Below are 57,671 nucleotides of genomic sequence, written 5' to 3' on the forward strand. Positions count from 1 at the left end.
CGCTCGTCGAGCTGCGGCACCTGGTCCGCGGCATTCACCCGCCGGTGCTCGCCGAACGCGGCCTCGACGGCGCGGTCCGGGCGTTGGCGCTCAGCCTGCCGATACCGATCACGGTCGACGCCGCCCTTTCTGGCCGGGCCGACACGCCCGTGGAGTCCGCGGCGTACTTCGCCGTCGCCGAGACGCTGACCAACATGATCCGGCACAGCCGCGCGCGCACCGGATCCGTGTCGTTACGGTATACCGACAGAGTACTGACGATGGTCGTCACGGACGACGGCACAGGAGGTGCAGACCCCGCCTCCGGCACCGGTCTGCGCGGCATCGAACGCCGCCTCGCCGCGTTCGATGGCACGATCACGCTGTCGAGCCCGCCCGGGGGACCCACCGTCATCACCATGGAGCTGCCGTGCGCATTGTCATCGCCGAGGACCATGCCCTCCTCCGTGACGGACTGACCCGCCTCCTGCAGGCCTTCGACTTCGACGTCGTCGCAGCGGTCGACAGCGGCCCGGCGCTGCTGCCCGCCCTGATCACACACAAGCCACAGGTGGCGGTCATCGACGTCCGCCTTCCCCCGACATTCACCGACGAAGGTCTGCAAGCCGCGATCGCGGCCCGCGCCCAGATCCCCGGCCTGTCGGTCCTCATGCTCTCCCAGCACGTCGAGCCCCTCTACGCCCGCGAACTGCTCAGCACCCCGCACGGCGGTGTCGGCTACCTGCTCAAGGATCGCGTGTCGGACGTCGGCGAGTTCGTCGCCGCCGTCCGCCGGGTCGCCGACGGCGGCACCGCCATGGATCCTGAAGTGATCTCGCAACTGCTCGCCCGCCGGGAGCCACTCGCGGTACTCACCGTCCGAGAACGCGAGGTGCTCGGCGTGATGGCCGAAGGCCGCTCCAACGCCGCGATCGCGGCCAAGCTCCGCATCACCGAGAAAGCCGTGAGCAAGCACATCAACAACATCCTCACCAAACTCGATATGCCGCCCTCCGACGACGACAACCGCCGAGTCCTCGCCGTCCTCGCATACCTCAATGCCTGAACTCAGGGAAACGGACACCGGGCACCCGGCACGACTCCGGCCCGGCAGGCGTCGCGGCAGGCTCCGGTAGGGATCTTCTCAGGAAGGTTCGTCACCGACTCGGGGGCCGTTCGCGCGGACGATCTCATCGATCGCGTCCTCGATGGATTTGCAGAAGAGTGCCTGGAGGCGTCTGCCTACGTCGTTCTCCGGCGTGGTGGCCCGGAGGCGGCTCAGGATGGCGCGCATGGGTTCCACCGCCCGCGGGTCGCCGAGCTTTCCAAGCGCTCCGGCTACGGTGTTGAGGGTGAGGTCGGCGGGGTTGGCCAGGCGCTTGAGCAGGACGTCGGTCGCTCGCGGATCACCGATGTTCCCGAGCGCGATGACGGCGGTATCGGCGGCACCGCGCGTCTGCTGGGCAAGGGACATCAGCGGCTCCACGGCACGTGGGTCGCCGATGTGGCTGAGCGCCCTGGCCGCCTGCTCGGCCAGCGCGGGATCGTCGAGCAGGCCGATCAACGGCTGCACGGCGGCGTCATGGCGCAGGTCGGCCAGAAACCAGAGGGCGCGCAGCCGGACGTCCTGGTTGCGGTGGTCCAGCGCCTTCAGCAGGCCGGCGGTGTCGCCGCGCTCGTGCAGCACCGCCAGGTCGGCCCGGTCTCCCAACCGCGCCTGCCTCCTGGCCCGGCGGTCGTAGGTACGAGCCAGGGCAAGGGCCCGGCTGCGCAGCCGGAGGGCGGTGGCGATCTCCTCGGGCGCTGCCCGGTAGTCCAGGTACGGCTGGTAGTACTCGCCGGAGATCGTGTAGGCGGTCCGGAACACCTCGCCGTACTTGGCCTCGATGGCGCGTGCCCTGGCGGCCGTCTCCTCGGCCGCCTGCTCCATCCACTGCGCCACCTCGCGCAAATGACGAGCGGTTCGGGTTGGAGTCATGTCACCCTGGTCCGCCAGGAGTGCCCGCGCAGACCGCTGGGCCGGGTGTTCAGGACGCTGGCCGAACCGGGAGACCGCCCAGACGAGGTTTCGGATCGGGCGCCGCCTCATGGACGACCACCAACCACCCGACTTCGCCACATCTACGACCGTACTCCGCGTCAGCGATGGGTCGCGTGCCACCGTCAGGCGGCCGTCACGTCGAGCCGTCCGCCGAATCGGTCAATAGCCGAGGGAAACTCCCGCTGGAATTCATCGCCAGCCTTCTGTCGCACCCCACAGGATGGCATTCGGAAAGGGCATGAAGGATAGGCGTTATCAGCCGGGGCGCCGCGCTGATCAACAATCCTTCCGAGCAGATCAGCCAGGGGTGGGTCGGGGCGTGCTCCGGGCCCACCGGGCCGCCGGCCACACCGGGACCGGCGCTCCGGCGTACCGGGCCGCCGCCGTGCCGAACCGGGCGGCCAGCGTCGGATGCCCGGCCCAGTGGACGTGCAGGTAGGAGGCGTGCAGGTTGCGGTCGACCACGCCCTCCTCGACCGTCGCGTCGAGCCCGTGCGGGCGGGACGGCCGGGGCCGGAACCGCCACGCCGGCACCCGACCGGCACCGTACTCCACCTGGGTGCGGTGGAACTCGTGCCCGGTCACCGCCGTTCCCGGGTCGGTCAGCAGGCTGGTGCCGGTCGCGACCGCCTCCCGGTAGCCGAGAGTGAGCCGGCCGGTCATCCGGGCCGAGGCGTCCAGCACCCCGGTCATCGGGTGCTCGTCGAGGTCCCGACACAGGTAGAGCAGCCCGGCGCACTCGGCGACCACCGGCATCCCGGCCCGGGCCGCCCGGGCGACCGCGTCGCGCAGTCGAGCGTTGGCGGAGAGTTCGGCCGGGTAGACCTCGGGGAAGCCGCCGCCGAGGTAGAGGCCCGCGCAGTCCGGCGGCAACGCCTCGTCGCGCAACGGATCGACGGGTACGACCCGGACGCCGGCAGCCGCGAGGAGTTCGTCGGTCTCGGCGTACCGGAAGGTGAACGCCGAACCACCGGCGACCGCGACCGTCACCGGGGCCAGCCGGGGCACCTCCTCGTCCGGTCGCCAGCACCCGGCAGGCAGCTCCGGTGCCTGACGGGCGACGGCGAGCACCGCGTCCAGGTCCACCGCCCGGGCGAGCTGCCCGGCGAGCGTGTCGACGGTACGCCGGGCCGCGGCCCCGCGTTCGGCGGCCGGCACGAGCCCGAGGTGCCGGCTCGGGGTGTCCAGGGACGCGTCCCGGCGCAGCGCCCCGAGCACCGGTACCCCGGTCCGGGCGACCGCCTGCCGCACCTCCGCCTCGTGGGAGTCCGAGCCGACCTTGTTCAGGATCACCCCGGCGATGGTCAGCTCCGGGTCGTAGGAGGCGAAACCGTGCACCAGCGCGCCGATGCTGCGGGAGGCCCCGGAGACGTCGACCACCAGCAGCACCGGGCTGCGGGTCAGCCGGGCGACGTGCGCGGTGGAGGCGAACCCCTCCCGCCCGATGGCGCCGTCGTGCAGCCCCATCACGCCTTCGAGCACCGCGACGTCGGCCGGCACCGGCACCGCCGCGCCGTGGCGTAGCAGCGGGACGATCCGCTCCTCGCCCTGCAGGTGCGGGTCGAGGTTGCGACCCGGCCGGCCGGTCGCCACCGCGTGGTAGCCGGGGTCGATGTAGTCGGGGCCGACCTTGTGGCCGCTGACCGCCAGACCCCGCTCGCGCAGTGCCGCCATCAGCCCGGTCGCCACCGTGGTCTTGCCCTGCCCGGAGGCGGGCGCCGCGATCACCACCCGGGGCAGCCGGGTCACCACTCGATCCCCCGCTGCCCCTTCTGGCCGGTGTCCATCGGGTGCTTCACCTTGGTCATCTCGACCACCAGGTCGGCGGCCTCGACCAGCCGGGCGTCGGCGTCCCGGCCGGTGATGACCACGTGCTGGTGACCGGGCCGGTTCCGCAGGGTGTCGACCACCTCGTCGACGTCCACCCAGCCCCACTTCATCGGGTACGTGAACTCGTCGAGCACGTAGAGCCGGTGCCGCTGCTCGGCGATCCGGCGCCGGATCTCGCGCCAGCCTTCCAGGGCGTCGGCGGCGTGGTCGGCCTCGGTGCCGGACCGGCGGCTCCAGCTCCAGCCGGCGCCCATCTTGTGCCACTCGACCGGGCCGCCCTCGCCGCTCTGCTCGTGCAGCCGGCCGAGCGCGAGCAGCGCGGACTCCTCGCCGACCCGCCAGCGGGCCGACTTGACGAACTGGAAGACCGCGATCGACCAGCCCTGGTGCCAGCCCCGCATGGCCAGCCCGAACGCCGCCGTGGACTTGCCCTTCATCGCGCCGGTGTGCACCATCAGCAGCGGCCGGTTGCGGCGCTGCCGGGTGGTCAGCCCGTCGGCGGGTACCGTCTCCGGCCGTCCCTGCGGCATCAGGCGGCCCTCCCCCGGCCCGCTCCGAGGCGCGGCCCCGGGCCGCCCCGGTCGGTCCCGCCGGGTGCGACGTCGGCGCCGGCACCGTTGCGGGTACGCGGATCGGTGCGGAGACGCACCGCGCCGGTCAGGGTGCCGGCGGCGACCTGCTCCAGCGGCAGGTGTTCGGCACCGAGTGCCCCGGCCAGTTCGGCGGCCAGCCCGAGCCGGATCCGTCCCGCCTCGCAGTCGACCACCACCGAGCGGACGCCGCTGCCGGCGAGCAGCCGGGCGGCGTACCGGGAGCGGGGCACCGCCTCCGGGCCGGCGGTGGCCCGGCCGTCGGTCAGCACCACCAGCAGCGGGCGGCGGCGCGGGTCCCGGATCCGCTCCACCCGCAGCACGGCACCGGCCCGCAGCAGCCCCTCGGCCAGCGGAGTACGGCCCCCGGTCGGCAGCTCGGCGAGCCGGGTGGCGGCGACGTCCACACTGGACGTCGGTGGCAGCGCGAGTTCGGCACCGCCGCCCCGGAAGGTGACCAGGCCAACCTTGTCCCGCCGCTGATAGGCGTCGAGCAGCAGCGACAGTACGGCGGTCTTCACCTCCCGCATCCGCTGCCGCGCCGCCATCGAGCCGGAGGCGTCGACACAGAACAGGATCAGGTTCCCCTCCCGACCCTGCCGGATCGGCACCCGGACGTCCTGCGGCCGCAACTCCAGCCCGGAGCCGCGCCGGCCGCGCGCCCGCTGGTGCGGTGCGGCCGCCCAGAGCGTGGCGACCAGATGCGGCCGGTTGCCCGCGTACACCCCGGACGGCGTGGTTCGGATCGTCTGCCCGACGGTGGTGACCGCCGGCGACCGGCGCCCGGCGACGCCCGCCCCGACGCCCGGTACGACCAGCAGCCGGGCCCGGTACGGCCGCTCGGCGGCCAGCGTCCGGCTCCCGCCGGTCGCCCCGGTACCCGACCCGTCCGGTTCCGCCGAGCCGTGCGACGCGGCCGGCACCCTGACCCCGTCCGGCCGCTCCGGTCCGCCGCCGTAGCCGTCCCCGTTGCCTGCACCGTCCGGCGGGGCGTCGGTTTCGGCGGCGGGACCGGTGGCCGGTGGGGTCCCCGGTGTCGGGCCGGTGTCGTCGGGCGGCGACGCACCGCCCGGGCCACCCGGGTCGGGCTCGTCCGGGCCGGGCCCCTGCGGCGGCGCACCACCGCCCGGGGGCGGCTCGGCGGGCTGGTCGAGGCCGGCCTCGGCGAGCGCCTGGTCGAGCCGCTCCTGTTCGATGCCGGGCGGGTCGAACGGGTCGCGCCGACGGCGGTGCGGGAGCGCCAGCCGGGCGGCGACCCGCACGTCCACCCCGGCGACCGTGGTACGCCCGCACCAGGCCGCATGCGCCATCGCGGTCCGCGCGGTCACCAGGTCGGCACGCATTCCGTCGACCTCGAACGAGGCACAGACCATGGCGATCCGGTGCAGGGTGTCGTCGTCGAGCCGTACCTCGGGGAGCAGTCGACGGGCCTGCGCGATCCGGGCGGCGCGCTCGGCGTCCGCCGCCGCGTACCGGCCGGCGAACCCGTCCGGGTCGGCCTCGTAGCCGAGCCGCCGCCGGGTCACCTCGGCACGCACCGCCGGATCGCGGCTGGCCGCCACCTCGACGGTCAGGCCGAACCGGTCCAGCAGTTGCGGGCGGAGTTCGCCCTCCTCCGGGTTCATCGTGCCGACCAGGACGAACCGGGCGGCGTGCGCGATCGAGACGCCCTCCCGTTCGACGGTGGCCCGACCCATCGCCGCCGCGTCCAGCAGCACGTCGACCAGGTGGTCGTGCAGCAGGTTGACCTCGTCGACGTAGAGCAGTCCACGGTGTGCCGAGGCGAGCAACCCCGGCTCGTACGCGGTGACGCCGTCGCGCAGTGCCCGCTCCAGGTGCAGGGCACCGAGTACCCGGTCCTCGGTCGCGCCGACTGGCAGCTCGACGAGCCGGGCCGGCCGGGTCGCCGACGGCCCGTCCGGATCGTACGGCCCGTCCGGATCGTGCGGCCCGTCCGGGCAGTCCGGGTCGGGTGCGGCCGGGTCGCAGGAGAAGCGGCAGCCGGTAACGACGGTCACCGGTGGCAGCAGTGCGGTCAGCGCCCGGACGACGGTGGACTTCGCGGTCCCCTTCTCGCCCCGGATCAGCACTCCGCCGATGGCCGGCGAGACGGCGCTGAGGGTGAGCGCGAGTGCCATGTCGTCCATTCCGACGACGGCGGAGAACGGGTACGACCGCACGGGGCCAACCTCCTGCCTCGCGGGTGTCCACGCCCGCGACCGGTCCGGTACCGGGCCGCCCGGAGGGCCGACCCGGGACGGGGGCGAGTGTCTGGCTCCCGGCCGTCGGCCGGTCACAGTGGCGGGACCGCCCCGGAGTCGCCGGCCCTGCTGGACCGACCCACCGGCGTTCCTCGCCGCACCGTCGCCGCCGATGATGACACAGCCGGCCCGACCGGGCATCGGCGGCGGTGCGGTGTGCAGGCAGGTCCAGGACGACGTGGCCCGCCCGAACGCGCATCGGCGGCAGCGGGGCGCCGGGCACGCCGACCGCCTCGACCCCGGATCGACCCCGGATCGTGGCCATCGGCACCGACCTGGTCGCCCTGCGATGACGCGGCTCACCCGGCGGGGCATCGGCGCCGGCGGGTCGGCTAACGTTCCGGCTCGTGACCGCGACGAGTGCCAGACCTGGGCTGACCGTGGTCGGCATCGGCGCGGACGGTTGGGCCGGGCTCGGCGAGGCCGGCCGGCGGGCGTTACGGACGGCCGAGGTCGTGCTCGGCGGCGGACGGCAGCTCGACCTGCTCCCTACGGACCTGCCGGCGCAGCGGGTGAGCTGGCCGAGCCCGCTGTTGCCGGCGCTGCCCGGCCTGCTCGACGCGTACGCCGACCGCCGGCTCGCCGTCCTGGCCAGCGGCGATCCGATGTGGTTCGGGATCGGGGCGCGGATCGTCGAACTGGTCGGCCCCGACCGGGTGCAGATACTCCCGCACCCGTCCTCGATCAGCCTGGCCTGTGCCCGACTCGGCTGGCCGGTCGAGCGGGTCACCGTGGTCAGCGCGGTCGGCCGCGACCTGGCCCGGATACGCCGGGTGCTCGCCCCCGGCCGGCGGATCCTGCTGCTCAGCGCGGACGGGTCGACACCGTCGGCCCTGGCCGGCCTGCTCACCGACGCCGGCTACGGGGCAAGCCCGCTGACCGTGCTGGCGTCACTGGGGACCGGGCACGAGCAGCGACTCGACGGGACCGCCCAGGACTGGCCGCATCCGCCGGGCGACCCGTTGAACGTCGTCGCGGTGCACGCCACGGCCGGGCCGGACGCCGTACTCCGGTCGACGATGCCGGGCCTGCCCGACGAGGCGTACGCCCACGACGGGGCGTTGACGAAACGGGAGGCGAGGGCGCTGGCGCTGGCCCGGCTCGCCCCGGCTCCCGACGAGCTGCTCTGGGACGTCGGCGCGGGCTCGGGCAGCATCGGCATCGAGTGGCTGCGGGCCGAGCCGACCTGCCGGGCGGTGGCGGTCGAGGCCAGGGCGGACCGGGCCGAGCGGATCGCCGGCAACGCGTCGGCGCTCGGCGTGCCGGAGCTGGAGGTGGTGGTCGGCCGGGCACCGGCGGTGCTGGCCGGGCTGCCGACCCCGGACGCCGTCTTCGTCGGCGGCGGGCTGGCCGCCGAGGGTGTCCTGGACGCGTGCTGGGCGGCGCTCGCCCCGGGCGGCCGGCTGGTCGCGCACGCGGTGACGATCGAGGGGGAACGCGAGTTGACCATTCGTGCCGAGCGACTCGGCGGCGACCTGACCCGGCTCGGCGTGGAGCGGGCCGCACCGCTCGGCGGCTTCACGGCGTGGAAGCCGGCCCGGGCCCTGGTGCAGTGGGCGGTGGTCAAGCCGTGCCGGTGACCTTCATCGGTGCCGGACCGGGCGCCGCCGACCTGATCACGGTACGCGGGCAGCGAGTGCTGGCCCGCGCCCAGCTCTGCCTCTACGCCGGCAGCCTGGTCCCGGCGGAGCTGCTCGAGTCGTGTGCGCCGGACACGGAACTGGTGGACACCGCCGACCTCACCCTGGACGAGATCGTGGCCCGGATGGTCGACGCGCACCGGGCCGGCCGGGAGGTGGCCCGGCTCTGCTCCGGCGACCCGTCGATCTACAGTGCGGTGGCCGAGCAGTTGCGCCGGCTCGACGAGGCAGGCGTGCCGTACGAGATCGTGCCCGGTGTGCCGGCCTTCGCGGCCGCCGCCGCGACGCTGGGCCGGGAGCTGACCGTGCCGACGGTCGGGCAGACGGTCATCCTGACCCGGGCCCGCGCCCGGTCGACGGCGATGCCGGACAGTGAGGACCTGGCGGTACTCGGCGCCAGCCGGGCAACCCTGGTGCTGCACCTGGCCGTCGGCCGAACCCCGGAGCTGGTCGAGCAGCTCGTCCCGCACTACGGCGCCGACTGCCCGGTCGCGGTGGTCGCCCGGGCCAGCCGCCCCGACGAGCTGGTGCTGCGCGGCACCCTGGCCGACATCGCCGACCAGGTCGAACAGGCCCGGGTACGCCGGACCGCCGTGATCATCGTCGGTCGGGTGCTGGCCGCCGAAGGATTCCCGGACTCATACCTCTACTCCGCCGGCCGTGACCGGTCGGCGAAACGCTAGGACGGCCGATCGTGCGGAAGATCCTCGTCATCGGCATCGGGGCGGGTGACCCCGACCAGTTGACCCTGGAGGCGGTCCGGGCGATCGCCGAGGTCGACGTCTTCTTCGTGCTGGACAAGGGTGCCGCGAAGCAGGACCTGCTCGGACTGCGCCAGGAGATCCTGCGCCGGCACCCGACAAAGCCCGGCCACCGGGTGGTGGAGCTGCGGGACCCGGACCGGGACCGGACCGCGCCGGCCTACGTGGACGCGGTGGACGAGTGGCGCCGCCGCCGGGCCGAGCTGCTGCGGGTGCTGATCCGGGACGAGGTACCGGCCGACGGCTGCGCCGCCTTCCTGGTCTGGGGCGATCCGGCACTCTACGACAGCACGCTCGGCGTCATCGAGGAGATGCTGGCCGACGGGTCGGTCGAGTTCGACTATGCGGTGATTCCGGGGGTGAGCAGCGTTTCGACGTTGGCCGCCCGGCACCGGATCGGGCTGAACCGGGTCGGCCGGCCGTTCCAGGTCACCACCGGCCGGCTGCTGGCCCAGGGCTGGCCGCCCGGAGTGGACGATCTGGTGGTGATGCTCGACGCGCACTGCACCTTCACCCGGGTCACCGAGCCGGACGTGGAAATCTACTGGGGTGCCTACCTCGGTACCCCGGACGAGATCCTGGTCGCCGGCCCGCTCGCCGAGGTCGGCCCACGGATCGTCGAGGTACGCCGGGCCGCGCGGGAGCGCAAGGGCTGGATCATGGACACGTACCTGCTGCGCCGCCGGCCGCACTGACCACGCCACGGCCTGCGCCTGGGGTCGACGGTCCCGGGACGTGGTCGCGAAGCCGCCGCCGCCGAAAGCACGATGACCGGGCAGGACGGCGGGTGGATGAAAGGGTGCACCGCCAGTCGACGGAGAGGCCGCACGAACACCATCGTTGGGGTGACCCGGTTGGTGTGTAAGGCTCGGCACGGCGGATGCCGCTTTGGGTCAGTGCGCCCAGAACTCGTTCGGCAGCGCCTCGACGTCGGCGGCGGCCGACTCGAAGTAGTCCGCGACGAACAGCAACCGGGTCGCGGCCGGATCCCCGCCGTCGGCCATCCGGCGGATGGCGGCAGCCTGGCCCCGGGCGCGGTGCACGACCACGGCGCCGAACTCCCGCCGGTCCGCGTCGTAGCCGTAGGCGTCGAGCAGGAGGTGGAGGCGGCGGGACCGGTCCTCGGAGGGATCGAAGCCCAACGGCGCAACCGCGTCCGGCGGGCAGAACGGCACCCACCAGAGCGCCGACAGCGCCATGTCGAACTCCCGCGTCGACGGACCGGCCGCACCCCAGTCGCAGAAACCGACCAGACGGCCGCCATCCACCACCGCGTTGTACGGCGCCGCATCCTGATGCCCCACCACCAGCCCCGGCCGCACCGCGTCGCCGATGAACCACCTCTCGTCCGCCGGTGGGCCGAAACCCACCGTGACGTCGTGAAGCCGTCGCAGCCATTGGCCGACCTGGACCAGGGTCGAGTCCGCGAACACCCAGTCGGGCCACGGCGTCCGGTCGCCGACGGTGTCGCCGCGCAGGTAGCTGAGCATCTCGCGACCCTGCTCGTCGAAGCCGAGCGCCTGCGGAGCGCCGTTGAAACCGGCAACCTCCAGGTAGCGCAACAAGGCGTGCACCGTTGGCGTCCAAGGCGAGGCCGGCTTGTGCACGACGTCACCGACCAGTACGGCACCGCTGGTGTAACCGCCCGGCAGCGCGACCTCGGTCATCCCCCGTGTGTACCGGAATCCGACCGGTCCCGATACCGGGTTTCCGGCACTCCGAGCCCAGCAGCCCGGTCTGGGCGAGTTCGGCCGGGGATCATCCCCCGCTTGCGCGCGGGGAGCAGCCCTTGTTGCCGGTCACCCAGTGGTGCGTCTCGGGGTCAGCCCCGCGTACGCGGGGAGCAGATCGACCTGATCGTCGCCGATCCGCCGTGGGCAGGATCACCCCCGCGTGCGCGGGGAGCAGGTAGCCGGTGACGGTGGACGACAGCTCTTGCCCGGATCATCCCCGCCTGCGCGGGGAGCAGACAACCAGCAGCCGGTAGAACTTCGTCAACGCCGGATCATCCCCGTGTGCGCGGGGAGCAGTGCATGAGGTGCGGCAAGCGCGGCCGGTACCCGGGATCATCCCCGCGTGCGCAGGGAGCAGTAGACCCGGATGATCGTGATGTCCTTCCGCGCGGGATCATCCCCGCGTGCGCGGGGGAGCAGACTCCCCTGTCGCCGCCGGTGGTGACGTCCGCGGGATCATCCCGCGCGCGGGGAGGAGGTCGGCTGCTCGGCCAGGTGCACGTCCACCGGCGGATCATCCCCGCGTCCGCGGGGAGCAGAACGCGGCCCCGATCGCGTCCTTCTTGGACAGCGGATCATCCGCGCGTGCGCGGGGAGCAGGCGTTGCAGGTGGCGCGGTCACTGGTCACCCAGGGATCATCCCCGCGTGCGCGGGGAGCAGTAGACGATCGGGTCCGGGCTCACCCAGTTGTCGGGATCATCCCGGCGTGCGCGGGGAGCAGGTGGTCGTCCGCGACTGCTGGTTCGGTGTCGCGGGATCATCCCCGCGTGCGCGGGGAGCAGTTGCCGCCATCGTTGCCGCCATCACGCCATTCCGGATCATCCCCGCGTGCGCGCGGAGCAGTTGTGGCGGACCGTGTTGCCTCGGATCAGCAGGGGATCATCCCCGCGTGCGCGGGGAGCAGCGGCACCTGCGATGCGCCAAGCCCGACTCCTCGGGGATCACCCCCGCGTGCGCGGGGAGCAGAGCCATCCGCCGATAAACGTGGCGTACACCGACGGATCACCCCCGCGTGCGCGGGGAGCAGACTTATTGACCTGCGGCGCTAGAGATCAAGTACGCCGAATTCCTTCACTTTCGTTCGCAAGATCATGCCTCCGCAGTGGTATGCCGACGGGTGGTGCGCGGCTGGTTCGACGGCTGGAAGCAGCGTACATGGCGAGCATGGTGCGAGCTTGCTGGTCGAGTGTGTCTCGCCATCGCTGCACCTGAGATCACCGGCCTGTTCGATTCGGTCCTGTCGCCACAGCCCGCCCCGCTCACAACCCCAGCACGCTACGCCGCACCTCTGCACTACCCCGCAACTCGTCGGCCGGGCCACTCAGTACCACCCGCCCTTCCCCCAGCAGGTACGCCCGACCCGCAACGTCAAGAGCCCGCTGTACGTCCTGCTCCACCACGAGCACGCTCACCCCGCCCGCGTTGATCCGCACGATGGCGTCGTACACCTCGTCGACCCGGACCGGCGCGAGCCCCAGCGACGGCTCGTCGAGCAGCAGCAGACGCGGCCGGGCCATCAGCGCCCGACCGATCGCCAGCATCTGCTGCTCTCCCCCACTCAAACTGCCAGCAACCTGACCCGCCCGTTCGGCGAGCCGGGGAAAGATCTCGTAGACCTCGGCCAGGCTGACCCGGTACTCCCGGCGGGCACCCCGCCGGTACGCGCCGAGCATCAGGTTGTCCAGCACTGACATCCGGGGAAAGATCCGCCGCCCCTCCGGGACGACCGCCACCCCGTGCGCGCAGACCCGGTGGCCGCGCAGCCGGGTGATGTCGGTACCCCCGACGCTGATCTCCCCCCGGTGCGCCGGATGGATCCCGGCGACCGCGTTGACCAGAGTGGACTTTCCGGCGCCGTTCGGGCCGACGACACAGACTGTCTCCCCCGCGCGCACCTCGACGGCGACGTCCCAGAGCGCCTGCGCGTCGCCGTACCGCACGTCGAGGTTCCGCACCCGCAACAACGGCTCAGACATGGGCTTGCCTCCCCAGGTAGGCGCGGACCACGGCCGGATCGTTCAGCACGGTCTGCGGATCGCCGTCGGCCAGGCAGCTACCCCGGTCGAGCACCACGAGCCGGGTCGCGAGCTGGTTGAGTACCCGCAGCAGGTGCTCGACGATCACGATCGTGATGCCGCTGTCGTGGATGCGCCGGACCACCCGTACCGCGTTGTCCACCTCGGCCGGGTTCAGTCCGGCCAGCGCCTCGTCCAGCAGCAGCACCCGGGGATTGGCGGCGACCGCCCGGGCCATCTCCAGCAGTTGCCGCTGGTGCAGGTTGAGGCTGTTCGGGTACGCGTCGGCCAGGTGCGCCAGCGCGACCGTGCCGAGATGCCGCTCGGCGATCGGCCGGGCCCGGCGCAGTGACATCGGCGTACGCCCGAACATGATGGCCATCGCCACGTTGTCCCGGACGGTCATCGAGTCGAACGGCCGGGGAATCTGGTAGGTCCGGGCCATCCCGACGTGGGCGATCCGGTGCGGCGCCAGCCGGGTGATGTCCTGCCCGCCGATCCGGATCGTGCCCCGGGTCGGCCGGATCGTGCCGGAGAGCAGGTTGACCAGCGTGGTCTTGCCGGAGCCGTTGGGGCCGACGAGACCGACCAGTTCGCCCTCCCGGATGTCCAGGGTCACCTCCTCCAGCGCGTGCACCCCGCCGAAGTACCTGGCCACCCCACGGCATTCGACCAGCACCGCACCGGACCCGCCCCCTCGCGAACCGGTGGCCTGGATCGGAACCGTACGGGTCTCCAGGACGGTGGGGAGGTGGGTCGCGGCGGCCTGGACCGGCGCGGTCTCCGTCGCGCCGGCACCCGCCGAGCCCGCGCCGGCACCCGCCGAGCCCGCGCCGGCGTCCGTCGAGCCCGCGCCAGCGTCCGTCGAGACGTCGTCGGCCCCAGCCCTCTCCGTCGAGACGTCGTCGATCCCAGCCCTCTCCGTCGAGACGGCGTCGATCCGTGCCCCGTCGGGCGCAGCGGCGTCGACCGGCGCAGTCCTGGCCGCAGTCTCGCCCGCGGTCGCGTCGGCCGGAGCGCCGTCCGCCGCAGCCGCACCGGGCACAGCCGCATCGGCCGGAGCAGTGTCGCCCGCAGCGGCATCGGTCGGAGCGGCCGGAGTCACCGTTCGGGACCGGTGGCCGGGTGGGCGCAGTCCCAGTCGGGCGGAGAGCCGGGGCGAGCCGAGCACGATCGCGACCAGGCTGGCTGCGAGCATCCCGACGACCAGCCAGTCCAGCAGTTCGCCCCAGACCCGGAGCACCGCCAGGGCGCCGCTCACCCCGACCAGGGTGCCGAGTGCGACCAGCGGCCGGGCCCGCAGCCGCGCGTACAGGCCGTCGGGGGCGAGCGCGACCAGCAGGGCGAGGATGCCACCGAGAATGATCATGTTGTACGCGTCCAGCCCGTACGAGGAGAGCCGGTCCTGGAGGGTGACGATCAGCACCGCGCCGATCACCGGACCGAGCCAGTGACTCCGGCCGCCCAGCACCCCCATCACGATCACGAAGAGCGGGATGGTCAGCCCGAAGACGCTCTCCACGGTCACGAACCCGATCTGCAGCGCGTAGACGCTGCCCGCCACCCCGCCGATCACCCCGCTGAGCAGCATCGCCAGCATCTTGTAGCGGAACGTCGCCACCCCGGTCACCTCGGCGACGTCCTCGGCGTCCCGGATCGCCGCGAGCGCGGAACCCGACCGGGTGTGCTGGACCACATAGGCCACCGCCACCGCGATGGTTGCGATCAGCAGTGCCAGCAGGAACTGGAACTGCTGGAAGGAGCTGACCGGCCCCGGCAGCTCGGGAACCGGGACGCTCGTCCCCTGTCCCCCGTCGATCGACCGGTTGATCCGGGCGAACGCGGCCAGGATGAACGGCACGGCGAGGGTCAGCAGCGCGAAGATCTCGCCCCGCAGCGAGCCCAGCCGGAACGCCACCGCGCCGACCCCGAGGGCGAGCAGTCCGGAAAGCACCGCCGCGAGCGGCAGGGTGAGAAAGAAGTCGACGTTGTGCCGCCCGCTGAGCACGGCGGTGGTGTAGGCGCCGACCCCGACGTACGCGGCCTGGCCGAAACTGAAGTAGCCGCTGTATCCACTGAGCAGGTTCCAACTGGTCGCCTGGGCGATCCAGAAGCAGATCGAGCCGAGCAGCACCAGATAGAACGACCCGATCCCGAGCTGGTCGGCGGAGGCGCCGAGGGCGACCAGCACCAGGAACGCCACCAGCAGCCCGAGACCACCACGGCGGATCACCGGACACCTCCGGCCGCGAAGAGTCCCTGCGGGCGCAGCAGCAGGGCCAGGATGATCGCCGAGAAGAGTACGAACGGCGCGGCGGCCGGGGACCAGACCGCGGAGACGACGCCGGAGAGCACCCCGACCAGGATGCCGGAGGCGAAGGTGCCGACCACCTCGCCGATCCCGCCGAGGATCACCACCGCGAAGACGGTGCCGAACCACTCGTACGCGGTCTCCGGGGTGAGCGCGTTGGAGAGTGCGAAGACCATCCCGGCCAGCGCCGCCGTGGCCCCGACCACCCCGCCGAGCAGGACGCTGAGCCGGCGGTGGTCGACCCCGAAGGCGCCGGCGACCGCCCGGTCCTGGGCGATCGCCCGCATGGCCCGGCCGGCGAAGGTACGCCGCAGCACCAGGTGCGCGCCGACCACCACCGCCAGGGCGAGGCCGAACGCCAGCAGGGTGGTGACCGGAAAGACCAGCCGGCCGAGCGAGACCGAGCCGGTGGCGTACGGGTTGACCTCGGCCGGCATCCGCTGGAAGTCGGCGCTCCAGACGTTGCTGACCACCTGGATGGTGATGCTCAGCAGCCCGAAGCTGACCAGTAGCGAGTTGAACTCGCTCAGCCGGAGCCGGTCGAAGAGCCACTGGATCGCGGCGCCGGCCACGAACATCAGCGGCACCGTCACCACCAGCGTCAGGATCGGGTCGAGCCGCCACGAGGTGGCGATCTGGAAGGTGAGGTACGCGCCGATCAGGATCAGGCCGAAGTGGGCCAGGTTGATGACGCGCAGCACCCCCCAGGTGACGGAGAGGCCGGTGGCCATCAGGGCGTAGAGGCCACCGATCAGCGCTCCGGTGAGGGCGGCCTGGAGGACGTTCATACGGGGCATCGCCTCGGGTCTGGTCGGGTCGGCGGGGCCACCGGGCGGCGGGGCCGAGCGGCGCGACGGGCGGTCAGGGGTGGGCGGTCGGGGGTGGGCGCGTCCGGGATGGGCGGTCAGGGGGTGGCGCGTCCGGGCCCGGACGGGGGCGCCGGGGCCCGGACGCGCGGTCAGCGGCGGGCGGGGGCGAGCGGCGCGGCGGCCCGGTCGGCCGGCCACACCGTGACCCAGTCACCCTGCTGGATCTGCTTGATGGCCTGGGTGGTCGGCCAGAAGTTCTGCGCCTTCGGGTCGAACGCGAGGTGCCCGCTGAACGTGGTGTCGGCACCCTTGCCGTGCAGCGAGTCGCACATCTTCTTGTGGTCGGTCCCGCCGGTGTCCCTGACCGCGGCGGCCAGGATCTCCCACGCGTTCCACGAGGCGGCGGCCTGGGTCTCGAAGACCGTGTACGGCAGCCCGGCCGCCTTGGCCCGCGCGGTGAAGTCGTTCACGATCTCGGTGGCCGCCGGGCCGAGCCGGTCCAGGGTCGGCTTGTTCGGCTCGAACATCGACACCGACAGCACCCCCTCGGAGACGTCGCCGAGGTCGAGCAGGGGTCCGGGCGCCGGGAAGAGGCTGAACATCCGCTTCGGCCGGTAGTTGAGCTGCGCCATCGCCTGGAGGATGTTCACCGCGTCCACGCCGAGCCCGTTGTTGATCACCAGGTCGGGGTCGGCGTCCCGGACCTGGGTGGCGATCGGCGCCCAGTCGGTGGTCGTCGGCGGGTAGTGCACGTCGACCACCACGTCCAGGCCACGCTCCCGGGCGATGCTCAGCGCGCCGGACTTGTCCGCGCCGTAGCCGTCGGAGACGAAGGCGGCCGATCCGCTCTGGCTGGTCAGCACGGCGACGGTCTTCGGCGGCCCGGGTTGACCGGCCAGCGCGTCGAAGAGCTGGGTCGGGATGAACCGGTTCGGGGTGGGGCCGATCGACCAGGCCGGGAACTGGCACTCGTACGTGAGCTGGGGCGCCAGCACGGCGGTGTGCTGCGGCATCACGTACCCGTGCCGCTGGGCGACCGCCATCGCGGAGAGGATGTTCGGGGTGGCGTACGGGCCGATGATCAGGTCGACCCGGTCCTGGCTGATCAGCCGCTCGTAGAGCTGGCTGACCTTGGACTGGTCGGACTGGTCGTCGACCACCTTCCACTCGACCTGGCGGCCGAGCAGTCCACCGGCGGCGTTCAGCCGCGCGACGTACGCCTCACCGGCGATCTTGTGGATCTGCCCGGTCGCGGCGAACGCGCCGGTCAGGGAGAGGGTGGAGCCGACCACGATCGGGTCGTCGGTGGAGCCGGAACCGGAGCCGTTGCCGCATCCGGTGGCCGCCACGCCGAGCGCCAGGACGGTGGCGACGGCGGCGAGGGAGCGCCTGCGCATTGTCGGGTACCTTTCGTCGCTGTCGGATAGGTCTTCGGGGCACGCGCTACAGGTCAGTGCGGGTCGTCGGCGTCGTGCACCACCGCGCCCCCGACGACGGTGAGGTCCGCGCGCAGCCGCCGCAGTCGCTCGACCGGGACGGTGAAGTAGTCGTCGTCGAGCACCACGACGTCGCCGAGCCGGCCCACCTCCAGCGAGCCGAGCAGGTGTTCGTCCGGGCCGCCGAGGAACCACTGGTTGGCCCGGGTGTAGAGGGTGAGCAGTTCCTGCCGGCTGATCTGCTGTCCGGCGTTGATCACCTGCCCGCGGGCGTTCTTCCCGGTCACCGCGTAGTAGGCGTGGATCCACGGGTTCATCGGCGCGATCTGCATGCCGTCCGAACTCATCCCGGCCGGGATGCCGCTGTCGAGGATCGTCCGGAACGGCGGGCCGGCCGCCGGGCCGGTGCCGGCCAGGTACTGCCAGCCGGTCAGGTTGACCCCACCGCCGACCGCCCGCAGCCGCTGGAGGTAGTCCGGGGTGATCCGGGGGACGTGCGCGACGACCCAGCGCAGGTCGGAGATCGGGGTCTCGGCGTGCACCGTCTCGAACGCCTGGATCTGGGTCTGGAAGTCGGTACCGGTCAGCGAGTGCACCTCGATCCGCCAGCCGGCCCGGGCGCTGCGCCGGGCGGCCTCCAGGAAGACCGGGCCGCCGGAGTAGCTGGCCGCGATGAACTCGCCGATGGCGCCGGTCCGGACCATGTCGTCGCCGAAGAACGGGTACGTGTGGCGCAGCCGCGCCGTCAACTCCGGTACGGCGGGGTCGGTGTCCTGGTGCAGGTAGTTGATGCGCAGCCGGACGATGCCCCGGCCCTGGGCGTAGACGTCGAGGAACGGCAGGTGCATCGAGTGGTTGTCCTCGTGCGCCGCACCGTCGGCCGGGGTGCCGGTGGCCTGGAACGCGCCCTGGTCGAGGTGGGTGGTGACGCCGAGACTGGCCGCGTACGCCATCGCGTCGCGCACCCCGCGCTCACGCTGCGCGGCGGTGAGGGTACGCCGCAGCGCCAGGGTCGCCTTGCCGGTCTCGGTACCGCCGGCGATCGCGCCGTCCGCCCCGACCGTCACCGGGATCTCGGCCGCCTCGAAGAACCGCCGGCCGAGGCTGTTGGTCACCGAGGGTCCGGCGAAGCCGACCGACAGGTACGCCGGGTGGTGCGGCAGCGCTTCGTCCAGTTCGGCCAGGGTCGGCAGCCGTACCTCGGTGAACTGGTGGGGATGGAAGCCGCCGATGGTGGTGACGAACTCGCCGCGCGGCACCCGCCGGGCCCGGGCCCGGTAACTGGACCGCACGTCCGCGATGGAGTAGGCGTTCTCCAGCGGCGTGTGGTGCCCCGGCCGGTTGCCCATCAGCACGATGTGGTTGTGGCAGTCGATCAGGCCGGGCACCGCCGTACGGCCGCGCAGGTCGATGGTGCGGGGCCGGCCCTCGAAGCCGTGCCGGGCGGCCCGGGCGTCGTTGCCGGCGTAGACGATTCGGCCGTTCCGGATGGCCAGTACGCCGACCACCCGGTTGCGCCGGTCCATGGTGTGGATGCGGCCGTTGTGCAGCACCAGGTCGGCCCGGATCGTCTGGTCCCGGTCGGGTCCGGTGGCACCGGCCGGGCCCGCCGCCATGCCGGCGCCGACCGCCGTGGCGGTGCCGGCTGCGGCGCCGCCCCGCAGCACCGACCGCCGGGACATTCCTCGTCGTTCCTCGTTGCTCATCAGCGGGGGTCACCTCTCGGATGCGGCGCCGGTGACCCACGGTCGGGGCGGCCACCGGCACGGCGGCGGTATCGGTGTCGGGCGGGCGGGCCGGTGGGGGGAACCGGCGGTCCGGTGGGGAACCGGCAGTCCGGTGGCGGAACCGGCGGTCCGGTGGCGGATGCGGAGGTCGGTGGGCCGCGAGTGCCGTCCTGCGCCGGTGGTGCGGGCCGACGTTCGCGGGCGGCGGGTCAGTCGCCGGCGGCGAGGGCGCGTCGCCGCCGCAGCAACGGCGGTACGCTGCCGAGCAGCCCGACGGCCAGGGCGAGGGTGCCCCAGCCGTAGCCGGCGAACCCGTCCAGCCCGACCAGGTGGTCGAGGGACCAGGCACCCGGCCCGGTGTACGCCAGCACGACGGCCAGCGCGCCGTAGACGGCGGCCACCTCGTAGCCGCCGAGGTGCGCCCAGAGCCCGTTCGGCAGGTTGACCGAGGCGGCCACGACCATCGTTCCGAGCACGACCGCCGCGCCGAGCGGGGTGGCCAGGCCCAGTGCGATCAGCGCCGCGCCGAACAGTTCGGCGAGGCCGGCGAGCAGGGCCATCTGCCGGCCGGGCCGGAAGCCCCAGGTGTGGAAGGTGGCACCGGTGCCGGTGGGTCCCTGGCCACGGAACCAGCCGAAAAGCTTCTGGCTGGCGTGGCCGAAGAGCAGCGCCGCGAGGAGCAGGCGAAGCAGTAGCAGTCCGAGGTTCACGCCGCACCTGCCGAACCCGGCCCGAGCGGCCGGACGGTCCGGACGGCGAAGGGCGACCGGACGGTCCGGACAACGAAGGGTGACCGGACGGTCCGGACAACGAAGGGTGACCGGACGGTCCGGACAACGAAGGGTGACCGGAGGGTCCGGACGACGAGGGGCGGCCGGAGGGTCCGGGCAGCGGGAGCCGACCGGGCGGCATGGCCGGCGGGCCGCCGGATCGGGGTGGGACCGGTGGGAGCGGGATCTGTAGCTGCGGCCGACGGCGCCATAACTCTCTCCTCCGAGGACTGAGCCCTTAGCATCCAGTTTTGCGGACGACCGTCCGCTACACGGACGCGGCGCACATCACAATCTCCGCCCGTGCCTGGGAGATGTCAAGACTCAAGCCGGAAACATTTGCGCATGGGCCCGGACTGGTGTTCGCTTGACGGTCAGATGGTGCGGGCAGCCAGCCACCGACGGTCGTCTGAGTGGACGAGCCCGGCCGCCACACCACCAGGGGTCGCACCAGGCCGGCCACGCAGAGGTCCGGAATCGACTGGTGGCCCGGACCCCGACGGCACCCGGACGACCCCGACGGCACCCGGACCCGGACGCGGCCGGGGACACCTTCCGGCGCCCCGGTTCGGCACATGGTGAACTGGTGGGCGCTCGCCCGCCGACCAGCACGGCGACCCGGGCGGCGGGACCGAGACGGCGACGACGGATAGAGGCGGACGATGGCACAGCGTGGCGAAGGACCGGACTTCATCGAGGCCCTGGCCCGGGGGCTCAAGGTGATCACCGTCTTCCATGCCGACCATCCCCGACTGTCCCTCAGCGAGGTCGCCGCCGCTGCCGGGCTGGCCCGACCCACCGCCCGACGCTTCCTGCTCACCCTGGAGGAACTCGGCTACGTCCGCGCCGACGCCGGCAGCTACGAACTCACGCCACGGGTGCTGGAACTCGGCATGGCGTACGTCGGGGCGCTCTCGCTGTGGGACATCGCCCGCCCGCACATGCAGGACCTGGTCGCCGCCACCGGGGAGTCCAGCTCGATGGCCCAGCTCGACGGATCGGACATCGTCTACATGGCCCGGGTCGCGGTACCGAAGATCATCGCGCTGCGGGTGCAGATCGGCACCCGGTTCCCGGCGAGCGTGACCTCGCAGGGCAAGGTGCTGCTCGCCGCGCTCGACCCGGATGCGCTCGGCACGGCACTGGCCCAGCCCAGCCGTTCCGGGGTCCAGCCGAAGGTCCGGCACAGCCGTACCGCGCTGGACGCGATGCTGCGGGAGGTCCGGGCCCGGGGCTGGGCACTCGCCGACGACGAACTCGCCCCGGGCATCCGGTCGGTGGCCGTGCCGATCCGGGACGGCCAGGGCGCGGTGCGGGCCGCGATGAACGTCACGGTCAACTCGGCCGAGACCAGCGTCAAGGCCCTGGTCGAGCAGCACCTGCCCCAACTGATCAGGGCGGCCAGCGCGATCAGTGCGGACTGGGCCCGCTGGCAGTCCCGGCCGCAGGTCGAGGTAGCCGCGACGGCCGACACCGCCACCGCCGTCCGGCACTGAGAGGTAGCCGGGACGGCCGACACCGCCACCGCCGTCCGGCACTGACCCGACCGGCGGCGGTGGCGGTACCGCGGCTCAGGTGGCGATGTCCGGGTACGGCAGGGCGAAGTGCGCCAGCCGGGCCGCGTACTGCTTCTGGAAGCCGAGCGGCTCGGCGTGGTCCCGCTCGAACATCGCGATGAACAGGGTCAGGGTCAGGAACGGGTGCGCGCCCAACTCGAAGAGTTTGACGTAGTCGTGGCTGGCCAACGCCTCCCGCTCGGCATCTTCGAAGCGCAGCCAGGTGCTCGCCTCGCCGGTGTGGCAGTTCAGCACCGCGTTGGCGCGTTCGGTCTCCCACCAGGCGACCATGCCGCGCGGGTCGTCGCGGTACCGCTCGACCAGCTCGGGATCCCGGTCCACGGTGTAGAGGAACTTGTTCAGCAGGTACTTGCTCACGCCGGCACCCCGCTTCCGCCCGGTACGCCGTTCGGATACCAGGTGAAGTACGCCTCCATGGTGTGGAACAGGTCGAGGGTGTCGACGTGGTCCGCCTTGGCACCCGCCCCGGCCACCCCCATCATCAGCATGAAGTCCATGAAGCCGTGGGTGGCGTTGCCCGGCGAGTGCAGGCTCTCCAGGGTCACCTCGGCGAGGCAGCGTTCCAGGTCGCCGGTGGCGATCCACTCCACCGCCTTCCGGTCGAACTCGGGATCGGGGCCGTGCGGGCCGAACTGGCGGGGGCCGCCGAGTTCCAGCGACAGGTGGCCGGTGCCGATCACGGCCACCCGAAGGTGGCTCGGCCACGACTCGACCAGTTCCCGGATGGTCTGGCCGAGCTGCACGAACCGCTTCGGCTGCGGCAGCGGCGGCGCGAAGATGTTGGTGTAGATCGGCACGATCGGCAGGTCCGCCTCGGGGCGCAGCGTGATGATCGGGCAGGTGATGCTGTGGTCGATCCGCAGTTCGTTGCTGAACGCCAGGTCGAAGCCGGCGTCCAGGCCCTCGCGCAGCAGGTGTGCCGACAGCTCCTCCTGGCCCCGCAGCAGCATCCGGGGCAGGCCGAACTCGCGTTCCTCGTTGTACCAGTTCGCGTCGTAGAACGGGGCCTTGCCGACCAGGAACTGCGGCATGTTGTCCAGCCAGAGCTGGTGGAAGTGGTCGGAGCCGACCATCACCAGCACGTCGGGGTTGGCCCGGGTGAGCGTCTCCCGGAAGGCGAGGATCTTGCGTACCCACTCGTCCGCGAACGGCGGCCGGTCCTCGCCCTGTGCGGTGCTGGCACGGTAGTAGAACGGATGGTGGGTGGAGGCGATCACCGCGGCGATGGTGGCCATCGCGGCTCCTCTCAGGCGGGGTCGGGGGGTGTGTAGCGGGCGTTGCGGTCGACGGTGCGGTAGATCTCCATCCCGATGTTGGTGCGGCGCTCCTCGGCCAGGTGGCCCAGGAGCCCGGCGGCCCGGGCCAGCAGCGCGAAGCCGCGCAGCAGCTCCGGCGGCAGCCCGAGGTCGGCCAGGGCGGCGCCGCAGACCCCGGCACCGTTCAACGGCAGGGTACGGCCGAGCACCCGCGGATGGACCCGGCCGATCGCCTCGAACAGCCGCAGGTGCGGGCCGCGCAGCCCCTCCTTGTCGGCCAGTGCGATCAGCACCGGGGTACGCGGGTCCCGCACCTTGTGCACCGGGTGCCCGAGTCCGGGCACCAGCCGGCGCTCGGCCCGGGCCCGGGTGACGGCGGCCAGGGCGAGGTCGTCCCAGCCGGCGTCGTCGGTCGGCGCCTCGGTCACCTCGGCCAGGGTGTCGGCGAGGAACCGGCCGCTGTCCTCGGTGACCCCGAGGAACCGGGAGCCGCCGCCGAGCAGGCCGGCGGCGAGCGCCCCCTGCAACGCCTCGGGTGCGCTCTGGTACGTGACCCGGGCGGCGATCGCGGTCGGGGTGAAGCCGTGGTCGGCGAGGGCGACGAGTACCGCCTCGAAGACGCGTACCTGGGCCGGGGTGGGGCGGCGCCCGGCCACCAGCCAGAAGGCGAGTTCGCCGAAGCCCACCTTACCGATCAGCTCGGTGGCCAGGTCGTGGCCGAGCAGCCGGATGGTGTCGGCGTCGGAGCTGCCGATCGAGGTGGGGAAGCTCAGTTCTTGGTCAGCCACGCGCGGATCTCCTCGCCGTGCTCGTCGAGCCCCGGTGGGGGCAGGTCGTACCGGGGACGGGTGGCGGAGAAGGAGATCGGATTGCGGACCATCGGCACCGCGTCGGCGCCCTCCCCCACCGTCACCACCGGGTCGAGCCCGAGCTGTTCGGCGAACGCGACCCCGCGGTCGATGGTGTTGATCGGCGCGCACGCCACCCCGGCGGCGATCAGGTCGGCGAACCACTCGTCCCGGGTCCGGGTACGCAGCCGCTCGACCAGCAGCGGACGCAGTTCCTCGCGGTTGGCGGTGCGGTCCTGGTTCCGCCCGAACCGGGGGTCGTCGACCAGTTCCGGCAGGCCGAGCACCTCGCAGAGCTTGTGGAACTGTCCGTCGTTGCCGGCGATGACGATCAGCTCGCCGTCGGCGGTGGGCAGCGGCTCGTACGGGAAGAGGCTCGGGTGCGCGTTGCCCATCCGGTACGGCACCACCCCACCGGCGACGTAGCCGCTGCTGTGGTTGACCAGCCCGGACAGGGCCGAGGAGAGCAGGTTGACCTCGACGTGCTGGCCCCGGCCGCTGGCCGCCCGGTGGTGCAGCGCGGCCAGGATGCCGATGTTGGCGTGCATCCCGGCCATCACGTCGAAGACCGAGATGCCGGCCCGGTACGGCGAGCCGTCCGGGTCGCCGGTGAGGCTCATCAGCCCGGAGATCGCCTGCACCATCAGGTCGTAGCCGGGCAGCGAAGCGCCGGCCCCGGTGCCGAAGCCGCTGATGGAGGCGTAGACGATGCCGGGGTTCCCCGCCGCCACCGACTCGTAGTCGAGACCGAACCGCCGCATGCCACCCGGCTTGAAGTTCTCGATCATCACGTCGGCGCGGGCGGCGAGGGCACGGGCCACGGCGAGGTCCTCCGGTGACCGCAGGTCGAGCGCGATCGACCGCTTGTTCCGGTTGATCCCGAGGTAGTAGGTGGCCACCCCGTCCCGGACCGGTGGCATCCAGGTCCGGGTGTCGTCCCCGGCCGGCCCCTCCACCTTGATCACGTCGGCGCCGAGGTCCGCCAGCAACATCGTGGCGTACGGCCCGGCGAGGATTCGGGAGAAGTCCGCCACCACCAGTCCGGCCAGCGGTCCCGGCGTGTCACCGGTACCCGGCTGATCCGCCATGCTCCTGCCTCCGTCCGTCTCGCGGACGTTTGTCCGTCGCAGACAGTCTGTTCGCGCCCGCCATCGCTGTCAAACTGGCCGCCGGACGGCCGGACAGGGCAACCCGCCCGGTATTCCGACCCTACGCCGGGCAGAGCGTCGTCGCCGCTCAGTCCGGCCCCACCGAGCCGGACTACTGCTCGTTGACAGGCGCGAAACACCGGGACAATAATTGCGCCACTTGTTTGCGCCCGCTATACGGACAATCGTCCGCGTAGATCACTCCGCCGATAGGAGTTGGCGATGGCCACGACCGAGTCCGACCGCCCGGTGCTGCTGCGCAACGGGCTGGTGCTGACCATGGACGACGCGCAGACCGTGCTGGCCGGCGGCGACGTGCTGGTGATCGGCGACCGCATCGCCGAGGTGGGTGTCGGGCTGACCGCCCCCGAGGGTGCGCTGGAGATCGACGCCAGCGGCGGCATCGTGATGCCCGGGATGATCGACACCCACCGGCACATGTGGCAGACCGCGATGCGCGGCTACGGCGCCGACTGGACGTTGACCCAGTACTTCGTCTGGTACTACCTGGAATCCGGCAAACTCTTCCGGCCCGAGGACATCTACGCCGGCAACCTGCTCGCCGCCATCGAGGCGATCGACGCCGGGGTCACCACCACCGTCGACTGGTCGCACGGGTTGCAGACCCCGCAGCACGCGGACGCCGCGGTCGACGCCCTGGAGGCGGTCCCCGGCCGCTTCGTCCTCGCCTACGGCAACATCCAGCAGGGGCCGTGGGAGTGGGCGACCAGCCCGGAGTTCCGTGACTTCGTCGAGCGCCGGATCGCCGGCAAGGGCGACATGCTCGGCTTCCAACTGGCCTTCGACGTCACCGGCGACCCCGCCTTCCCGGAGCGGGCCGCCTTCGAGGTCGCCCGCGACCTCGGCGTACCGGTCACCACCCACGCCGGGGTCTGGGGTGCCACCAACGACGACGGCATCCGGCTGATGCACGAGAACGGCTTCATGACCCCGGCCACCGTCTACGTGCACGCGGCCACGCTGACCCGGGACTCGTACAACCGGATCGCCGCCACCGGCGGCTCGGTCTCGGTCTCCACGGAGAGCGAGCAGAGCGCCGGCCAGGGCTACCCGCCCACCTGGCAACTGCGCCACCACGACATCCCGGTCTCGCTCTCCATGGACACCAGCGTCTGGTGGAGTGGCGACCTGTTCACCGCCATGCGCGCCACGCTGGGCGCGGACCGCTCCCGGGAACACCTGGAGGCGCACGGCCGGCAGGACACCGTCACGCACTGCCACCTGCGCGCCGAGCAGGTGGTCGAGTGGGCCACCCGGGGCGGCAGCCGCGCCCTCGGCCTGGACGACCGGGTGGGCAGCCTGGCACCGGGCAAGAAGGCGGACATCGTACTGATCAAGAACGACGACTCGCCGGTGATGTTCCCGATCCTCAACCCGTACGGCCACGTGGCCTTCCAGGCGCAGCGCGGCGACGTGCACACCGTCCTGGTCGACGGCCGGCTCGTCAAGCACCAGCACCGGCTGGTCGGCGTCGACCTCGGCCGGGCGCGGCGCGAGGTGGAGCGGACCGTCGAGTACCTGGTCGAGTCGATGGGTCAGGACGCCTGGGCGAAGGGCATGAACCCGGACGTCCCGGAGACGAAGGTGCAGGACAACCCCTACACGTACACCGAATGGGACGCCGGCTCGGCCCAGTGGAAGCGCTGAGCACGGCTGCCCCGGACCGCGCCGGGCCGGGCCGGGCCAGGGGCGGCTAGAGCATCTCCAGCGGCTGCGGGCCGCCCGGCGGTGGGAAGACCGTGTCGAGTACGGCCAGGTCCTCCTCGCCGAGGCGCAGCTCCAGCGCCCCGGCGTTCTCCCGGGTGTGCCCGGGATCCGACGAGCGGGGAATCGCCGCCACGGAGCCCTGCCGCAACACCCAGGCCAGCGCCACCTGCGCCGGCGTGCCCTGGTGCCGGGCCGCGACCTCGGCGAGCTGGGCATCACCCAGCAACCGGCCCTGCTCGATCGGCGAGTACGCCAGCACCGGAATCCCGCGCTCGCGCAGCCACGGCAGCAGGTCGTACTCCGGGCCGCGCCGGGTCAGGTTGTAGAGGACCTGGTTGGCCGCGCAGGAGTCACCACCGGCGTCCATCAGGTCGACCATGTCCGACAGGTCGAAGTTGCTCACTCCCCACTGCCCGATGTCGCCCGCCTCCACCAGCTCGGCGAACGCCTCGACCGTCTCGGCCAGCGGATGGCTGCCGCGCCAGTGCAGCAGGTAGAGGTCGATGTGGTCGGTTCCGAGCCGGCGCAGGCTGCGGCGGCACGCCTGCACCGTGCCCTGCCGGGTGGCGTTCGCCGGCAGTACCTTGTCGACCAGGAAGATCTCGTCGCGGCGCCCGGCGATCGCCGCGCCGACCAGTTCCTCCGAGGAGCCGCTGCCGTACATCTCGGCGGTGTCGATCATCGTCATCCCGAGATCCAGCCCGGTACGCAGCGCCGCGATCTCGTCCTGCCGCTTCCCCGGGCTCTCCCCCAGATACCACGTCCCCTGACCGAGCACCGGCATCGTCCGACCCGACGGCAACGTGATCGCGGGCATCGCGACGGTCATCTCGGCCTCCCGGCAGCGTGGGGAACGCGTGCTGACGATAGCGGGATCGCCACGCGGCGCCGCCGGGCTACCCGCTGCGGGACCGGCCAAACGCGGTGACCATCCCGTCATGGCGAAACGAGCGAGCGCGCCGAAGGGTCACCGAGCCCGCTGGAGGATCGTGATGAGTACGCCCTCGCCGACCGTGATCGAGTCCGTCAGCTTCCACGTCGACCTGTCCGAGGTCTCCCCGAACAGTCGCCGCCCGGTGCCGAGCAGGACCGGGAACATCATCAGGTGGAGTTCGTCGACGAGGTCGTGTTCGAGCAGCCCCTGGACGAGCTGGATGCTGCCGGCGACCGAGATGTCGCCGGTCACCTCGTCCTTGAGCCGGGTCACCTCGTCGACCAGCCCGCCGGAGAGGACCCGGGTGTTGTTCCAGGTGGGGTCGGTGAGCGTGCGCGAGACGAGGTACTTCGGCATTCCGTTGTACTTGTCGGCGAGTTCGCCCTCGTACTGCGGCCAGGCCGAGGCGAACCCCTGGTAGGTACGGCGGCCGAGCAGCAGCGCCTGGGCGCCGAGCGCCTCGTCGACCTTGAACCGCTCGCCCTCCTCGCCGCGGTCGAACTCGGCGCTCCAGTTCGGGTACTTGAAGTCCTCCCCGCCGGGCGCCTCCACGACGCCGTCGAGCGAGATGAACTCGGTGACCACGATCCTTCCCATCTCCGGTCCTCTCCTCGGCCGGTCAGCGGGCGTACGCGAAATCGCGCAGCGCGGCGGCGAGCACATCGGCGGGCGCGCTGTGCTGCTCGCCCTCGACGGCCCGCAGGGCCGCGGTCGGCAGCAGTTCGGTGAGCGCGTGGGCGGCGGTGACGATGAACGGGAACGTCCCGGTGCCGTGCAGCACGAGCGTGGGCGCGTTGACGGCAGCCCAGCGGTCGCGGGGCAGCGGCGCCCCCGACATGGTGGTTCCGATGATCCGGCCGTCGTAGGCGATCGTCGGCGCCACCGCCTCCATGACCGGCCAGAAGTCGCTCTGCCGGATCCCCTCGACGGCCTCGGCCGGCATCCCTGCCGCAGCGGTCAGGAACAGTTCGGCGGCGTCGCCGGGCCGACCGTCGGCGACGGCGGCGTCGAGGCGCCGCACGTAGTCCGCCGGCAGCGGCGGGCGGCTGTCGTCGACCACGAACGGCGGCTCGAAGAGCACGAGCCGGCTGATCGGTAGTCCGGCCGCCGCCGCGTCGAGCGCGAGGACCGCGCCGGACGACCAGCCGAACACGGTCGCCGGTGCCCCCGCGACCGTGATGAGCGCGGCGAGGTCCTCGATCTCACGCGACACCGCGTACGGCGCGGTGTCCGTGCTCTCGCCCCGGCCGCGACGGTCGTAGGCGTAGGTCCGGAACTCGTCGCCGAGCAGCCGGCCGATCTCCTCGTCGAGCGGGTTGATCGCGGGGTAGGCGGTCGCGCCGTCGATGATGATCAACGGCTCGCCCCGGCCCCACGCGCTGAACGCGATCACGGTGCCGTCGGCGGACACCACGGCCGCGCGGGCGTTCTCGGTCATCTGGATTGCCTTCCTGGTAGCGGTGCGGGGTGCCCCCGCGGCGGCGCGGTGCCGCGTCGCATCCAGGCTAGAAACCGGCGGGGTCGCCGATCTTGTACAGAAGCGACAGGGGCTGCGCGGCCGCGTCCGGCCGGCGCAGCTCGGTCGCGGTACGGCCGATGAAGCGCTGGAGCGAGCGGGCGAGGTGCGGCTGGTCGTAGTAGCCGAGCCGGTTGACGACCTCGAGCGGTACGACGCCCTCACCGAGCAGGATCGCGGCCTGCCGGGCCCGCTCGATCTGCCGGATGCCGCCCTGGGTGAGCCCGGTCGCCGCCGCGACGCGGCGCTGCACCGACCTCGTGCCGAGCTCCGGCATCCCGCCGGTCACGACCTCGTCGACGAGCGGATCCCGCACGACCACGCCCTGCCGCACCAGCCGGGCGACGAACTGCTCCGCACTCTCGAAGTCGGGGATGAGCCACTCCTCGCCGCGCAGCGTGAACGTGGTCGCGGTCGCGTACGGGCTCTCCAGGGCGGAGTCGACCAGCCGCGCCGCGGGCAGGTGCGGCATCGAGGTGCCGTGCGCGAACGTGATCCCGAAGGACGCCGACCCGTCCGGCACCTCGACGCTCGAAACCGTGGTCTCCGGTCCGCGTACGGCGGCGTGGACACTGCCGTGCTGCTCCCAGAACACCAGCTCCCAGTTCGAGGTGGCGATCGAGGTCATCCGCGCGACCCCGGACGCCTGGCTGCGCCACACGCGATGGACGTACGGCGAGTCCGACGGCCGGTCCTCGTTCTCCAGCGGCATCCAATCCCCCCGGTGGCCTGCGCCGCCAGTCTCGCACGCCTGAAAGTCGCCCGGCCAGCGCCGGGCCGGCACCGCAGGTCCGTCCGACGGCCCGCACGTCGACGGGGGAACTATCGGGGTGGCTTGACCGCCCGGGTCGCGAAGTAGCCGGGCAGCCAGCCGGCGGTGGCGTCGGAGTGGTGCGGCGCCTCCACGAACCCGACGACGACGAAGCCGGCGGCGAGCTGACCTCCGATCTGCTCGGCCAGCGTGTGGCTGTACTCCAGCGGTGCGTCCGCACCCCACAACCGCGCGCGTTCCTCGGCCGGGACGTGTGTGAGGTCGCTGTACGGGAGCCGGTGGCGCACCACCAGTTCGCCGCGCTCGTCCAACGCCCCGTGGTCGAAGAGGAAGACGTCAGGGTTGACGAAACCGCAGAGCAGCGCACCGCCCGGGCGCAACACCCGAAAGCACTCCCGCCACACCGGAGCGAGGTCGGGCACGAACAGGTTAGAGACCGGGTTGAAGACGAGATCGAAGGCGGAGTCGGCGAAGACCGACAGGTCGCGCATGTCGCCGAGGACCGTCCGCAGCTCCAGGCCGTCCCGGTGGGCCACCATCTCGTCCTGTTCGAGCTGGCGTGGCGAGTTGTCGAAGACGGTGACCCGGGCGCCGGCGGCGGCGAGCGTCGGACCCTGCTGCCCGCCACCGGAGGCCAGGCACAGCACGTCCGCGCCGGTGAGGTCGGCGGGAAACCAGGCGCGGTCGACGGGCTGATAGCCGATGAGTACGACCGACCAGTCGCCGGCCCGTGCCCTGGCGATCGTCTCGGCGGAGACCGGACGCGACCATTCGTTGCCCTTGTCGACCTGCCGGTCCCACGCGGCCCGGTTGTGCATCACCGGATCAAGGTTCATCGCCCCACGCTAGTGCGGTGTCCACCAAGGTTTCACCGGGTTTCCGGTGGGCGTTCCGGATCTTGCCCGTCGGGCGAGCGACCAGGATTCGTCGTGGGCCGCCGCCACACCGCTCGCGCCGCCACGACCGCCGCCGCCCCGATGAACCGCCGGCTGCTCCGCCGGGCGGTCGACGGGACGGTCAGGCCGGCGGGGGTAGCCCGGCGGTGAGGTCGAGGGCGGTCGCGATGAGGGCGTGGGCGCGGGTCGTGATCGCGGTGAGCAGGCCGTGGGCGTGTTCGTCACTGTGCCGCGCGGCGGCCTGCAGGGCGTGCAGGGCGTTGTCGAGTTGGTCGAGCCTGGCGTCGAGGTCGTCGGCTACCGGCTGACGCAACGCCGCCGCGATCTCCTGCAACGGCACACCGTGAGCCTCCAGAGCACGGATCGTGGTGATCCGCTCGATCACCTCGGGGTCGTAGAGCCGGTAGTTCCCGCCGGAACGGGCAGCGGGGGCGATGAGGTCGAGGCTGGTGTAGAAGTCGACGGTGCGCGGCGAGACGCCGGCTTGAGCGGCGACCTCCCCGATCCGCAACAGGGTCGCGTCGACGGTCCACCTCCCTGCCTCGTCCGGATCCTGCGGAAACTGTACAGCGGCAGCTGTTCCGGCCCGACGACATCCGCGCGGCCGACCCGACGGCCGGTCCCAGGCCCCGCCGACCGGGCGACGCGTCCACGGCTGGCCCTGCCTCCGGTGGGGGCCACCGCCGGTCAGATGGTCGATGGGCGACTACGGGGACCAGCCTCAGTCGCCCGAGGCGGTCGAGTTCTCGGTCTCGGGTGACTTGACGTAGGTGGGGTGCAGGTGCACGGGCTGCGCCGCGCTCCGCTGCTGACGGGCCCGTACCCGCAGGTTGAGGAACTCGACGAAGATGGAGAACGCGATCGGGCCGTACACGTATCCCTTGGGGATGTGCTGGTCGAAGCCCTCGGCGATCAGGCTGGCGCCGATGAGCAGCAGGAAGGACAGCGCCAGCATCTTGACCGTCGGATGCGTGTTGACGAACCGGCTGACGGTGCCGGCCGAGACCAACATGATCACCATTGCGACCACGACGGCCGCCACCATGATGAACAACTGGTCCACCATGCCGACTGCGGTGATCACGGAGTCGAGGGAGAAGACGATGTCGAGGATGAGGATCTGGACGATCACCGCCGCGAACGACGACGTGGCCCGGGCTGAGCGGCCGTGTTCGGCACCCTCGAGATGCTCGTGTATCTCATAGGTGGCCTTGCCGAGCAGGAACAACCCGCCCAGCAACAGGATCAGGTCACGGCCGGAGATTTCCTGCCCGAAGACCGTGAACAGCGGCGCGGTCAGCCCGATCACCCAGGACAGTGACGCCAGCAGCAGCAGCCGGGTCACCAGGGCCAGCGACAGGCCGATGGTGCGGGCGCGCGCCTGCTGGTGCTCGGGCAGCCGACCGGCCAGGATCGAGATGAACACCACGTTGTCGATGCCCAGCACGACCTCCAGCAGCAGCAGCGTCGCGAACGCGACCCACAGCTCGGGACTGCCCAAGAACTCCATACCACCCTCGACATCTCGGCACGCCAGCACCGGATCGCCGGCCAGATCGCAAACCATACAGTGCCACGTTCCGGTGAAGGTGAGACGGTCACGGATCCGGCGGGCATTCGCCCTGCCTTCACCAGGCGCTTTGTCGGCTTAGCTCCAATATCGCCATACTCAGGCGGTTTTTCGTATATCTCCTTATCGTTCGGAAAGCTCGCTCTATGCTGACTCGGTGCTCCGCTGGTTCGTTATCCGGGTTGGAGGGATGCCCAGCATGCTCGACGTGATCATCAAGGCCAGGCCGCCCGCGCCGGCGGTCACCGACGCCGTCGTGGTCCCGGCACACGCCGACGGTGCGCTGCCGGTCGTCCGACGCGGAGTGCTGGCCGGGTGACCGTCCACATCGGGCTCCGCCGCCCCGGGTCGCAGCCTGCCCTCGCCATCGCGACGGCCGGCACACCCCCTGCGCCGGAGAGTCCGGACCGGAAGCGCACGGTATTCCGGGTCGCGGCAACGGGGGCCGGATGGTACCTTTTCGGGCTTCTCGGCGTGTTGCTCGACTCGGACGTACCGGCGGTCGGCCAAACCCGCGCGATCTTCGTACTCTCCAGTGCCGCCCTGCTTTTCGGGCTGTGGGTCTATTGGCGCCACGGTGGAACCACCGTCAGCGCGGTCGGCATCTACAACTTCGCGTTCGCTCTCTTCGTCGGGTTCGCCGGGCTGTACCTGCTCTCCGGCAGCACCGACGAGGAGTCCCTGCTGCGTGCGCTGGTGTTGTGCTACTTCGGCCACGTGACCACCTGGCTGCTGTTCTGGACGAAGGAGCCGCCGCCGGAGCCGTCCGGACCACCTCCCGTCGATCCGGCGTTCCTGCGCCGGCTCACCTGGATCGGAATCCTTGTCGCCTGTGCTGCCGCAGTCGCCTCGCTCGAGTTTCTCGGGTCGCTGCGCCACCTGAGCCAGGCCGCCGGATTCGTCGGCGCGCTGCTGGTCGCGATCGGCCTTCTGGGCGACGAGCGCCGGCCGCCGCTGCTCGGCTGTCTGCTGGCGGCGGGAGGTTTCGCGCTCTCGGTGGTGACCTCCAACAGCTACGGTCGGCTGATGCTCGGTTCGCTGGGCTTCGCCCTGCTGATCGTGATAGCACGGCGAATGCGGACCCGACTGGTGAAGGCCCTGGTCATCCCCGGCTCGGTACCGATCCTGTTGATGATGGCCAACATGCGTATGGACGCGGTGCGGGCGAACCATCCAGGTGCACAGATCACCGGCACCGGGCTCGAGTCCGTGGCGAGTCCGTTGGGCAGCTTCGGCGCCCTGCTGAGTCACAATGATGCCGGTTTCCTAGCCCACGCCTGGGGCCACACCTTCTGGGCAGCGGCGGTCTCGCTCGTCCCGCGCGCCGTCTGGCCGACCAAGCCGGCGGGCTTCGGTGCGGAGTTGGTGCCGATCCTGCACCCCGAGCTGGCGAACAGCGGCCACTCCGACGCGGCGCTGTTCCAGGGCGAGTGGCTCTACAACTTCGGCCTCATCGGCCTGGTGCTCATGGTGCCCGTCGTGGGTTTCGTCGTGCGGGCGGCCGACCTTTTCCTGGCCCGGGCCTCAGCCCGCCCGCTCATGGGCCGGCACGCGCTTCTGGCGTACGCCACCGCGGTCATCATCGCCGCGGGCCTGCCCGACCTGGCCTGGGGCACCTTCACCTTCACCGTACGTGCCGGCATGCGGCTCGCGGTGCTCGTCGTTGTGTGGTTCCTGATTACCGACAGGAGAATTGAATGGTCCGGCCCGACACTGCCGTTCGGCAGATCCGGCAGGTGCTCACCTACGCCTGGACGCATCCGGCCAACCGTGGCCGGCAGCTCAGCAGCATCACCCGAGCGGCCCGCTTCCAGCTCCGCGGGCGGATCGGCCTGCGGACACTGACCACCGTGGGTCGCAGCGGCCGGATGTGGGCCGAGCTGCACTGCGCGGCGGCGTCGAAGGTGGTGTACGCCAACCCTCCGGACTGGAACGAGATGCAGGCGTGGCGACGCATCCTCCGGCCCGGCGACCTGTTCGTCGACGTCGGCAGCAACGTCGGCGCCTACGCCCTCTGGGCCGGCGACTGCGGCGCCGAGGTCATCGCGATCGAACCCTCCCCGGAGGCGGTGCGGCGGCTCCACGCCAACGTCAGGCTCAACGAATTCGCCATCACGGTGCGGGAGTGTGGGCTGGCGGACCACCCGGGCCAATGCACGCTGAGTACCGGGGAAGACAGCACCAACCACCTCCGACTCGAACCGGGGGCGGTGGGCGACACGATCGAGGTCGACACCCTGGACAACATTCTCGGCAGCCGGTTCGCGGTCGGGGTGAAGATCGACGTCGAGGGCGCCGAGCGGCTCGTTCTCGACGGCGCCCGTCGGGCACTGGAGCAACGGCGCATCGGCGTGCTGCAGATCGAATGGAACGCCAGGAGCAGGTCCGTGCTGGGTGAGGACCGCGGCCCCGTCGCCGCCATCCTCGCCGGGTACGGCTATCAGTTCGCCCGTCCGGACCGCCTCGGCGTGCTCCGGGACACGGAGGTGTCGGGCGTCAGTTCGCGGGACATGTTCGCCGTCCTGCCCGAGTACCGGTGACCGGAGGACAGATGCGCAGCTTTGGCCACTGGACCCCCCGCTATTTCCTCGACCGCACGCGCGAGCTGCGCTACAGCCGCAGCCATCCCGATGCGCCCTGGCTCACCCCGCAGGCCACGCAGATCCTCTCCACCATGCTGCGTCCGGGCGACCAGGGCGTGGAGTTCGGTTCTGGCCGCAGTACCCTGTGGCTGTCGCAACGGGTGCGGCACCTGACCAGCGTGGAGCACGACGACGTGTGGCACGGCACGGTCTCCGCGAGGTTGAAGACCCAGGGCGTCCACAACGTCGACCATCTGTTCGCGGCCAGGGACGTGCCGTCCGACCGGGGTGCCGAGAGCGAGTACGTTCGAACGCTGCTGCGCTTCGATGACGGCAGCCTCGACTTCGCGCTCGTCGACGGGATCTATCGCGACGCCTGCGCCCGGCTCTCGCTCGGCAAGCTCCGCTCGGGCGGTCTACTCGTCATCGACAACGTCGAGAGGTTCCTGCCGTCGCTGTCCCGCTCTCCCGGTTCGCGAAGGCCGGCGCAGGGACCGGCGACTCGGGTGTGGGCGGAGGTGGCCCGCGCCGTCGGGCAGTACAGACACATCTGGACCAGTTCCGGCGTCTGGGACACCGCGATCTTCATCAAGCCCTGACCGTCTCGATGCTCCGTCGGGTGAGTTCGCGCAGCCGGTCCGCCATGTCCCGGGCAGTGTCCGCACACGGCAGGTGCGGCGCCCGGCGCGGTCCCTGACGGAACTCGGCGAGCATGGCGGCGGCGAGCGCCGGCGGATCGGCGGCGCGGCATCGGCGGCCCGTTGCCTCGGTGCACAGATCGTCTGCCGCCGCCACCTCAAGCGTGGCGATCACCCGCGTGCCGAATCCCAGAGCTTCGTTGACCACCCAGCACCACGTCTCGCTGTGCGACGGGACGACGAGGACGTCCGCCGCGGCGTGCACCGCACCCAGCCGACTCTGGGGAATAGCTCCCAGGTAATGGCAGTCGTCGTGCGCCTCGGCGTACCGGCGGACCTCGGGCTCGAGCGAACCGCGCCCGACGATGACGAGGCTGGTCGCCCCGCGGGGTGTCGCCTCGCGCACGATGTCATATGCCCGCAGCAGGTCGGTGACTGCCTTGACCGGTTCGAGCCTGCCCACGAAGGTGAAGACGAAACGATCCGCGACACCCAACTCGGCGCGCAGCGCCGCCGCGCCGGACTCGCCCCCCGGCAGGCGCTGTAGTGCGTACGGAATGGTGTGGTGGCGTTGCAGGCCGAGCAGATTCCAGTACGCGGTGTTCGCCGACCCGTTGGTCCACACCTCCGGTTGTCCGAGGAGCGCCCGCAGGTACCAGCGTTTGACCAGCCGGAGAAACGCCGGCCGCGACCATTCGGTACGGACATTGGCCGCTCCCCGCAACACCAGCGGGACGCCACGGAGCCGGGCGACGTTCGCCGCCACCACCCGGGCTCCGCCCCGGTATCCGTACACGCAGACGGCTCGCAGTCTCGACGACAGCAGTGCGCGCGCGAACGCGGCCCGTCCGCCGGGGCGGTCGAGCGCGACGTAGCGGTGCGTCGCGGCAATCTCGCCCCAGCCGTGCGAGGTGTCGGTACCGCAGAGGTAGAAGACGGACAGCTCTCCGCCGAGTTCGTCGTGCAGCCGGTTGAGCACGGGAGTGTGATAGGGGCTCGGACACTCGACAACGAAGACAATCATGGCATTGACTCTTTCTGTTCGTCCGCAGCCAGGGCGCGGCGCAGCGCGCGGAGAAGCAGCAGGAACGCCACGCCCGTCGAGATGCTGGAGGCCAGGGCGGCGCCCGGCGGACCCAGGACCGGCATCAGCGTGCCGAGCAGTACGACCATCACCCCGGCGGCGACCGCCTGGGCCCGCCCGGCGGCGAGCGGCCGGCCGTGTCCACGAAGGAGATCCGCGCACACCTGCTGGCAGGCCATGAAGACGCCGCCCGGGGCCAGCAGGACCACCAGCACGACGGCGTTGTCGAAACCCGGACCGAACACCGTCGGGACCAGCCAGGGCGCGAGCGCGGCCAGCGGGAGCATCAGCGCGACGGCGATGGCAGCGCTCACGGCCACGGCCCGCCACTGCAGCCGCGTCGTCGCCGACCGCGGACCTCGCTGCGCGGCGATCCGGGGGAACGCGACATAGCCCAGGCCCGCCGCGACCGGGACGGCGAGTGCGGTCAGCGAGGCAGCCACCGCGTAGTTGCCGAGCGCGGACGGGTCGTCGGTGACCGATAGGGCCAACTGGTCGAGCCGGGCGATCACCACCAGCGGTATCGTGGCCGCGAGCTGCCCGACACCGTAACGCGCCATCGGACGGGCCAGGGCGAGACTCGGCCGCCCCCCGGTGAGCCGGCCGCGTGCGCACAACCCGTAGGCCAGCACCGTCTGGGCCACCGTCGTGGCGGAGAACGCGGCCAACACGGTGATCAGGTTGAGCTGACCGGTGGCGTGTAGCGCGACGACCACTACCAGGTAGCCGACCGGCTGGGAGATCCGCGCCAGATTCCACCGAGCGATGCTCGAACCCTGGAGCGCGAACGTGTAACTAAGACCCACGAACGCGACCAGGCAGGTGGCGAACATGAGCCGGTACGCCCACACCGCAGTCTCGCTGTCCGAACCGAGCAGCGGGGCGGCGATCATCCCGACGGCCAGTGTCACCGCTCCGGAAACGACCACGATGCTCCGGGACACGGCCACATAGTCGGGAGCCCGACCGGGATCGCGGGCGACGAAGAACGTCGTCGCCGCTGACTGGCCGAGCCCGCCGACCACGAGCAGGAGCACGGACCAGGCCATGATGGCCGCGTACTCGCCCCTGACGCTCGGCCCGAGCGACCGCGCGATGACGATTCCCGCTATCCCGGCGGTCCCGGTCGAGACGACGTTGAACGTCGACGTGGCGACAACGGCGAGTCGCATTCCTTTGGACGTCTTCGCCCGGCGCGCGCTCCGGGTCAGCGTGCTCATGGCTCGCTCCACTCCGGCAGCGGACTGCCAGTCCGCGCACCGTTCTCCGCGATCGCAGGTCCGGGGTCCTCACCGAGGGTGTGCAGGACGAAGGCGTCGTACCGGGCGACGGTCTGGCGGACGGCAGCCGGGATCGACAGTGGACCAGACTGGAACGCGAGGATCACACGACTCCTGCCCTGGGCGCGGCGCGAAAGTAGACGGACGGCAGGCGTCACGCCGACCGGTGTATAGAAACTATAATGAGATGATTGGCCGCTATGCCGCATTTGAGTCAATAACTCGGTCGACGTCGACACGGTCGGTCTGCCGCCCCTGGGTACGCCGGCCACGTCGCACGGTCCGTTGTGACCGCAGGTGAATCCGGCTCGCCGCCGACGTCGACAGGCGTGGCGCTCACGAACGAGGGACCGTCGACGGCGGAGGCTTCCGGCCGGCGTTCCGTCAGACCAGCTGGCGGGACGGGCCTCGCTGCGCCGGTCGAGATGCGGGTCGGTAGCTGATGTCGGTGACGGTCCACCCGGCGGCGCGCCATCGTGCCGCGACGATCACCCCCTGGGTGTCGATGAGCCGACGGACGGCGGTCCTGTCGCCGATGGCGTACGGGTCGAGGCTGCGGAACTCGGGCCAGCCGGTGGTGACGAGGACGAGGTCGGCGTCCTGGGCGGCGTCGGCAGCGGTGGGTGCGTAGCTGAGTGCCGGGGCGGTGTGGCGGGCTTGGGCCATGCCCTGGGGGTCGTAGACGGCCACCTGGGCGCCGGCCTGGTGGAGTCGTACGGCGACGTCCAGTCCGGGTGAATCGCGTACGTCATCGACGCCGGCCTTGAATGCGGCACCCCAGACGGCGACGCGGCGGCCGGCAAGGGTTCCGTCGAGGACCGTGCGGGCGAGTTCGACGGCCAGGTGGCGCCTGTGCCGGTTGACGGTGTCGACGGCGCGCAGGAGCGCGGCGGCTTCGGTGCTGCCGGTGCTGTCGGCCTGGTGGGTGAAGGCGTGCAGGTCTTTCGGGAGGCAGCCGCCGCCGAAGCCGAGGCCGGGCTGAAGGTAGTGGTGCCCGATGCGAGTGTCGTAGCCGATGGCTTCGACGAGATCGGTGACGTCGGCGCCGATGGCGGCGCTCATCTCGGCCACGGCGTTGATGAAGCTGATCCGGGTGGCGAGGTAGGCGTTGGCGGTCGCCTTGACCATTTCCGCGGTGGCAAGGTCGGTGACGACGAGGGGGCATCCATGGCTCTTGATGATCGGCGCGTAGAGCGCCCGGAGGGACTTCTCGGCTTCCGCGGAGCTGACACCGATGACGATCCGGTCGGGCGTGAGGGTGTCGGCGACGGCGGTGCCTTCGCGGAGGAACTCGGGGTTCCAGGCCACCTCCACCGCGTCGCCGGCGGGAGCGAGCCGGCGGACCAGGGCCTCCACGGCGCGGGCGGTCCCGGGTGACACGGTGGACTTGCCGACGATCAGGCACGGGCGGTGCAGATGCGGAGCGAGCGCGCTGACGGCCGCGGTGAGTTGGGACAGGTCGTAGGAGCCGTCCGGACCGGACGGGGTGCCGACGGCCAGGAAGTGCACCTCGCCGTGCGCCGCGGCGTCGGTGAGGTCGGTGGTGAACCGAAGTCTTCCGGTGCCGATGTTGCGGGTCAGCAGATCGTCGAGTCCGGGTTCATGAAACCAGCCCCGCCCGGCATTGAGGGCAGCGACTTTCGCCAGGTCGGTGTCGACACCGACGACGTCGTGGCCGATGTCCGCCATGCCGGCGGCGTGCGGGGCTCCGAGATGCCCGGAACCGATAACGGTGATCTTCAAAGCCTGGTCCTTTACGACTAGTGCTGACGCCTCGGGCGGCAGCCCTCCGAAACCCGGATGGTGCAGAGAGAAACAGAGCCGGCGCCCGGGTTCTGGGTCCGAGCAGCGGCGCACCGGCCGCGCTGCGGTGGACCTGGACCAGGGGCGGCCGGTGGCCGCAGCGCCTGCTCCTGCCTCACGTGTCTGGCGGATGCGCTCTGACAGCTTAGGTGGCGCTATGGCCGTTTTGCGGCTTTTTTCCTAAACCACCGCTCTGGAGACGTTGCGCCCCCCGCAACCTGCTCGGCGCGGCCGGCGCGCTCGGCCTCACCGCCCTGCGGTGTTCGACCTCATCGTGGACACATCGCCGGTGCCCGACCCGGTGCAGCCGGTGCGGTCACACACCCGCACCCGACGGAACCAGCCCGTGCGTCCGTACCCGATCCAGCAGGTTGTCGTTGCCGACAGCCTGCCGCCACGCCCGGTAGGCGTCTCCAGCTCGCTCGCGTGCGTCGAGGCGCTCGCTCGGTGTCATGGCCGCGAAGCGATCGAGTTCCTTTGCGAGGTCGGCGGGAGCGAGTTCGTCGAGGACCAGGCCTCCCCCGTCGTTGAGAACATCGGTCCAGGGCGTCTCATCCGAGCAGATCACCGGGCAGGACGCGGACAGGCTCTCGGCGATGACGAATCCGAAGTTCTCTCCCAGCGTGGGGAAGACGAAGGCATCGTAGCGGGAGAAGATCTGCCGGACCGCCGAAGGCGCGACCTCGCCCTGGTAGCGCACCGTCACATTCAGGGGAAGCCGGGAGATGAGTTGCTCGCAGCGTGACCAGTGCGCGACGTCCTCCAACGGGCCGTAAATGTCGAGCTCGACCGGCGACGACACCCGACCCAAAGCGTCGAGCACCATATCCAGGTTCTTCTTCGGCGAGATCCGCCCGAGGAAGACCAGTCGCACCGGCCCGTCGCTCGGGGCCTGCGGCGGCAGAGGCTCCTCGGGTAGCGGCACCTGGTAGTGGTTGACCAGGATCTTGGCCCACGGGAACACCGCCCTGATCTCCGCTGCCTCCCGGTTCGTCACCGCATGCCACGTCACGTCGGCATGCCGCAGCAGAGGCGCCCACACGGTCAGGAACAGACGCTTCTTCCTGCCCTTGAGCATCAACGCTCCCGGCGACAACTCCCCGTGCGGAGAGAGCAGGACCCGGCGGGCGTTGACGAGCCCGAGCCGTTTGGCGACGATCGGTAGCACCGTGAAGAGTGGTTCCCACAGGCTGTTGACGTGCAGTAGGTCGAATCTGGTCCTCCGCAGTTCGCGCCACAGCCCGAGCCACTGCAGAGGACGACGGACGTCCAGATAGAAGATGCGCGAGCGTCGCCGGCCGCACCATTTTCCGGACAGGTCTCGATAGACCTCCGCGGAACCGACGTCGCAATCCCGGGTGACAACCGTCAGGTCGACATCATCAGAAACCGTGTCGACGGTCTGGACGATCGCCCGCACAATACCGCCACCACGAAAGCCGGGTTCGAAGACCCTGCATGTCATCAGTACCCTCATACGGTCGTGAACCACCGCACGACGCTCCCTTCAATCAGGCGGCGGCGTGCCGCCCCTGCCGTTAGTTCGATCGACCGGGCAATGTGGCCGCCGACGCGGCGTGTCCGCGTGCGGCACGACTCCTCCAGTCCCGCCCTTGCGGGTTCGGCACGCGCGTGACGGCGAGCCTCTCGCTCGTCCCAGCGTATCGCACTATAAGTTCTAATATGGGGCCGTATGTCCAAATCAGCCATGCTGATCCCCTGGCCTGCCCCCCGCCACCGGTAGCCGGAACTGTTCCGGTCGCGCACCCCGATCGGATCGGCGCGGGTGGCGGCGATCCGGCGAAGCGGCCCGGCACGATGCTCAGCGCCGGGTTCGGACCCGCGTCGACCGCGGCTCGTGCCCGAGTACCAGGTTGCGGGGCACGCCACCGGCACGCGCAGTACACCCACCCCCGTTCTACTACCCGGCGGGACGGCCGCGACGGCATCACGCCGGCACTTCCACGCCCCGGCCATGACCGCCACCGGCGGCACCTACGCCTGGACCACACAGCTCAGGCCGGCTCGGCACGCCAGCACCGCGGATGCGCACAGTGCGGTCGTCGCGCGACTGCCGTCCGGAACCGGCGTGCCCGACATCGACCCCTCTCGCCGGCAGAGCGCCCGGAGCGATCCGCCCGGAGCTGGTCCAGCACAAAAACGGAATAACCGATGTTAGTTACGCAATCTATATAATATCGCCGGCATGTCGAGACTCTTGAAACTGGGGACGACAGCCTTTGTCGCCGCCGTGGTCCTCGCCGGCTCGTACGTCCTCGTGCGCGTGCTCACCGACTCCGAAGGCGGCCGGCGCTCCACTGTGAGCGGTCCCATCTCGACCACCGGGTCGAGTGGGCCCGCCTCATCCGCTCCGGCCTCACCAGACGTCGTCGCCAGTCCGAGCATCCCGTCGACACCAGTGCCGACCTGGCCACTCGGTGCAGAGCAAGGCGGACCCTACGGAGCCCGGGTGACCACCGGCTCCTCGCAGGTGGCACTCACCTTCGACGACGGCCCGGACCCCCGCTACACCCCTCCGATCCTGGCCCTACTGCGCCAATCGGGCGTCAAAGCCACCTTCTGCCTGGTGGGTGTCAACGTACGAGCCCATCCCGACCTGGTACGGGCCATCGCCGCCGACGGACACACCCTGTGCAACCACTCCTGGGCACACGACCTGAGACTGGGAAGCCGCTCCCGATCCGCCATCCTGGCCGACCTGACCCGGACCAACCAGGCGATCCGGTCAGCGGTACCGGGAGTCCCGATCCCCTACTTCCGGCAACCGGGCGGGGCCTGGACGCGAGCCGTCGTCAGGGCGGCCCAACAGTTGCAGATGACCTCGTTGCACTGGGCCGTCGACCCCCGTGACTGGGCTCGCCCCGGCGCCAGGAACATCATCCGCACCGTCACGTCCGATGTGTATCCGGGCGCCATCGTCCTGCTGCACGACGCCGGCGGCGACCGGCGGGCGACCGTGAAGGCACTCCGATCGATGCTGCCGGCGCTCGACCGACGCTTCCCCCTCGCCGCGATGCCCACCGGCGCGCCCATGCCGTGACCGGTTGGCTTCTGGCCATGCCCCGCCGTCGGGGTCGGCCGCGTCCGGGGTGGTGAGTGGGACCGCCCGGCCGGAGTTGCGGTTGACCGTGGGCAGCGCGCCGGCTAGGGAGCCACGAAATCGAGCACCGTGTCCAGTTGGAGATCGCTGCCACCAAGGGTGACGCGAGCCTTGATCTCGGTCTCGCCGAACTGCATGGCGACCCGGATGCTTCGTTGCGTCAGGTCCAGGTGCATCACCTTGGCCAGATTCACCGTCAGCCGACCGATCCGGTAGCAGCCCACCTCGTCGACGTACCGCGGTTCGGGTTCCCGGGTCGCATAGAAGTCCACGTCGACCTCCGTCTGGTCGCCTTCGACCGGAATGCATCCCTGGACAGTCTCGTGTCCGGTCCGGACAGTCTCACCGGCCCGTACGAACACGGCGAACCTGTCGACGCAATTGACCTCTCCCCGCGAGTTGACACGTCGTTTGGCTGGCAGGTCGGCGCCTTCCTCGAACGACGTGACCACATCGATGCCGTAGGTGTATTTGGATCGGCGCGCCCGGGTCTGCGGGTCGTAGGCGAAGTGCACCGCTCCCGCCAAGACCGCCATGGCCGACCTGGGTACGACGCGGACCTCGGCCCGGCCGAGGAGGTGGCCTCGTACGCGTTGCTGAAGGTAGGGCGATGCGGCGAACCCTCCGACGAGCAGGACCACCTCCGGCGACTGTGCCGGCCCGGCAGCCTCGCGCATCTCGTCGAGCTGTCGGTCGATCATGTCCAGAATACGAGGAACAACCTCCTCGAAGATGTCCCGGACCTCGTCCGGGGAGACGACGATGTACTCGTCGTCTCCGCCCTGCAGATCTGGTAGCGCGTACCTCGCCGGCTCACTCAGGCAGCGGTCGAGTGCCTTCCCGATCGGCAGGTACAGCGGATGCGCGAGATCGACGGTCGCGTGCACCTTGACCCGTTCCCAGGCGTCGAGCAGGTCCTCCAGCGCCGCGGGACACTGGTTGGCGAGCCGCTGCATCTCCTCCACGCCACCCAGCCGCTTGGTGAGTATCGTCTCCTCGAACACCTTGTTCAGGTACGCCGATCCGCTCTTGTCCCCGTAGGCGCGACCGATCTCGACCATCAGCCCGTTCTCGTCGTTGCGGTACGCAGTGATGTCGATGGTTCCGCCGCCACAGTCGACCACCATGAATCTGGTACCGGGCCGGGTGAGGTCCCTACCGTCCTCAGCACCGCTGACGCTGACTCCCGACACTCGCGCGTGGTAGGCGGCGGCCTCGGGCTCCAGGGCGAGGATGAGTCGTCCGTCCTCGGTCGGCATTCCCGCCTCGTACGCCGCCTCGCGCATGAGCTGCTTCTGATAGTCGTCCCAGATCGCCGGGACCGTCAGACACCAGCGGATCTCGTCCGCGCGGTAGCCACTCCCGGAGATCTCCGTCAACGCCCGCTGATAGATCCTCTTCAGGAACGCCACCACGAGCCGCTCGGGGCTGTCCTCGCAATCATTGAGCGAAACCCCGCGACGCGGCGGCCGCTCGTCTCCGAAACGTGCCAGGGACAACTTGAAGTGCTTCTTGTACCGGTGCCCCGTGTGGTACAGCTCAAGACCGTGGGTGCGCCACATCCGGTGCGCCTCCCAGCCCCAGGACAAGACGTCGCCCCGACGATCGATGATCAGTGCCGTGAGCGTCTTCGGGTACGGCGATGGCTGCCCCGGCCACTCGTCACAGGTGAAAATCTGCCGTTGGCAGGGATCGTCGTGCAAGGGGCTCAGGAATGTCCAGGCGAAACCGCAGCCATGGGTGCCGAAGTCAATTACAGCCACAACCCTGATCTCGGCCATAGCGCCACCCTCCATGCCCGGAATTTGCGGACCGAGTGAAGGGGAAATCGGTCACGCCACAGACCTCACTGCCGCTGGCCGCAGTCTCTACCCACTCAACGGGTCGGGGTCACGACCGGTTACTGACGGCATCGGGCGGTCCGGCGCACCTGTGGGCCACGCTGACGTCCTCTTCGGATACCGCCGGCTCTGGCGTCGCCGGCAGTCCGGTGGCGGCCGGTGCCGCCGGGCCAGCAACACCCGGTCACCAGATAAACACGTTCTGTCACCTTTCGCGTAACCCGTCCGGTTTTGTCTCGTTCTTCCGAAGGGAAGGGTGGGGACCTCGGTTGGGCCTGCCATCCCACCGCTACTGCGCCTGACACTCCGCGGGGGAAACGTGACGTCCATTCGGAGAATACTGTCCATGCTGTCGGTGACGCTGGTCGCCGGCGGCGCCGTACTACACCTGCCGGCACCCGCGCTGGCCCAGCCGGGCTCCGCCAACGCCCGCGGCCTGGTGGTCGACCTCTCCGCCGACGTCGCCGGCCTCGTGGTGATCGACGCGGACGCGACGATCGGCAGCGCCACCGCGCCGCCCGGTGGCGGCACCGACACCTCCACCCTGGTGGACATCTCACTGGCCGGGGCGATCGGGGTGACCGCCGACGGCACCGTCGAGGAGGTCACCGCCACCCGTGGCGCGACCGCCTCCTCGGCGTTCTCCAGCGTCAACGGACTGAACCTGACGGTGCTCGGCATCGACGTCCTCGACGCCGCCGAAGCGACCGCCACGGCCACCTGCCCGCTGGTAGGGGCGCAGACCGCCGAGACCACGCTCGCCGGCCTCTCGCTCTTCGGCACCGGCGTCGTCCTGACGGCGAACGGCCCGAGCGTGCAGGGCAGCGCCGCCGTCACCGTACCGGGACTGCTCGGGGCCAGCCTCGACGCGACGTTGACGCGTACCGAGACCACCACCGCGGCCGGCGCGGCGGCGACAGCCATCCTGGCCACGCTCACCCTGAACGGAACCGTGGCCGGCCAACCGGTGACGATCCCGGTCGGTACCGTGATCGTGGCCCAGGCGGCCTGTGAACGCCCACCGGCGCCCCTGCCGCCGACCGCGTCGGCGATCGACCCGGACTCCGGTCCACAGTCCGGCGGCCAGACCGTCACCATCACCGGCACCGGCTTCGTACCCGGGGAGACCACGGTCACCTTCGACGGGGTACCCGCCACCGACGTCACGGTCGCACCCGGCGGCACCTCGCTGACCGCCGTCACCCCGGCGAACCCGGTCGGCCCGGCCGCCGTCGTGGTCACCACGCCCGGCGGCTCGGCCGCACCGCTCGACTACACCTACCTGGCCGACGGCAGCGACGCCACCATCACCGGCCTGACCCCGACCTCCGGCCCGACCAGCGGCGGCACCACCGTCACCATCACCGGCACCGGCCTGACCGGCGCCGTCGGGGTCGACTTCGACGGGCTGCCCGGCACCAACTTCACCATCGATCCCGCCGGGACGACCATCACCGTCGTCACCCCGCCCAACCCGGCCGGTCCAGCCCTGGTCGAGGTCGTCTTCCCGGCCGGCCGGGTCACCGCGCCGACCTTCACCTACATCGCACCGACAATCACCTCGATCGTGCCGGACACCGGTCCGAGCACCGGCGGCACCAGCGTGACGATCACCGGCACCGGCTTCACCGGAGCCACCGGGGTCACCTTCGGGGACAACCCCGGCACCGACCTGGTGGTCGACCCGAGCGGCACCTCACTCACCGTCACCACCCCGCCCGGCGCGCCCGGCCCGGTGGACGTCACCGTGCTGATCCCCGGCGCCGACGCCGTCGCTCCCGACGGCTTCACCTACCAGGCGGTCGCACCGATCGCGTCGGCGATCGACCCGGACTCCGGTCCACAGTCCGGCGGCCAGACCGTCACCATCACCGGCACCGGCTTCGTACCCGGGGAGACCACGGTCACCTTCGACGGGGTACCCGCCACCGACGTCACGGTCGCACCCGGCGGCACCTCGCTGACCGCCGTCACCCCGGCGAACCCGGTCGGCCCGGCCGCCGTCGTGGTCACCACGCCCGGCGGCTCGGCCGCACCGCTCGACTACACCTACCTGGCCGACGGCAGCGACGCCGTGGTGACCGGGCTCGACCCGACGTCCGGCCCGACCAGCGGCGGCACCACCGTCACCATCACCGGCACCGGCTTCACCGGAGCCACCGGCGTGACCTTCGACGGCGTCCCGGGCACCGATTTCACCGTCAACCCGGCCGGGACGACGATCACCGTCGTCACCCCGCCGAACGCCGCCGGCCCGGCCGAGGTCGCCCTGACCTTCCCGGCCGGGACCGCTGAGGACGGTACGTTCACCTACATCGGGCCGACGATCACGGCGGTCTCCCCGCCGGCCGGGCCGAGTACCGGCGGAACCCGGGTGACGATCACCGGAACCGGCCTCGGCGGAGCGACCGGGGTCGACTTCGGCGGCACTCCCGGCACCGACCTGGTGGTCGACCCGAGCGGCACCTCACTCACCGTCACCACCCCGCCCGGCACACCGGGTACGGTCGACGTCACCGTGGAGCTGCCCGGCGAGGACGCCGTCGCCGAGGACGGCTTCACCTACCAGGCCGTGGCATCCGTGATCAACACGGTCGACCCGGGCCAGGGACCCACCTCGGGCGGAACGGTCGTGACCGTCGGCGGCAGCGGCTTCGTACCGGGCCAGACCACGGTGACCATCTGCGGCCGTACCATCCCGGCCAGCGCCGTCACCGTCGGCGTGGACGGCAACTCGCTGACCTTCCGCACTCCGGCCTGCCCGGCCGGGGACACCACGATCACCGTCGGCACGCCGGGCGGCGTCTCCAACACGCTCCTCTTCCGGTACGTCGGAGCGCTCCCCGTCACCGGTGATCCGGTGGTCTCGCTGGCCGGGATCAGCGCCGCGCTGACGGCTCTCGGGATCGTCCTGTTGCTACTCACCCGCCGACGCCGCACCGACCAGGCTCTCGGCTGAGCGGCAGCGGACACGGCGCGGGTCCCGGGATGGCTCTTCCCGGGACCCGCGCCGCACTGTGGCGCCAGCCGGTCCGGCGCCCACCCGGCACCACACCGGCGCGGAGTGGTCGACCGGCTGTGCCAGCCGTCGGTGCCGATGACGGCCCCACTCCCCCGTCCGCACCGCACCGGCATCCGGTGCGGTGTTGACAGGTCCCGGTCCGTGGCGAAGGTCGACACAACTCCTCGCTGTCCCGACAGCCGGGCGTCAGCCGCGGCGCCGCCGGATCGCCCGCAGGTAGGCGAGGTTGTCGCGGAGCCGGTCCTCCAGCGGGACGTCCCGCCTACAACAGGAGTTCGAGGCCGGATCGTCGATGTCACGACACCTGTAGATAGACCGATTTCACTGTCGTCAGTAGCTTTTCACTGAACCTTTTTCAACCTCCCCGTGCGGTCCGGCCGGACCGCACGGTCGGACGCGGTACGTGAGCGCCGCGCGGTTCAGGTTGAAGAAGGTTCACTGCTGCCCACTATCGGTCTACCTTGGAGGTTCGGCATGTCCAGGCGGCTGACCGCCCTACTCGCACTGGGCGCCCTCGTCGTGGCAGGTCAGGTGGTCGGCACCGGCGCCGCACGCGCCGACGATCCCCTGGTCGGCGCCGTCGACATCCCGATGGACGCGCCCGAGGCCCCCAATCTCGCCGGCCAGGGGCAACTGGCGGTGACCCTGTTCGGTACCGCCGCCGTGGACGTCGGCCGGATCGACCCCGGCACCGTCCGGCTCGGCCCGGACACCCCGGTCGACGCCCGCAGCGGCGCGGCGGTCGCCCGGTGGGTCGGCGGTGAACCCCTCAGCACCGTCACCGACCTGAACTCCGACGGTCGGTCCGACCTGCGGCTGTACTTCGACAAGGAGGCGCTGCGCGCCACCGGGCAGCTCAGCGCCGCCACCACCACGCTGACCGTCTCCGGCCAACTGCCCGACGGCCGGTCGGTACGCGGCTCGGACGCCGTGGCGCCCGGCGTGGTACTCGAGGTCAAGTTCGCGGAGGCGTCGGCGGTACGCGGCACGGACCGCGCCCTGCGCAGCGAGCGGGGCCGGGACCTCGGCCCGGTCCGGACCGTACTGGACCGGCACCGCGCCGTGGAACTCAGCCCGCTGCTGCCGGAGCAGACGCTCGCCGGGCTCGCCGGGCTGGCCGCGACGGCGCAGGCCCGGTCCGGCCGGGCCGTCCCCAACATGGCCTCGTGGTATCACCTGACCCTGCCCGCCCGGGCGGACGTGTCGGCGGCACTGCGCGACCTGCGGGCCCTACCCGACGTAGCGTACGCCTATCCGGCGCCCGAGCCGGCACCGCCGCCCGCCACCCCCGACTTCACCTCGATGCAGGGCTACCAGCGGCCGGCGCCGCAGGGGGTCGACGCGGACTACGCGTACCAGGACCCGCGCGCCCGGGGAGCGGGGATCCGGATCGTCGACCTGGAGTACGACTGGAACCCGTTCCACGAGGACCTCCAGCTCGGCTGGTCCAGCGACCTCGGCGGCAGCCAGTTCCCCCGCAACACCAGCTTCGCCGACGAGCACGGTACGGCGGTCTTCGGCGAACTGGTGGCCCAGCCGAACGGCTACGGGGTGACCGGTGGGGTGCCGGACGCCGACATGTTCGGAATTTCGCCGATGCAGCGGCTCAGCGGTGGCCAGGCCAGCTACCGGCCGGCGGCCGCGCTGTCGCACCTCGCCCAGTTCCTCCGGCCCGGCGACGCGGTGCTGATCGAGCAGCAGACGGCCGGCCCGAACGGCGGCACCCGGTACGTCCCGGCCGAGTGGGTGCAGTCGGTGTTCGACGCGACAGTGCTGCTCACCCAGCTCGGCGCGGTCGTGGTGGCCACCGGCGGCAACGGGGGCGAGAATCTCGACGCTCCGGAGTTCCAGGGACGGTTCGACCGGTCGGTCCGGGACTCCGGTGCGATCATGGTCGGCGCCGGTTCCAGCACGAACCGGTCCCGGCTGAACTTCTCGGTCTACGGCTCCCGCCTCGACCTACAGGGCTGGGGGCAGAACATCACCACCACCGGCAGCAACGGCAACCTCCAGGGCGGCACCGACCCGGCCAACCGCAACATCCGCTACACCCGGTCGTTCGGCGGCACCTCCGGCGCCGGCCCGATCGTCACCGGCGCGGTGGTCGCGATCCAGTCCTACCTCAAGGCGACCGGTCGACCGGTGATGACCGCCACGGCGGTGAGCAACCTGTTGAAGAGCACCGGCACCCCGCAGGGCGGCGACACCGCCCAGCGGATCGGGCCGCTGCCGGATCTCCGGGCAGCCCTCCAGGCCGTCCCGCCGTCGAAGGCGGTCTCGGCCTCCGCGCTCGGCTGACGGCGGACGGTCGACCGGCGGGCTGCCGGGTCCGGGTGACCCGGCAGCCCGCCGTCGAATCCTGGCGGTGAAGTCGCCGAGCCACCCGGAAATCGACACGCTCCCCGGCGCGACCGGCCGGGCAGGTCAGGTCAGGAGTTTCCCGTTGACCCGGCGCGGAATACCCAGCGGGTTGGCCGCGCGCAGCGCCGCCGGCAGCAACTCGTCGGGCATGCCCTGGTAGGCGACGGGGCGCAGGAAGCGGCGCACCGCGGTGACCCCGACCGAGGTGTGCAGCGAGCCGGTGGTCGCCGGCCACGGACCGCCGTGCTGCATCGCCCAGGTCACCGCCACCCCGGTCGGCCAGCCGTTCCAGATCACCCGGCCGGCCCGCAGGGCGGCCAGGTCGACCACCCGGGCCGCCACCGGGTCACCGGCCCCCTCGCCGTGCACGGTGGCGGTCAGCGCGCCGGGGACCACGGCCAGCGCCGCCAGCAGTTCCGCCTCGTCGGCGTACTCGACCAGCAGGGCGGCCGGGCCGAAGCACTCCTCCAGCAGCCGGTCGGCGTGCCGGACAAGGTCACCGGCCGAGACCGCCAGCAGTTGCGCACCGGCCCGGTAGCCCGGCTGGTCGACCGGGGCCGGCGGGACCACCGTGCGTACCCCGGGCACCGCGGCCAGGGCGGCGGCCCCCTGCTGGTACGCGTCGCGGATCCGGGCGCCCAGCAACGGACCGAACGAGGCCGCGCCGACCGCCTTGCCGAGTACCCCGTCCAGCCCGTGCCCGGCGGGCAGGAAGAGCAGGCCGGGCTTGGTGCAGAACTGGCCCGCGCCGAGGGTGACCGAGCCGACGAACGCCTCGGCGATCGTGTTGCCCCGGGCGGCGAGCGCCGCCGGGGTGACCACGGTCGGGTTCAGCGAGCCCAACTCGCCGTAGAACGGGATCGGGTCGGGGCGGCCGGCGGCGAGGTCGGCCAGCGCCCGCCCACCGGTGGCGGAGCCGGTGAAGGCGCCGGCCGCGATCGCCGGATGGGCGATCAGGGCCCGGCCGGCCTCCATGCCCCGGACCACGGCGAACGTGCCGACCGGGGCGCCGCCCTCGGCTAGCGCGTTGGTGACCAGCGCGCCGCACAGGTCGGAGAGCCCGGGGTGGCCCGGATGCGCCTTCACCACCACCGGGCAGCCGGCGGCCAGCGCGCTGGCCGTGTCGCCGCCGGGCACCGAGAAGGCGAGCGGGAAGTTCGACGCCGCGTAGACCGCGACCGGACCGACCGGGAGCAGCATCCGGCGCAGGTCCGGTCGGGGCGCCGGCAGCGCGTCGGGGTCGGGCAGGTCGATCACCGCCTCCAGGAACGACCCTTCTGTCACGGCGTCGGCGAACATCTCCAACTGCACCCGGGTCCGGGTCAGCTCGGTGTGCAGCCGGGCCGTACCGAGGCCGGTCTCGGCGTCGCCGAGCGCGACGATCTCGTCCCGGGAGCCCTCCAGCGCGGCGCCGATCCGGCGGAGCAGGTCCGCGCGGGTGGTCAGCGGCAGTGCGGCGTACGCCGGGGCGGCGGCGGCCGCCAGCCGGCAGACCGCGTCCAGGCCGTCGGTACCGGTGTGCGGCACCGGATGACCGGTCGGTGCGCCGGTGTAGGGGTTCATCGGCTGGTCCAGGTCCATGCCAGTCTCCGTCGGTCCAGTCGGGTTCACGGGGCGAGTACCAGTTTCCGCAACATGCTGTCCAGGGTGGGCGCGTCCACGCCGCCGGGCCAACCCCGCAGCAGCGTGCCGCCCTTGGCGACGACGACCACCGCCGGTGGTTCCCGGACCGCGTACGCCCGCGCGATGCGCTGGTCTCCGTCCACCAGCACCGGATACTCCACCCGGTGCCGGCGCAGGTATTCCTGTAGGGCGTCCGGCTCGTCCTCGCCGGCCACCCCGACGAAGACCACCCTGTCACGGTGGTCGCGGGCCAGCTCGCTGAGGGCGTCCTGCCGTTCGGCACAGGTGTTGCACCAGGAGCTGAAGAAGGTCAGCACCACCGGCCGGTCGGCCCACAGGTCCGGCACCGCCAGCGGGCTGCCGTCGGTCAGCGTACCGGTGACCTTCGGTGCGGCCGGCAGGTCGGTCGGCGCCGGTCGCAGCGCCAGGTCACCCGGCACCGGGCCGGGCAGTACGGCGGCGCCGCCGGCCACCGGCGGGGCCGGTTCGGGGTCCGCGCCGCCGTCTCCGGTGCAGCCGGCCGCGAGCACCGCGACGGTCGCGGCGACCCCCAGCAGGGCGGCGAGACGGCTTCGGCGCATCCGGCCGCGCCACCGCGTCCGTCCGTGCCCCGGGAGGGCGGGCGGGACCGGTCCGGTCACGACGGCACCACCGCGACCAGCGCCGGCCCCTCGCTGTCGTCCCTGGTCAGCTCGATCGGCCGACGGTCGTCCACGACCAGCCGGTACGCGTCCCGGTCGGCCACCGAGACCGGAACGGCGAACTCGCAGAACGTCGGGATGCGCGGCACCTCCAGATCCTCGGAGAAGGTCCGGACCGACTTGCCCGGCGGCAGTTCGCCCTCGGCCAGCGTCTCGCCGTCGCCGTCCACCACCCGGTACGCCGCCCTGTTGTGGAAGTGGGTGTACGGCCCGGTGCCGGCGCACTCGACGCCCTCGGGCCGGATGTTGATGTCCCGGACCAGCACCCGGACGGTCATCGCGGCGCGCGGCTCCTCGTCGTCGCCGCAGCCGGCCAGCGGTGCGAGCAGCAGCAGCGGCAGTGCCGCCAGCAGGTGGCGGTAGCGGACCCGCCGCATCTTCCCTCCGGGATGGTCGGAGCGAGGTGCCCGGGAGGCGACGCCGTGCGCGCCTCCTCCCGGGCGTCCCGCCGGGCGGGTCAGGACTTCTGGACGCGGCACTGCTTGGTCACGGTCTTCGTCGGGTCACTCTCCGAGGTGGCGGTGAGCCTGACGACGCCGGTCTGGGTGGCCGACGGGGTCGCCCCGACCGAGACCCGGACCGTGCTGGACTTGCCGAACCCGGCGCTGGCCAGTGCGTTCGGCAGCTCCACCCGCCAGCCCTTGCCGCCCACCGAGGCGGAGAGCCGGTACACGTCCGACTTGAGGTAGGCCGTCGCGTTCTCCGGGTGCGCCTGACCGCCGGCCGCGTACGCGCCGGTGTTGGTCAGGGTGAACGAGCAGGTCACGCCCCGGTTGGTCGGCCGGGTCGCGGTGGTCACCTCGCCGCCCGACATGGCCACGCCGTGACTGCTCGGTCCGGCGCCGTCGAGCGAGCGCACCGCGACCGTGTACGACAGCACGCCGTCGGCGTTGCGCTTCAGGTCGAGTACGTAGAAGTGCAGCCGGTTGGCCTCGTCCACGTACTCGTACTCGCTGCCCGACCGGGTGCCGGCGTGGAACAGCGCGTCGGAGAGCTGCCGGTAGTCCCCCATGGTGATCTTCTGCGGGGTGCCGTCCGGCTGGTAGAAGTCGATCATGTCGATGTCCTGCGGGTTGGCGTCGACCACCCAGACGAAGGGGGCGTTGTCGGCGTTCTTCGTCTTGGACAGCAGCACGCCGCTGTCCGGGGTGAACGAGTCCGCACCCATCCGGTCCACGACCTCGACGGTGTAGTTGTTGAAGTTGCCGTCGTCGCAGAGCGGATCTGTGTTGGGGTCGCAGTCCGGCGACCGGTCCCGGTTCATCGCGATGTTGATCCCGGTGAGCCCCTTCGGGCCGGCGTCCACCGCCCGGGCGGTCACCGTCGCCACCACCATGCCGGAGGTGGCCAGCGCCTCCCGGCTCAGCCGCAGCAGGTGTTCCTCACCGAGCAGACCGATCTTTATCTTGTCCCGGACGGTGTGCAGCGAACCCATCGAGCCGCCGTTGACCGGTGGGATCTGCCACCGGGTGTGCGGACCGCCGGGCCCGTTGAACGAACCGCGCGACATCATGCTCCAGATGCCGGTGTACGCCCGCCGCAACGGCGTGCCGTACGGGTTGTTGTAGTTGTCGCCGATGCTGAGCAGGTGGCTCAGCTCGTGCGCGTACACGCCCATGCCGGAGCTCTCGGCCTGGGTCGAGGAGCCGCCTCCGGCGTTCGGCCAGATGGTCGACGCCGCCTTCCAGGAGGTCCACTCGACGTACCGGGTGCGCGCGTAGTTCGGCAGGTCGGGGTCCGGCGGGCCCCAGGCGTCGGGCACGTCCTCCTTGGTCTGGAACATCATCTGGCCGAACTCCTGCCAGGTGGACGACTCGTCCTGGCCGGCGGAGAGGATGAAGACCAGCTCGAACGAGTCGGCCACCTCGTCGCCGACCGCCGCCCGCCAGGCGCCCAGCCCGTCGGTCCGGATGTTCTTGGCACACTGCTCGCCGCTCGGGCAGGCGCCCGGGTTCATCGTCCCGCTGTCGATGCCGTACTGGTAGGACTTGGCCGGCAGCTCGTACGGGCCGAAGCCGGTCAGGTCCACCCCGTACCGGCCGTTGGAGTCCTGCATCCAGTACTCGTGCAGGGTGTGGCCCTTGTTCAGCTCGTTGGGCTTGTTGAGGAAATCGGTGTAGAAGGTCGCCACCTGGTCGCGCGGGATGTCCGCCGCCGTCGACTGGGGGTTGCCGAAGACCGTCGACCGGGCCCGCTGGGTGACCACGAACGGCTGGTCCGGGTAGTCGAGGGTGACCAGAGCGATCTTGAAGTTGCGGACCGAGCCGGCCACCGCCGGATCGGCCCAGTTGGTGTTCGGCGGCGTGACGTAGTCGTCCCAGGTCATCCCGTCCGGGTTCTCCCAGGCCTGCGGGTCGAGTACGTCGAACGGGCCGGTGCCGCCGGCCGGGTTGCCGACAGCGGCGGAGGCCGGCGTCGTGGCGACGCCGGCGACCAGTGCCGCCGCGAGCGTCGCGGCCAGCGCCGACCGCCACGCCATGCGTCTGGTGGACAGTAGGTGCATCCAGTCACCTCTCGTTTCCCTCGGGGGCACCGGCGGCGCTCCACTGCGGCGTGCGGGACGCTCCGTGGTCGTCCGGCCAGTCGGCGGCCCCGTCCCGACACCTCGGGCCCGTCATCCATGATCACGCCGACGCGAATCTATGCGGCGCGACCGGCGGCGTCACCCTACAGATGTCGCCGGGTGCCCCGACCGGTTCCGACACCTGCCGAAGCCGGCCGCGCCGGACCGGCCGAACCGGACGAGCCGCCGACCGGCCGGATCGGACGGTCCGGTTCGGGCGGTCAGATCTGGAAGCCTTCGGGGAACGGGTCCTCGGGGTCGAGCAGGTACTGCGCGGTGCCGGTGACCCAGGCCCGGCCGGTCACCGTCGGCACCACCGCCGGCAGCTCGCCGACCATGGTGGTCCCGACCAGCCGGCCGGTGAACCGGGTCCCGATCACCGACTCGTTGACGAACGGCGTGTCCAGGTCGAGCAGGCCCCGGGCGTGCCGCTGAGCCATCCGGGCCGACGTGCCGGTGCCGCACGGCGACCGGTCCACCCAGCCGGGGTGGATCACCACCGCGTTGCGGGCGTCCGCGCCGTCGGTGCCGTCCTGCACCACCTGGACGTGCCGGCAGTCGTCGATCGCCGGGATCGTCGGGTGCCGGGGCGGCGCCTGCTCGTTGATCGCGTCCATCACTCGCAGCCCGCGCCGGATCAGCTCCGGCACCGCCGCCGGCTCGACCGGCAACCCCAGGTCCGCGGCGTCCACGATGGCGTAGAAGTTGCCGCCGAACGCCATGTCGTAGCGGATGGTGCCGATCTCCCCACCCACCTCCACCTTGCGGTCGGCGGCGAGCAGGAACGACGGCACGTTGCGCAGCGTCACCCCGATCGCCCGGCCGTCCCGCACCGCGACGTCCACGCTGACCAGCCCGGCCGGGGTGTCCAGCCGGATCGTGGTGACCGGCTCGACCACCGGCACCATCCCGGTCTCCACCAGCACCGTGGCCACCCCGATGGTGCCGTGCCCGCACATCGGCAGGCAGCCGGAGACCTCGATGAACAGCACCCCGACGTCGGCGTCCGGCCGGGTCGGCGGCTGGAGGATCGCCCCGGACATCGCCGAGTGGCCGCGCGGCTCGAACATCAGCAGCCGACGCAGCCCGTCCCGGTCCCGCTCGAAGAGCCGCTTGCGCTCCAGCATGGTGTCGCCGGGCAGCACCCCGACGCCACCGGTGATCACCCGGGTCGGCATCCCCTCGGTGTGCGAGTCGACGGCGTGCAGCACCAACCGGCTACGCATCGGCGTCGGCCTTCAACGCCCGCTCCATGTCCTTGGTCACCTGGATCCGGGCGGGCTCGGCGAGGACGCCCCGGGGCGGCCGGCACGGCCCGCCGTACCTGCCGGCCAGTTCCATGCCGAGCTTGATGGCCTGGACGAACTCCGGCTTGGAGTCCCAGCCGAAGATCGGGTGCAGCTCGGTGTAGAGCGGCAGCGCCGCCGCCAGGTCGCCGGCCCGGCACAGCTCGTAGAGGCGTACCGAGAGCCGGGGCAGCGCGTTCGGGAAGCCGGCGATCCATCCGGTGGCCCCGCAGACCACCAGTTCCAGCAGTACGTCGTCGGCACCGGCCAGCACGTCGAGGTGCGGGGCGAGGTCGCGGATGCGGTGCAGCCGGCGTACGTCCCCGCTGAACTCCTTCACCGCCACCACGCCGTCGGTCTCGGCGACCGCCGCCAGCAGTTCGGGGATGAGGTCCACCTTGGTGTCGAACGGGTTGTTGTACGCCACCACCGGCAGCCCCACCGCGGCCACCTCCCGGTAGTGCGCGAGCACGTCGATGTCCCGGGCCGCGTAGGTGTTCGGCGGCAGCGCCAGTACGGCCTGCGCGCCGGCCGCCTGTGCCTGCTCGGCCCATTGCCGGGACTGCCGGCTGCCGTACCCGCCGACGCCGGGGACCACCGAGAACCCGTCCGGGGCCGCCTCGACGGTCGCCCGTACCACGTCGGCCCGTTCGGCGTCGGAGAGGTTCTGGTACTCCCCCAGCGAACCGCACGGGGTCACGCCGTGGCAGCCCTCGTCGGCCAGCCACCGGACGTGCTCCTGGAGCCGGTCGAAGTCGACGGAGATGTCGTCGCGGAACGGCGTGGGGATGGCGACGACGACACCCTGCCAGGGTTTGCGAGCTGTCACCGAACCCTTCTCAACCTCCCCTTGCGGTCCGTCGTGGCCGCGGGTGGAGGTCGGGGCGATCGCGCCGCGCTGTTCAGGTTGGAAAGGGTTCACTGAGCTGGTCCTTCCTCGGCGACGGCACCCAGTGGTACCGGCATGACGATCTGACGCTTGGCGAAGTCTTCCAGCGGCTGTTCCCGGCCGGAGGCGGCGGCGAGCAGGCAGGCGGCGGCCCGGCCGCACACCCGGCCCTGGCACAGCCCCATCCCGACCCGGGTGACGAGTTTCAGCGCACGGATGTCGTCCAGGCCGTACCCGGCCACGTCGGCGCGGAGCCGCCCGGCGGTGACCTCCTCGCACCGGCAGACCACGGTCTCGTCGCGCAGCCAGTCCGTCCAGCCGTCCGGCACCCGGTGCACCCGGTGCATTGCGGCGGCGAAGCGGCGCTGCCGGGCGGTGCGGCGTACGACCGGCGCGGTGCTCCGGGCCAGCCCGGCGTCGTCCAGCAGGCCCAGCCGGTGTGCCGCGGCGAGTCCGGCCAGCCGGCCCTCGGCGACGGCCAGGTCCGCACCCCCGACCCCGGTCGCCTCGCCGGCCACCAGCACCCCCGGTACGCTGCTGCGGCCCAACTCGTCCACGGTGACCACCAGGCTGCCGTCGGCCGGGTCGGTCCGGGTGGCGCAGCCGAGCGCGACGGCGAGGTCGACCGACGGTGTGAAGCCGTATCCGACGCAGACCGCGTCGACCGGCACGCTCCGGGTCACCTCGCCGGCCCGCCAGCGCCCGTCCACCCGCCGCACGGTGGCGCG

Annotated in this window: 48 protein-coding genes (2 of these 48 running past the window's edge); 13 read left to right on the top strand and 35 right to left on the bottom strand. The window is 71.7% G+C overall.

Annotation, left to right across the window (positions count from 1 at the left end; all coding sequences use genetic code 11):
* A protein-coding gene (locus tag ACQEVC_RS38305; RefSeq protein WP_432888208.1) for a sensor histidine kinase crosses the window boundary here: on the top strand, positions 1 to 458 show its end. The gene continues 778 nt to the left of window position 1, outside the view; the window shows 458 of its 1,236 coding nt (coding positions 779–1,236); the start codon falls outside the window, past its left edge; the stop codon is at positions 456 to 458.
* Positions 410 to 1,045 carry a LuxR C-terminal-related transcriptional regulator gene (locus tag ACQEVC_RS38310; RefSeq protein WP_432888210.1) on the top strand — a complete coding sequence of 212 codons (636 nt, stop codon included), beginning with the start codon at positions 410 to 412 and terminating at the stop codon, positions 1,043 to 1,045. The genes ACQEVC_RS38305 and ACQEVC_RS38310 overlap by 49 nt, the downstream gene beginning before the upstream one ends.
* 78 nt (positions 1,046 to 1,123) lie before the next feature.
* Here ACQEVC_RS38310 and ACQEVC_RS38315 read toward each other — a convergent pair whose 3' ends face one another.
* The 4 genes from ACQEVC_RS38315 to ACQEVC_RS38330 all read right to left on the bottom strand — a co-directional run bounded on the left by ACQEVC_RS38315 (position 1,124) and on the right by ACQEVC_RS38330 (position 6,587).
* Positions 1,124 to 1,957 (bottom strand): HEAT repeat domain-containing protein, encoded by an 834-nt coding sequence (locus ACQEVC_RS38315; RefSeq protein ID WP_432888212.1) that lies wholly within the window; start codon positions 1,955 to 1,957, stop codon positions 1,124 to 1,126.
* Positions 1,958 to 2,317: 360 nt separating this feature from the next.
* The gene (locus ACQEVC_RS38320) at positions 2,318 to 3,769 is read right to left on the bottom strand and encodes a cobyrinate a,c-diamide synthase (RefSeq protein WP_432888214.1); all 1,452 of its coding nucleotides are present in this window, start codon (positions 3,767 to 3,769) and stop codon (positions 2,318 to 2,320) included.
* Positions 3,766 to 4,380: a cob(I)yrinic acid a,c-diamide adenosyltransferase gene (gene cobO / locus ACQEVC_RS38325; RefSeq protein WP_432888216.1), complete on the bottom strand. Its 615-nt coding sequence runs from the start codon at positions 4,378 to 4,380 to the stop codon at positions 3,766 to 3,768. The genes ACQEVC_RS38320 and cobO overlap by 4 nt, the downstream gene beginning before the upstream one ends.
* Positions 4,380 to 6,587, bottom strand: a complete 2,208-nt coding sequence (locus ACQEVC_RS38330; protein WP_432891933.1) for a VWA domain-containing protein — start codon at positions 6,585 to 6,587, stop codon at positions 4,380 to 4,382. The genes cobO and ACQEVC_RS38330 overlap by 1 nt, the downstream gene beginning before the upstream one ends.
* Before the next feature lie 461 nt (positions 6,588 to 7,048).
* Here ACQEVC_RS38330 and cbiE point away from each other — a divergent pair, with 461 nt between their 5' ends.
* From cbiE to cobF, 3 genes are read left to right on the top strand one after another with little or no spacing between them, the layout of a single operon-like run.
* A complete protein-coding gene (gene cbiE, locus ACQEVC_RS38335; protein WP_432888220.1) occupies positions 7,049 to 8,281 on the top strand; it encodes a precorrin-6y C5,15-methyltransferase (decarboxylating) subunit CbiE in 1,233 nt (410 codons plus the stop codon).
* Positions 8,272 to 9,024 carry a precorrin-4 C(11)-methyltransferase gene (gene cobM, locus ACQEVC_RS38340; RefSeq protein ID WP_432888223.1) on the top strand — a complete coding sequence of 251 codons (753 nt, stop codon included), beginning with the start codon at positions 8,272 to 8,274 and terminating at the stop codon, positions 9,022 to 9,024. Before cbiE ends, cobM begins: the two co-directional genes overlap by 10 nt.
* Before the next feature lie 11 nt (positions 9,025 to 9,035).
* Complete coding sequence (cobF, locus tag ACQEVC_RS38345) at positions 9,036 to 9,797, top strand: precorrin-6A synthase (deacetylating) (protein WP_432888225.1); 762 nt, start codon at positions 9,036 to 9,038, stop codon at positions 9,795 to 9,797.
* A 198-nt stretch (positions 9,798 to 9,995) separates the two neighbouring features.
* Here the strand turns inward: cobF and ACQEVC_RS38350 are convergent, their stop codons facing one another.
* The 7 genes from ACQEVC_RS38350 to ACQEVC_RS38380 form a co-directional block, all read right to left on the bottom strand.
* Positions 9,996 to 10,769 (bottom strand): aminoglycoside phosphotransferase family protein, encoded by a 774-nt coding sequence (locus ACQEVC_RS38350; protein ID WP_432888227.1) that lies wholly within the window; start codon positions 10,767 to 10,769, stop codon positions 9,996 to 9,998.
* 1,326 nt (positions 10,770 to 12,095) lie between these two features.
* Positions 12,096 to 12,812: an ABC transporter ATP-binding protein gene (locus ACQEVC_RS38355; RefSeq protein WP_432888229.1), complete on the bottom strand. Its 717-nt coding sequence runs from the start codon at positions 12,810 to 12,812 to the stop codon at positions 12,096 to 12,098.
* Positions 12,805 to 15,084 (bottom strand): branched-chain amino acid ABC transporter ATP-binding protein/permease, encoded by a 2,280-nt coding sequence (locus tag ACQEVC_RS38360; protein WP_432888231.1) that lies wholly within the window; start codon positions 15,082 to 15,084, stop codon positions 12,805 to 12,807. Before ACQEVC_RS38360 ends, ACQEVC_RS38355 begins: the two co-directional genes overlap by 8 nt.
* On the bottom strand, positions 15,081 to 15,959 hold the full coding sequence (locus tag ACQEVC_RS38365; protein WP_432888233.1) for a branched-chain amino acid ABC transporter permease: 879 nt from the start codon (positions 15,957 to 15,959) through the stop codon (positions 15,081 to 15,083). The genes ACQEVC_RS38360 and ACQEVC_RS38365 overlap by 4 nt, the downstream gene beginning before the upstream one ends.
* A 161-nt stretch (positions 15,960 to 16,120) precedes the next feature.
* Positions 16,121 to 17,368, bottom strand: a complete 1,248-nt coding sequence (locus ACQEVC_RS38370) for an amino acid ABC transporter substrate-binding protein (RefSeq protein WP_432888235.1) — start codon at positions 17,366 to 17,368, stop codon at positions 16,121 to 16,123.
* Between the two features lie 53 nt (positions 17,369 to 17,421).
* Positions 17,422 to 19,113, bottom strand: coding sequence for an amidohydrolase (locus tag ACQEVC_RS38375; RefSeq protein WP_432888237.1), 1,692 nt, complete (start codon positions 19,111 to 19,113; stop codon positions 17,422 to 17,424).
* Between the two features lie 230 nt (positions 19,114 to 19,343).
* Positions 19,344 to 19,844: a DoxX family protein gene (locus ACQEVC_RS38380; RefSeq protein WP_432888239.1), complete on the bottom strand. Its 501-nt coding sequence runs from the start codon at positions 19,842 to 19,844 to the stop codon at positions 19,344 to 19,346.
* 722 nt (positions 19,845 to 20,566) lie between these two features.
* Between ACQEVC_RS38380 and ACQEVC_RS38385 the strand changes: the two genes are divergently transcribed.
* A complete protein-coding gene (locus tag ACQEVC_RS38385; protein ID WP_432888241.1) occupies positions 20,567 to 21,400 on the top strand; it encodes an IclR family transcriptional regulator domain-containing protein in 834 nt (277 codons plus the stop codon).
* 75 nt (positions 21,401 to 21,475) lie between these two features.
* Here the strand turns inward: ACQEVC_RS38385 and ACQEVC_RS38390 are convergent, their stop codons facing one another.
* The 4 genes from ACQEVC_RS38390 to ACQEVC_RS38405 are packed head-to-tail and all read right to left on the bottom strand — an operon-like array spanning position 21,476 to position 24,673.
* Positions 21,476 to 21,838 carry a hypothetical protein gene (locus ACQEVC_RS38390; protein ID WP_432888243.1) on the bottom strand — a complete coding sequence of 121 codons (363 nt, stop codon included), beginning with the start codon at positions 21,836 to 21,838 and terminating at the stop codon, positions 21,476 to 21,478.
* Entirely contained in the window at positions 21,835 to 22,716 is an 882-nt protein-coding gene (locus tag ACQEVC_RS38395; protein WP_318403124.1) for an extradiol ring-cleavage dioxygenase, read from the bottom strand. Before ACQEVC_RS38395 ends, ACQEVC_RS38390 begins: the two co-directional genes overlap by 4 nt.
* Before the next feature lie 11 nt (positions 22,717 to 22,727).
* Positions 22,728 to 23,525, bottom strand: a complete 798-nt coding sequence (locus ACQEVC_RS38400) for a citryl-CoA lyase (protein ID WP_432888245.1) — start codon at positions 23,523 to 23,525, stop codon at positions 22,728 to 22,730.
* The gene (locus tag ACQEVC_RS38405) at positions 23,507 to 24,673 is read right to left on the bottom strand and encodes a CaiB/BaiF CoA transferase family protein (protein ID WP_432888248.1); all 1,167 of its coding nucleotides are present in this window, start codon (positions 24,671 to 24,673) and stop codon (positions 23,507 to 23,509) included. Before ACQEVC_RS38405 ends, ACQEVC_RS38400 begins: the two co-directional genes overlap by 19 nt.
* A gap of 282 nt (positions 24,674 to 24,955) precedes the next feature.
* Here ACQEVC_RS38405 and ACQEVC_RS38410 point away from each other — a divergent pair, with 282 nt between their 5' ends.
* On the top strand, positions 24,956 to 26,401 hold the full coding sequence (locus ACQEVC_RS38410; protein WP_432888250.1) for an amidohydrolase family protein: 1,446 nt from the start codon (positions 24,956 to 24,958) through the stop codon (positions 26,399 to 26,401).
* A gap of 46 nt (positions 26,402 to 26,447) precedes the next feature.
* On the opposite strand, the gene ACQEVC_RS38415 is transcribed toward ACQEVC_RS38410, so the two are convergent.
* From ACQEVC_RS38415 to ACQEVC_RS38445, 7 genes are all read right to left on the bottom strand, one after another.
* A complete protein-coding gene (locus tag ACQEVC_RS38415) occupies positions 26,448 to 27,290 on the bottom strand; it encodes an aldo/keto reductase (RefSeq protein ID WP_432888252.1) in 843 nt (280 codons plus the stop codon).
* Between the two features lie 138 nt (positions 27,291 to 27,428).
* Entirely contained in the window at positions 27,429 to 27,992 is a 564-nt protein-coding gene (locus ACQEVC_RS38420) for a dihydrofolate reductase family protein (protein ID WP_432888254.1), read from the bottom strand.
* Between the two features lie 22 nt (positions 27,993 to 28,014).
* Entirely contained in the window at positions 28,015 to 28,833 is an 819-nt protein-coding gene (locus ACQEVC_RS38425; protein ID WP_432888256.1) for an alpha/beta fold hydrolase, read from the bottom strand.
* Between the two features lie 67 nt (positions 28,834 to 28,900).
* Positions 28,901 to 29,623, bottom strand: coding sequence for an AraC family transcriptional regulator (locus ACQEVC_RS38430; protein ID WP_432888258.1), 723 nt, complete (start codon positions 29,621 to 29,623; stop codon positions 28,901 to 28,903).
* A 110-nt stretch (positions 29,624 to 29,733) separates the two neighbouring features.
* The gene (locus ACQEVC_RS38435; RefSeq protein ID WP_432888260.1) at positions 29,734 to 30,519 is read right to left on the bottom strand and encodes a class I SAM-dependent methyltransferase; all 786 of its coding nucleotides are present in this window, start codon (positions 30,517 to 30,519) and stop codon (positions 29,734 to 29,736) included.
* Between the two features lie 181 nt (positions 30,520 to 30,700).
* Entirely contained in the window at positions 30,701 to 31,090 is a 390-nt protein-coding gene (locus ACQEVC_RS38440; protein ID WP_318403139.1) for a MerR family transcriptional regulator, read from the bottom strand.
* A 210-nt stretch (positions 31,091 to 31,300) separates the two neighbouring features.
* Positions 31,301 to 32,089, bottom strand: a complete 789-nt coding sequence (locus ACQEVC_RS38445; RefSeq protein ID WP_432888263.1) for a TerC family protein — start codon at positions 32,087 to 32,089, stop codon at positions 31,301 to 31,303.
* A gap of 534 nt (positions 32,090 to 32,623) precedes the next feature.
* Here ACQEVC_RS38445 and ACQEVC_RS38450 point away from each other — a divergent pair.
* From ACQEVC_RS38450 to ACQEVC_RS38460, 3 genes are read left to right on the top strand one after another with little or no spacing between them, the layout of a single operon-like run.
* Complete coding sequence (locus ACQEVC_RS38450; RefSeq protein WP_432888265.1) at positions 32,624 to 33,994, top strand: hypothetical protein; 1,371 nt, start codon at positions 32,624 to 32,626, stop codon at positions 33,992 to 33,994.
* A gap of 5 nt (positions 33,995 to 33,999) precedes the next feature.
* The gene (locus ACQEVC_RS38455) at positions 34,000 to 34,689 is read left to right on the top strand and encodes an FkbM family methyltransferase (RefSeq protein ID WP_432888267.1); all 690 of its coding nucleotides are present in this window, start codon (positions 34,000 to 34,002) and stop codon (positions 34,687 to 34,689) included.
* Positions 34,690 to 34,700: 11 nt separating this feature from the next.
* Positions 34,701 to 35,330, top strand: a complete 630-nt coding sequence (locus ACQEVC_RS38460) for a class I SAM-dependent methyltransferase (RefSeq protein ID WP_432888269.1) — start codon at positions 34,701 to 34,703, stop codon at positions 35,328 to 35,330.
* Here the strand turns inward: ACQEVC_RS38460 and ACQEVC_RS38465 are convergent.
* The 5 genes from ACQEVC_RS38465 to ACQEVC_RS38485 all read right to left on the bottom strand — a co-directional run bounded on the left by ACQEVC_RS38465 (position 35,320) and on the right by ACQEVC_RS38485 (position 40,956).
* A complete protein-coding gene (locus tag ACQEVC_RS38465; protein ID WP_432888271.1) occupies positions 35,320 to 36,393 on the bottom strand; it encodes a glycosyltransferase in 1,074 nt (357 codons plus the stop codon). The two genes, ACQEVC_RS38460 and ACQEVC_RS38465, sit on opposite strands and share 11 nt — an antisense overlap.
* Positions 36,390 to 37,673 carry an oligosaccharide flippase family protein gene (locus ACQEVC_RS38470; protein WP_432888273.1) on the bottom strand — a complete coding sequence of 428 codons (1,284 nt, stop codon included), beginning with the start codon at positions 37,671 to 37,673 and terminating at the stop codon, positions 36,390 to 36,392. Before ACQEVC_RS38470 ends, ACQEVC_RS38465 begins: the two co-directional genes overlap by 4 nt.
* Positions 37,670 to 37,840, bottom strand: coding sequence for a hypothetical protein (locus ACQEVC_RS38475; protein ID WP_432888275.1), 171 nt, complete (start codon positions 37,838 to 37,840; stop codon positions 37,670 to 37,672). Before ACQEVC_RS38475 ends, ACQEVC_RS38470 begins: the two co-directional genes overlap by 4 nt.
* 277 nt (positions 37,841 to 38,117) lie before the next feature.
* Positions 38,118 to 39,476, bottom strand: a complete 1,359-nt coding sequence (locus tag ACQEVC_RS38480; protein ID WP_432888277.1) for a UDP-glucose dehydrogenase family protein — start codon at positions 39,474 to 39,476, stop codon at positions 38,118 to 38,120.
* A 376-nt stretch (positions 39,477 to 39,852) separates the two neighbouring features.
* Entirely contained in the window at positions 39,853 to 40,956 is a 1,104-nt protein-coding gene (locus ACQEVC_RS38485; RefSeq protein WP_432888279.1) for a glycosyltransferase family 4 protein, read from the bottom strand.
* 786 nt (positions 40,957 to 41,742) lie between these two features.
* Between ACQEVC_RS38485 and ACQEVC_RS38490 the strand changes: the two genes are divergently transcribed.
* A complete protein-coding gene (locus ACQEVC_RS38490; RefSeq protein ID WP_432888281.1) occupies positions 41,743 to 42,597 on the top strand; it encodes a polysaccharide deacetylase family protein in 855 nt (284 codons plus the stop codon).
* Positions 42,598 to 42,701: 104 nt separating this feature from the next.
* Here ACQEVC_RS38490 and ACQEVC_RS38495 read toward each other — a convergent pair whose 3' ends face one another.
* Complete coding sequence (locus ACQEVC_RS38495; RefSeq protein WP_432888283.1) at positions 42,702 to 44,438, bottom strand: Hsp70 family protein; 1,737 nt, start codon at positions 44,436 to 44,438, stop codon at positions 42,702 to 42,704.
* A gap of 406 nt (positions 44,439 to 44,844) precedes the next feature.
* On the opposite strand from ACQEVC_RS38495, the gene ACQEVC_RS38500 reads away from it, so the two are divergent.
* Together ACQEVC_RS38500 and ACQEVC_RS38505 are read left to right on the top strand one after the other, a co-directional pair.
* Positions 44,845 to 47,457, top strand: a complete 2,613-nt coding sequence (locus ACQEVC_RS38500) for an IPT/TIG domain-containing protein (RefSeq protein ID WP_432888285.1) — start codon at positions 44,845 to 44,847, stop codon at positions 47,455 to 47,457.
* A 537-nt stretch (positions 47,458 to 47,994) separates the two neighbouring features.
* Complete coding sequence (locus tag ACQEVC_RS38505) at positions 47,995 to 49,818, top strand: S8 family serine peptidase (protein ID WP_432888287.1); 1,824 nt, start codon at positions 47,995 to 47,997, stop codon at positions 49,816 to 49,818.
* A 126-nt stretch (positions 49,819 to 49,944) separates the two neighbouring features.
* Here the strand turns inward: ACQEVC_RS38505 and ACQEVC_RS38510 are convergent, their stop codons facing one another.
* From ACQEVC_RS38510 to ACQEVC_RS38540, 7 genes are all read right to left on the bottom strand, one after another.
* A complete protein-coding gene (locus ACQEVC_RS38510) occupies positions 49,945 to 51,462 on the bottom strand; it encodes an aldehyde dehydrogenase (NADP(+)) (RefSeq protein ID WP_432888289.1) in 1,518 nt (505 codons plus the stop codon).
* 26 nt (positions 51,463 to 51,488) lie between these two features.
* Positions 51,489 to 52,085, bottom strand: a complete 597-nt coding sequence (locus ACQEVC_RS38515; protein WP_432888291.1) for a TlpA family protein disulfide reductase — start codon at positions 52,083 to 52,085, stop codon at positions 51,489 to 51,491.
* Between the two features lie 56 nt (positions 52,086 to 52,141).
* Positions 52,142 to 52,582 carry a hypothetical protein gene (locus ACQEVC_RS38520; protein WP_432888293.1) on the bottom strand — a complete coding sequence of 147 codons (441 nt, stop codon included), beginning with the start codon at positions 52,580 to 52,582 and terminating at the stop codon, positions 52,142 to 52,144.
* 80 nt (positions 52,583 to 52,662) lie between these two features.
* On the bottom strand, positions 52,663 to 54,708 hold the full coding sequence (locus tag ACQEVC_RS38525; RefSeq protein ID WP_432888295.1) for a M6 family metalloprotease domain-containing protein: 2,046 nt from the start codon (positions 54,706 to 54,708) through the stop codon (positions 52,663 to 52,665).
* A 281-nt stretch (positions 54,709 to 54,989) separates the two neighbouring features.
* Entirely contained in the window at positions 54,990 to 55,994 is a 1,005-nt protein-coding gene (locus ACQEVC_RS38530) for a proline racemase family protein (protein WP_432888297.1), read from the bottom strand.
* Entirely contained in the window at positions 55,987 to 56,883 is an 897-nt protein-coding gene (locus tag ACQEVC_RS38535; RefSeq protein ID WP_432888299.1) for a dihydrodipicolinate synthase family protein, read from the bottom strand. The genes ACQEVC_RS38530 and ACQEVC_RS38535 overlap by 8 nt, the downstream gene beginning before the upstream one ends.
* 89 nt (positions 56,884 to 56,972) lie before the next feature.
* On the bottom strand, positions 56,973 to 57,671 hold the end of the coding sequence (locus tag ACQEVC_RS38540) for an NAD(P)/FAD-dependent oxidoreductase (protein ID WP_432888301.1). Its footprint extends 717 nt past the window's final position; 699 of the gene's 1,416 nt are visible here — the last part of the coding sequence; its start codon lies off the right edge, out of view; its stop codon occupies positions 56,973 to 56,975.

It is taken from the genome of Plantactinospora sp. CA-294935 (genome assembly GCF_050936445.1).
In the GTDB taxonomy this organism is placed as follows: Bacteria; Actinomycetota; Actinomycetes; order Mycobacteriales; family Micromonosporaceae; genus Plantactinospora.

What these genes read in the sequence shown, in the direction of transcription:
- ACQEVC_RS38370 (WP_432888235.1), bottom strand. Translation starts at nt 17,368, where the DNA reads ATGCGCAGGCGCTCCCTCGCCGCCGTCGCCACCGTCCTGGCGCTCGGC.
- ACQEVC_RS38460 (WP_432888269.1), top strand. Translation starts at nt 34,701, where the DNA reads ATGCGCAGCTTTGGCCACTGGACCCCCCGCTATTTCCTCGACCGCACG.
- ACQEVC_RS38490 (WP_432888281.1), top strand. Translation starts at nt 41,743, where the DNA reads ATGTCGAGACTCTTGAAACTGGGGACGACAGCCTTTGTCGCCGCCGTG.
- ACQEVC_RS38470 (WP_432888273.1), bottom strand. Translation starts at nt 37,673, where the DNA reads ATGAGCACGCTGACCCGGAGCGCGCGCCGGGCGAAGACGTCCAAAGGA.
- ACQEVC_RS38430 (WP_432888258.1), bottom strand. Translation starts at nt 29,623, where the DNA reads ATGCCGCTGGAGAACGAGGACCGGCCGTCGGACTCGCCGTACGTCCAT.
- ACQEVC_RS38425 (WP_432888256.1), bottom strand. Translation starts at nt 28,833, where the DNA reads ATGACCGAGAACGCCCGCGCGGCCGTGGTGTCCGCCGACGGCACCGTG.
- ACQEVC_RS38465 (WP_432888271.1), bottom strand. Translation starts at nt 36,393, where the DNA reads ATGATTGTCTTCGTTGTCGAGTGTCCGAGCCCCTATCACACTCCCGTG.
- ACQEVC_RS38415 (WP_432888252.1), bottom strand. Translation starts at nt 27,290, where the DNA reads ATGACCGTCGCGATGCCCGCGATCACGTTGCCGTCGGGTCGGACGATG.
- ACQEVC_RS38350 (WP_432888227.1), bottom strand. Translation starts at nt 10,769, where the DNA reads ATGACCGAGGTCGCGCTGCCGGGCGGTTACACCAGCGGTGCCGTACTG.
- ACQEVC_RS38395 (WP_318403124.1), bottom strand. Translation starts at nt 22,716, where the DNA reads ATGGCCACCATCGCCGCGGTGATCGCCTCCACCCACCATCCGTTCTAC.
- ACQEVC_RS38525 (WP_432888295.1), bottom strand. Translation starts at nt 54,708, where the DNA reads ATGCACCTACTGTCCACCAGACGCATGGCGTGGCGGTCGGCGCTGGCC.
- ACQEVC_RS38510 (WP_432888289.1), bottom strand. Translation starts at nt 51,462, where the DNA reads ATGGACCTGGACCAGCCGATGAACCCCTACACCGGCGCACCGACCGGT.
- ACQEVC_RS38410 (WP_432888250.1), top strand. Translation starts at nt 24,956, where the DNA reads ATGGCCACGACCGAGTCCGACCGCCCGGTGCTGCTGCGCAACGGGCTG.
- ACQEVC_RS38315 (WP_432888212.1), bottom strand. Translation starts at nt 1,957, where the DNA reads ATGACTCCAACCCGAACCGCTCGTCATTTGCGCGAGGTGGCGCAGTGG.
- cobO (WP_432888216.1), bottom strand. Translation starts at nt 4,380, where the DNA reads ATGCCGCAGGGACGGCCGGAGACGGTACCCGCCGACGGGCTGACCACC.
- ACQEVC_RS38355 (WP_432888229.1), bottom strand. Translation starts at nt 12,812, where the DNA reads ATGTCTGAGCCGTTGTTGCGGGTGCGGAACCTCGACGTGCGGTACGGC.
- ACQEVC_RS38445 (WP_432888263.1), bottom strand. Translation starts at nt 32,089, where the DNA reads ATGGAGTTCTTGGGCAGTCCCGAGCTGTGGGTCGCGTTCGCGACGCTG.
- ACQEVC_RS38520 (WP_432888293.1), bottom strand. Translation starts at nt 52,582, where the DNA reads ATGCGGCGGGTCCGCTACCGCCACCTGCTGGCGGCACTGCCGCTGCTG.
- ACQEVC_RS38385 (WP_432888241.1), top strand. Translation starts at nt 20,567, where the DNA reads ATGGCACAGCGTGGCGAAGGACCGGACTTCATCGAGGCCCTGGCCCGG.
- ACQEVC_RS38500 (WP_432888285.1), top strand. Translation starts at nt 44,845, where the DNA reads ATGCTGTCGGTGACGCTGGTCGCCGGCGGCGCCGTACTACACCTGCCG.
- ACQEVC_RS38420 (WP_432888254.1), bottom strand. Translation starts at nt 27,992, where the DNA reads ATGGGAAGGATCGTGGTCACCGAGTTCATCTCGCTCGACGGCGTCGTG.
- ACQEVC_RS38515 (WP_432888291.1), bottom strand. Translation starts at nt 52,085, where the DNA reads ATGCGCCGAAGCCGTCTCGCCGCCCTGCTGGGGGTCGCCGCGACCGTC.
- ACQEVC_RS38405 (WP_432888248.1), bottom strand. Translation starts at nt 24,673, where the DNA reads ATGGCGGATCAGCCGGGTACCGGTGACACGCCGGGACCGCTGGCCGGA.
- ACQEVC_RS38375 (WP_432888237.1), bottom strand. Translation starts at nt 19,113, where the DNA reads ATGAGCAACGAGGAACGACGAGGAATGTCCCGGCGGTCGGTGCTGCGG.
- ACQEVC_RS38435 (WP_432888260.1), bottom strand. Translation starts at nt 30,519, where the DNA reads ATGAACCTTGATCCGGTGATGCACAACCGGGCCGCGTGGGACCGGCAG.
- ACQEVC_RS38505 (WP_432888287.1), top strand. Translation starts at nt 47,995, where the DNA reads ATGTCCAGGCGGCTGACCGCCCTACTCGCACTGGGCGCCCTCGTCGTG.
- ACQEVC_RS38495 (WP_432888283.1), bottom strand. Translation starts at nt 44,438, where the DNA reads ATGGCCGAGATCAGGGTTGTGGCTGTAATTGACTTCGGCACCCATGGC.
- ACQEVC_RS38330 (WP_432891933.1), bottom strand. Translation starts at nt 6,587, where the DNA reads ATGGACGACATGGCACTCGCGCTCACCCTCAGCGCCGTCTCGCCGGCC.
- ACQEVC_RS38365 (WP_432888233.1), bottom strand. Translation starts at nt 15,959, where the DNA reads ATGCCCCGTATGAACGTCCTCCAGGCCGCCCTCACCGGAGCGCTGATC.
- ACQEVC_RS38530 (WP_432888297.1), bottom strand. Translation starts at nt 55,994, where the DNA reads ATGCGTAGCCGGTTGGTGCTGCACGCCGTCGACTCGCACACCGAGGGG.